The organism is Peristeroidobacter soli (assembly GCF_004138485.1).
Lineage (GTDB): Bacteria > Pseudomonadota > Gammaproteobacteria > Steroidobacterales > Steroidobacteraceae > Steroidobacter > Steroidobacter soli.
Genome location: NZ_ML142848.1, coordinates 532640 through 590310 on the forward strand (window position 1 = coordinate 532640; position 57671 = coordinate 590310).

Annotated in this window: 50 protein-coding genes and 1 riboswitch (1 of these 51 cut by a window edge); of the genes, 17 read left to right on the top strand and 33 right to left on the bottom strand. The window is 62.6% G+C overall.

Annotated elements, in window-relative coordinates; translation table 11 throughout:
* Positions 1 to 75 precede the first annotated feature (75 nt).
* Both EKO19_RS02045 and EKO19_RS02050 read right to left on the bottom strand, forming a co-directional pair.
* Positions 76 to 1167, bottom strand: a complete 1092-nt coding sequence (locus tag EKO19_RS02045; RefSeq protein WP_129774740.1) for a porin family protein — start codon at positions 1165 to 1167, stop codon at positions 76 to 78.
* Positions 1168 to 1175: 8 nt separating this feature from the next.
* Positions 1176 to 2015, bottom strand: a complete 840-nt coding sequence (locus EKO19_RS02050; RefSeq protein ID WP_129774741.1) for a hypothetical protein — start codon at positions 2013 to 2015, stop codon at positions 1176 to 1178.
* A 171-nt stretch (positions 2016 to 2186) separates the two neighbouring features.
* Here EKO19_RS02050 and EKO19_RS02055 point away from each other — a divergent pair, with 171 nt between their 5' ends.
* From EKO19_RS02055 to EKO19_RS02090, 8 genes are all read left to right on the top strand, one after another.
* The gene (locus EKO19_RS02055; RefSeq protein WP_175596929.1) at positions 2187 to 3635 is read left to right on the top strand and encodes a CHRD domain-containing protein; all 1449 of its coding nucleotides are present in this window, start codon (positions 2187 to 2189) and stop codon (positions 3633 to 3635) included.
* Positions 3636 to 3742: 107 nt separating this feature from the next.
* The gene (locus EKO19_RS02060) at positions 3743 to 4498 is read left to right on the top strand and encodes a TorF family putative porin (RefSeq protein ID WP_129774743.1); all 756 of its coding nucleotides are present in this window, start codon (positions 3743 to 3745) and stop codon (positions 4496 to 4498) included.
* A gap of 31 nt (positions 4499 to 4529) precedes the next feature.
* Positions 4530 to 5135 carry an RNA polymerase sigma factor gene (locus EKO19_RS02065; protein ID WP_217705081.1) on the top strand — a complete coding sequence of 202 codons (606 nt, stop codon included), beginning with the start codon at positions 4530 to 4532 and terminating at the stop codon, positions 5133 to 5135.
* 20 nt (positions 5136 to 5155) lie between these two features.
* A complete protein-coding gene (locus EKO19_RS02070) occupies positions 5156 to 5779 on the top strand; it encodes a zf-HC2 domain-containing protein (protein WP_129774744.1) in 624 nt (207 codons plus the stop codon).
* Positions 5776 to 7041: a S8 family peptidase gene (locus EKO19_RS02075; protein ID WP_129774745.1), complete on the top strand. Its 1266-nt coding sequence runs from the start codon at positions 5776 to 5778 to the stop codon at positions 7039 to 7041. The genes EKO19_RS02070 and EKO19_RS02075 overlap by 4 nt, the downstream gene beginning before the upstream one ends.
* Before the next feature lie 71 nt (positions 7042 to 7112).
* Positions 7113 to 8636: a hypothetical protein gene (locus EKO19_RS02080; RefSeq protein ID WP_129774746.1), complete on the top strand. Its 1524-nt coding sequence runs from the start codon at positions 7113 to 7115 to the stop codon at positions 8634 to 8636.
* 76 nt (positions 8637 to 8712) lie between these two features.
* A complete protein-coding gene (locus tag EKO19_RS02085) occupies positions 8713 to 9663 on the top strand; it encodes a retroviral-like aspartic protease family protein (RefSeq protein ID WP_175596930.1) in 951 nt (316 codons plus the stop codon).
* 115 nt (positions 9664 to 9778) lie between these two features.
* The gene (locus EKO19_RS02090) at positions 9779 to 10771 is read left to right on the top strand and encodes a DUF1254 domain-containing protein (protein WP_129774748.1); all 993 of its coding nucleotides are present in this window, start codon (positions 9779 to 9781) and stop codon (positions 10769 to 10771) included.
* Positions 10772 to 10855: 84 nt separating this feature from the next.
* Here the strand turns inward: EKO19_RS02090 and EKO19_RS02095 are convergent, their stop codons facing one another.
* The 11 genes from EKO19_RS02095 to EKO19_RS02145 form a co-directional block, all read right to left on the bottom strand.
* Complete coding sequence (locus tag EKO19_RS02095; RefSeq protein ID WP_129774749.1) at positions 10856 to 11344, bottom strand: VOC family protein; 489 nt, start codon at positions 11342 to 11344, stop codon at positions 10856 to 10858.
* A gap of 113 nt (positions 11345 to 11457) precedes the next feature.
* Positions 11458 to 11838 carry a hypothetical protein gene (locus EKO19_RS02100; RefSeq protein WP_129774750.1) on the bottom strand — a complete coding sequence of 127 codons (381 nt, stop codon included), beginning with the start codon at positions 11836 to 11838 and terminating at the stop codon, positions 11458 to 11460.
* 2 nt (positions 11839 to 11840) lie between these two features.
* On the bottom strand, positions 11841 to 12362 hold the full coding sequence (locus EKO19_RS02105) for a FecR/PupR family sigma factor regulator (protein WP_157995077.1): 522 nt from the start codon (positions 12360 to 12362) through the stop codon (positions 11841 to 11843).
* Positions 12363 to 12478: 116 nt separating this feature from the next.
* Positions 12479 to 13798, bottom strand: a complete 1320-nt coding sequence (locus EKO19_RS02110) for a carboxylesterase family protein (protein ID WP_217705082.1) — start codon at positions 13796 to 13798, stop codon at positions 12479 to 12481.
* 30 nt (positions 13799 to 13828) lie between these two features.
* Positions 13829 to 14608: a hydroxymethylpyrimidine/phosphomethylpyrimidine kinase gene (locus EKO19_RS02115; protein ID WP_129774752.1), complete on the bottom strand. Its 780-nt coding sequence runs from the start codon at positions 14606 to 14608 to the stop codon at positions 13829 to 13831.
* Between the two features lie 10 nt (positions 14609 to 14618).
* On the bottom strand, positions 14619 to 15248 hold the full coding sequence (locus EKO19_RS02120; protein ID WP_129774753.1) for a thiamine phosphate synthase: 630 nt from the start codon (positions 15246 to 15248) through the stop codon (positions 14619 to 14621).
* The gene (locus EKO19_RS02125; RefSeq protein WP_129774754.1) at positions 15245 to 16015 is read right to left on the bottom strand and encodes a thiazole synthase; all 771 of its coding nucleotides are present in this window, start codon (positions 16013 to 16015) and stop codon (positions 15245 to 15247) included. Before EKO19_RS02125 ends, EKO19_RS02120 begins: the two co-directional genes overlap by 4 nt.
* A gap of 1 nt (position 16016) precedes the next feature.
* Positions 16017 to 16214 carry a sulfur carrier protein ThiS gene (gene thiS / locus EKO19_RS02130; protein ID WP_129774755.1) on the bottom strand — a complete coding sequence of 66 codons (198 nt, stop codon included), beginning with the start codon at positions 16212 to 16214 and terminating at the stop codon, positions 16017 to 16019.
* Entirely contained in the window at positions 16198 to 17193 is a 996-nt protein-coding gene (thiO, locus tag EKO19_RS02135) for a glycine oxidase ThiO (RefSeq protein ID WP_129774756.1), read from the bottom strand. Before thiO ends, thiS begins: the two co-directional genes overlap by 17 nt.
* A 5-nt stretch (positions 17194 to 17198) precedes the next feature.
* Positions 17199 to 18968, bottom strand: a complete 1770-nt coding sequence (gene thiC / locus EKO19_RS02140) for a phosphomethylpyrimidine synthase ThiC (RefSeq protein WP_129774757.1) — start codon at positions 18966 to 18968, stop codon at positions 17199 to 17201.
* A 71-nt stretch (positions 18969 to 19039) separates the two neighbouring features.
* A riboswitch (TPP riboswitch) is annotated at positions 19040 to 19157 on the bottom strand.
* Positions 19158 to 19194: 37 nt separating this feature from the next.
* Complete coding sequence (locus EKO19_RS02145; RefSeq protein WP_217705083.1) at positions 19195 to 19461, bottom strand: P-loop NTPase family protein; 267 nt, start codon at positions 19459 to 19461, stop codon at positions 19195 to 19197.
* A gap of 276 nt (positions 19462 to 19737) precedes the next feature.
* Between EKO19_RS02145 and EKO19_RS02150 the strand changes: the two genes are divergently transcribed.
* Together EKO19_RS02150 and EKO19_RS02155 are read left to right on the top strand one after the other, a co-directional pair.
* A complete protein-coding gene (locus EKO19_RS02150; RefSeq protein ID WP_129774758.1) occupies positions 19738 to 21192 on the top strand; it encodes an ATP-binding protein in 1455 nt (484 codons plus the stop codon).
* Between the two features lie 275 nt (positions 21193 to 21467).
* The gene (locus EKO19_RS02155; protein ID WP_246038809.1) at positions 21468 to 22634 is read left to right on the top strand and encodes an HD-GYP domain-containing protein; all 1167 of its coding nucleotides are present in this window, start codon (positions 21468 to 21470) and stop codon (positions 22632 to 22634) included.
* On the opposite strand, the gene EKO19_RS02160 is transcribed toward EKO19_RS02155, so the two are convergent.
* The 4 genes from EKO19_RS02160 to EKO19_RS02175 all read right to left on the bottom strand — a co-directional run bounded on the left by EKO19_RS02160 (position 22603) and on the right by EKO19_RS02175 (position 25809).
* Entirely contained in the window at positions 22603 to 23415 is an 813-nt protein-coding gene (locus EKO19_RS02160; RefSeq protein ID WP_129774760.1) for an AraC family transcriptional regulator, read from the bottom strand. The two genes, EKO19_RS02155 and EKO19_RS02160, sit on opposite strands and share 32 nt — an antisense overlap.
* 4 nt (positions 23416 to 23419) lie before the next feature.
* A complete protein-coding gene (locus EKO19_RS02165; RefSeq protein WP_129774761.1) occupies positions 23420 to 24667 on the bottom strand; it encodes an MFS transporter in 1248 nt (415 codons plus the stop codon).
* A 106-nt stretch (positions 24668 to 24773) separates the two neighbouring features.
* Entirely contained in the window at positions 24774 to 25193 is a 420-nt protein-coding gene (locus EKO19_RS02170; RefSeq protein WP_129774762.1) for a secondary thiamine-phosphate synthase enzyme YjbQ, read from the bottom strand.
* A 4-nt stretch (positions 25194 to 25197) separates the two neighbouring features.
* The gene (locus tag EKO19_RS02175) at positions 25198 to 25809 is read right to left on the bottom strand and encodes a TetR/AcrR family transcriptional regulator (protein WP_129774763.1); all 612 of its coding nucleotides are present in this window, start codon (positions 25807 to 25809) and stop codon (positions 25198 to 25200) included.
* A 117-nt stretch (positions 25810 to 25926) separates the two neighbouring features.
* On the opposite strand from EKO19_RS02175, the gene EKO19_RS02180 reads away from it, so the two are divergent.
* The 3 genes from EKO19_RS02180 to wrbA all read left to right on the top strand — a co-directional run bounded on the left by EKO19_RS02180 (position 25927) and on the right by wrbA (position 30247).
* Positions 25927 to 27531 carry a carboxyl transferase domain-containing protein gene (locus EKO19_RS02180; protein WP_129774764.1) on the top strand — a complete coding sequence of 535 codons (1605 nt, stop codon included), beginning with the start codon at positions 25927 to 25929 and terminating at the stop codon, positions 27529 to 27531.
* Positions 27532 to 27545: 14 nt separating this feature from the next.
* A complete protein-coding gene (locus EKO19_RS02185; RefSeq protein ID WP_129774765.1) occupies positions 27546 to 29507 on the top strand; it encodes an acetyl/propionyl/methylcrotonyl-CoA carboxylase subunit alpha in 1962 nt (653 codons plus the stop codon).
* A 137-nt stretch (positions 29508 to 29644) separates the two neighbouring features.
* Positions 29645 to 30247 carry an NAD(P)H:quinone oxidoreductase gene (gene wrbA, locus EKO19_RS02190; RefSeq protein WP_129774766.1) on the top strand — a complete coding sequence of 201 codons (603 nt, stop codon included), beginning with the start codon at positions 29645 to 29647 and terminating at the stop codon, positions 30245 to 30247.
* Between the two features lie 906 nt (positions 30248 to 31153).
* Here the strand turns inward: wrbA and EKO19_RS02195 are convergent.
* From EKO19_RS02195 to EKO19_RS02205, 3 genes are read right to left on the bottom strand one after another with little or no spacing between them, the layout of a single operon-like run.
* Positions 31154 to 32515: an efflux transporter outer membrane subunit gene (locus tag EKO19_RS02195; protein WP_157995078.1), complete on the bottom strand. Its 1362-nt coding sequence runs from the start codon at positions 32513 to 32515 to the stop codon at positions 31154 to 31156.
* Positions 32516 to 32520: 5 nt separating this feature from the next.
* Positions 32521 to 34458, bottom strand: coding sequence for a MacB family efflux pump subunit (locus tag EKO19_RS02200; protein ID WP_217705084.1), 1938 nt, complete (start codon positions 34456 to 34458; stop codon positions 32521 to 32523).
* A gap of 30 nt (positions 34459 to 34488) precedes the next feature.
* Positions 34489 to 35661: an efflux RND transporter periplasmic adaptor subunit gene (locus EKO19_RS02205; protein WP_157995079.1), complete on the bottom strand. Its 1173-nt coding sequence runs from the start codon at positions 35659 to 35661 to the stop codon at positions 34489 to 34491.
* Positions 35662 to 35793: 132 nt separating this feature from the next.
* Here EKO19_RS02205 and EKO19_RS02210 point away from each other — a divergent pair, with 132 nt between their 5' ends.
* Together EKO19_RS02210 and EKO19_RS02215 are read left to right on the top strand one after the other, a co-directional pair.
* Positions 35794 to 37182, top strand: a complete 1389-nt coding sequence (locus tag EKO19_RS02210; protein ID WP_129775961.1) for an ATP-binding protein — start codon at positions 35794 to 35796, stop codon at positions 37180 to 37182.
* Positions 37179 to 37868 (top strand): response regulator, encoded by a 690-nt coding sequence (locus EKO19_RS02215; protein ID WP_129774770.1) that lies wholly within the window; start codon positions 37179 to 37181, stop codon positions 37866 to 37868. Before EKO19_RS02210 ends, EKO19_RS02215 begins: the two co-directional genes overlap by 4 nt.
* On the opposite strand, the gene EKO19_RS02220 is transcribed toward EKO19_RS02215, so the two are convergent.
* The 3 genes from EKO19_RS02220 to EKO19_RS02225 all read right to left on the bottom strand — a co-directional run bounded on the left by EKO19_RS02220 (position 37865) and on the right by EKO19_RS02225 (position 41039).
* Positions 37865 to 38263 (bottom strand): MbcA/ParS/Xre antitoxin family protein, encoded by a 399-nt coding sequence (locus EKO19_RS02220; protein WP_157995080.1) that lies wholly within the window; start codon positions 38261 to 38263, stop codon positions 37865 to 37867. The genes EKO19_RS02215 and EKO19_RS02220 overlap by 4 nt on opposite strands.
* Positions 38239 to 38730, bottom strand: a complete 492-nt coding sequence (locus EKO19_RS38125; RefSeq protein WP_157995081.1) for a hypothetical protein — start codon at positions 38728 to 38730, stop codon at positions 38239 to 38241. The genes EKO19_RS02220 and EKO19_RS38125 overlap by 25 nt, the downstream gene beginning before the upstream one ends.
* 98 nt (positions 38731 to 38828) lie before the next feature.
* Complete coding sequence (locus tag EKO19_RS02225; RefSeq protein ID WP_175596931.1) at positions 38829 to 41039, bottom strand: CHASE domain-containing protein; 2211 nt, start codon at positions 41037 to 41039, stop codon at positions 38829 to 38831.
* A 214-nt stretch (positions 41040 to 41253) separates the two neighbouring features.
* On the opposite strand from EKO19_RS02225, the gene EKO19_RS02230 reads away from it, so the two are divergent.
* Positions 41254 to 41817, top strand: a complete 564-nt coding sequence (locus tag EKO19_RS02230; RefSeq protein ID WP_129774773.1) for a hypothetical protein — start codon at positions 41254 to 41256, stop codon at positions 41815 to 41817.
* A 6-nt stretch (positions 41818 to 41823) separates the two neighbouring features.
* On the opposite strand, the gene EKO19_RS02235 is transcribed toward EKO19_RS02230, so the two are convergent.
* The 8 genes from EKO19_RS02235 to EKO19_RS02270 all read right to left on the bottom strand — a co-directional run bounded on the left by EKO19_RS02235 (position 41824) and on the right by EKO19_RS02270 (position 53600).
* The gene (locus EKO19_RS02235; protein WP_217705085.1) at positions 41824 to 42606 is read right to left on the bottom strand and encodes a ZIP family metal transporter; all 783 of its coding nucleotides are present in this window, start codon (positions 42604 to 42606) and stop codon (positions 41824 to 41826) included.
* A gap of 9 nt (positions 42607 to 42615) precedes the next feature.
* Positions 42616 to 44841, bottom strand: a complete 2226-nt coding sequence (locus EKO19_RS02240; protein WP_157995082.1) for a patatin-like phospholipase family protein — start codon at positions 44839 to 44841, stop codon at positions 42616 to 42618.
* A 56-nt stretch (positions 44842 to 44897) separates the two neighbouring features.
* Positions 44898 to 45962: an SMP-30/gluconolactonase/LRE family protein gene (locus EKO19_RS02245; protein ID WP_217705086.1), complete on the bottom strand. Its 1065-nt coding sequence runs from the start codon at positions 45960 to 45962 to the stop codon at positions 44898 to 44900.
* Positions 45963 to 45985: 23 nt separating this feature from the next.
* Entirely contained in the window at positions 45986 to 48880 is a 2895-nt protein-coding gene (locus tag EKO19_RS02250) for a TonB-dependent receptor domain-containing protein (RefSeq protein WP_129774776.1), read from the bottom strand.
* A 67-nt stretch (positions 48881 to 48947) separates the two neighbouring features.
* Positions 48948 to 49847, bottom strand: coding sequence for a shikimate dehydrogenase (locus EKO19_RS02255; protein WP_129774777.1), 900 nt, complete (start codon positions 49845 to 49847; stop codon positions 48948 to 48950).
* On the bottom strand, positions 49844 to 50914 hold the full coding sequence (locus tag EKO19_RS02260) for an alpha/beta hydrolase (protein ID WP_129774778.1): 1071 nt from the start codon (positions 50912 to 50914) through the stop codon (positions 49844 to 49846). The genes EKO19_RS02255 and EKO19_RS02260 overlap by 4 nt, the downstream gene beginning before the upstream one ends.
* A gap of 37 nt (positions 50915 to 50951) precedes the next feature.
* The gene (locus EKO19_RS02265) at positions 50952 to 52826 is read right to left on the bottom strand and encodes a bifunctional sugar phosphate isomerase/epimerase/4-hydroxyphenylpyruvate dioxygenase family protein (protein ID WP_129774779.1); all 1875 of its coding nucleotides are present in this window, start codon (positions 52824 to 52826) and stop codon (positions 50952 to 50954) included.
* Positions 52827 to 52928: 102 nt separating this feature from the next.
* Complete coding sequence (locus tag EKO19_RS02270; RefSeq protein WP_129774780.1) at positions 52929 to 53600, bottom strand: TetR family transcriptional regulator; 672 nt, start codon at positions 53598 to 53600, stop codon at positions 52929 to 52931.
* A 101-nt stretch (positions 53601 to 53701) separates the two neighbouring features.
* Between EKO19_RS02270 and EKO19_RS02275 the strand changes: the two genes are divergently transcribed.
* Positions 53702 to 55012, top strand: coding sequence for an MFS transporter (locus EKO19_RS02275; RefSeq protein ID WP_129774781.1), 1311 nt, complete (start codon positions 53702 to 53704; stop codon positions 55010 to 55012).
* 108 nt (positions 55013 to 55120) lie between these two features.
* On the opposite strand, the gene EKO19_RS02280 is transcribed toward EKO19_RS02275, so the two are convergent.
* Together EKO19_RS02280 and EKO19_RS02285 are read right to left on the bottom strand one after the other, a co-directional pair.
* Positions 55121 to 56794, bottom strand: coding sequence for a carboxylesterase/lipase family protein (locus tag EKO19_RS02280; protein WP_129774782.1), 1674 nt, complete (start codon positions 56792 to 56794; stop codon positions 55121 to 55123).
* Positions 56795 to 56873: 79 nt separating this feature from the next.
* Positions 56874 to 57671, bottom strand: partial view of a thiamine pyrophosphate-binding protein gene (locus tag EKO19_RS02285; protein WP_129774783.1) — the final stretch only. The gene runs 960 nt beyond the window's last position; the window shows 798 of its 1758 coding nt (coding positions 961-1758); the start codon falls outside the window, past its right edge — the gene reads right to left on this strand; the stop codon is at positions 56874 to 56876.

Consider the following 57671-nt stretch of genomic DNA (forward strand, 5'->3'; position numbering starts at 1 on the left):
CACCCTGGGTGCTTATCTGTGTTTTTTCTTACCGGCAGGGGGGGGCGGCGCCCACTCGCGCCCCGCCGCCCATCCCTAGAAGAACCCGTTCACCTGCGCGAAATAGATCTTCCTGTTCTGCAGATCGTTCTGCGGAATGCCGTCGTAGAGGCGTGCGCCGACTCGCAGCTGCAGGAACTGGAACGGCACGTACTCCCACACCAGACTGAACCGGTTCTGCTCGTCCTCGTCCACGTCGGTGTCGGGCTCGAACACCTCGGCGGTGAGTTTGAGATTCTGGCCGCGACTGATCAGCCAGTTGCCCTCGATCAATCCCACCCATTGTTTGCGTTCGGTCGGGCCGAGCGTTTCGTCCTTCAGATAGTCGGCCTCGGCGAGCCAGGCGATCGGGCCGGTGCGAACGCCCGCGAACACGCCCTGCATCTGCCGATTGCCCTCACTCGTGTGGTTGTAATTGAACCCTGCGCCCACTCGCCAGATGCTCTGCACATGCTCGGCCCGTACGCTCGCCTGCTTGCCTTCGTCGGTCTCGGGACCGCTGGCAGTGCCATTGGTGACGGCGAGTTGCGCCGTCCATTGAGCGGACTCATAGCCCACTTGCACCCCTTGATCCGGTGTCGCGAAAGTGATGCCGGTCACCTGGCGAATGAACGCGTCGTCATCCTCGAGCCGCAAGCCATACGGCAGATAGAACTGACCCGCCTGCATGCTCCAGTGCTGATCTTTGGTGGTGTAACGAGCGAACGCCTCCAGGTTGGTGCTGCCTCCCGGCGCCAGCCGCTGATCGATATAAACGGCGAGCCGGTCGGGAATCGCGGTGACCGCCAGGTACGCCCGCATTTCCTGCAGCTCGAACTCGGAGCTCGCCTTGGTGTTCGGCACGTCGGTGTACGTCGCGTTCGCACGCAGATTGCCGCCGAGCGCGACAAACGAGTTCAGCATGCCGGTCCACGCATCCGTCCCCGTGCCCTCGATGCGACGTGCCGGCAGCGCGGTCTGCGCCCAAGCGTTACCGAATGCGTTACGCATGCCACCGCCGGCCGGATTGAAATGACAGCTCGCACACTTCAGCCCTTCGCGAACGGCAAAGTACGGCTCGGCCTGTGCAACGTGAATGCTGGAGATCAGGACGAGTGCGACGAGCGCGCAGATTTTCCGAAACAGCATGCTCGACCTCATCGCGTCATCTCCACGGTAAAACGCAGGACGAAATCCCCGCCGGGCGTGCCGTCGTCATCGCCGTCGATGGGGCGGGCCTGCATATCGGCCATCGCAACCGGATCGCCGCCACTGATACGTAACTCGTAGGAATCCGCCTCGAGCGGCGCGAGACGCGGCGTGATCGCGAGAACGCTGGGCAGATCGGAACGAACCGTCACGTTGACGGGCACCGGGACTTCGTTGCCCGAGTCGAAGTTGCCGTCGCCACCGCTGGCACGCAGCTGAATCAGATTCGATTGCAGCAGCGATGCATCGAGCTCGACGTTCGATGCGATGACGATATCGCGCACAGGCGCCGGCACAGCCTCGTCGCGCGCGGGTGAGATAGCTGTCAGCGTGACCAACTCGAAACGCGACTTCGAACTGCCACCCACGCCGCCACTCGCGCCAGGGCTGTTCGGTGCGCCGTTCGTGATCCACTGCCGGATCACCGCGATCGTCTCCGCCGGCAAGGCCGGCTGATTCAGCGGCATGCGTCCACCACGCGCCGCTGTGCCTTCCAGCTTTTGAATCAGATAACTCGCGTCCGGATTGCCCGGCTGCACTCGCCGCAGCGCCGGCACTTCGACGCTCGGCGCATTCACGAGCAGCGCATAGGACGCGCCTTCATCCAGCCGCAATCCCAACGGCGCGGCCGCGCCGGCATGACATGCAGTACACACTGGCGTGAAAACATTCGCCTGTATGGATTGAAAGGTGGGCTGCAACGTGCCGCCACTACTCTCACCCTCCGGTCGACCGTTTTCATCCAGTCCCTTGCCGTCGCCAGCGCAACCGGCGAGTGCACACGTCATGCACGTCGCCAAGAGCTTCGCCTTTCTCATGCATTCACCCAGGCGTTGTTGTTCGTGGCATGAGTGCCTGCGCGGACCTGTCCGGTTCATGCACGTGCGTTGAACTTTCCGAATGACGCGTAGGTACTCATGAGCACAACCCTCGGCAGCGACGCTCATGGGGAAAACGACATGCAATTACGAAGAGCCGTGCAAATTTCACTCGCCGTGTCCGTGCTCGCAGCCAGTGGCTGCGGTGGAGGTAGCGGCTACGGAGGCGGCTCGGGTGGCATGGCGCAGGCCGCTGCACCGACCGCGACGATTACTGCACCGAGCGGCGCCTCGCTCAATCGAACCGTGCAACTGACAGCCAACGCCACCGCCGGCGCGGGCATCAATCGAGTGGAGTTTCTGGTCGACGGCACCGTCATCGCGACCGATACCACCGCGCCTTACGAGGCGAGCTGGGACACATCAACAGTCGCCGATGGCACGCATTCACTCACTGCACGCACCGTCGACAGTGCAAATGCTTCCGCAACTTCAACCGCCGCCACGGTGACCGTGCTCAACGCGCCCGTGATCGATGTGACTACCACCGCGGCAGAAGTCTTTCCGAGCACGAACTCGGCAGCCACGGGCACCGGACAGATCACATTCAATCTGGTGACAGGGGCAGTGACCGGTGGTGTCACGCTCAGTGGCATCACCGCGACGATGGCGCATATTCACGACGGCATTGCAGGCACGAATGGGCCGGTGATCGTCAACTTCGTCCAGAGCGGCACCGATCCGAATCGCTGGGATGCGCAGACCGGCGCCGTGCTGACGGCCGATCAGGTGACCGCGCTACTCGCCGGTCAGTTGTATGTAAACGTGCACACCGCCGCATTTCCCAACGGCGAGATTCGCGGGCAGCTCCGCCCGCAAGGAATCAAGGTCGCCGTGGCGACACTGGATGACAGCCAGGTCGTGCCGCCCGTGACCAACTCGGCAACTGGCTTCGCCGCGATGACCGTCGACGAAACGGCGAGCACAGCGACGGTGCACGTACAGACGACGGGTGTGGACGATGCAACCGAGGCTCACGTGCACAACGCGCCCGCCGGCCAGAACGCGTCGGCACCGCTGTTCTCGTTGATGAAAGACCCAACGGCGCCCACGCACTGGTTGCTGGAAGGACAGGCCATCACGCAAGCCGATCGAGATGCACTGGCGGCCGACAATCTGTATGTCGATGTGCATACACCGGGCGCGCCGGCTGGCGCATTGCGTGGTCAGCTGTCACTCGACACGACCCCGGTGACGACGGCTGCACCCACACTCACTCAGCTGCAATCCACCCTCTTCACGCCGATCTGTTCGGGATGTCACACCGGCGGCGGCAGCTCGCTGCCCTCCTCGATGAATTTGAGCAGCGCCGCCGCGACGTTTGCTGCGATTGTAGGTGTCGCAAGTACAGAACAACCCTCGGTGATGCGCATCAGCGCCGGCAATCCAGATACGAGCTATCTGGTCCGCAAGATCGAAGGCGCGGCCGGCATCAGCGGCGGTCGCATGCCGCTGGGCGGTGCGCCCCTCGATCCGGCGTTGATCGCGAATGTGCGAGCGTGGATCACAGCGGGTGCTCAAAACAATTGATACGGAGGCCATCGTCAACTTCGGGCAACGACTTTTGACAGTACGCATCGGGCCGTCGAAACGCGTATGCTGCTGGTCCCGGGAATGCTCTCGGACCACGGCCCGACATGAGCACGTTCACTTCGTCCCCCGCTCGACGCGTCGTTCCATGCGTCGCAGGCCTGTTGAGCTTTTTCGTCCCGCTTCGCAGCGCGCAAGCTGAAGTCAAATGGTCCGGGTCGCTGGCTTTGACCAGCGATTACATTCAGCAAGGCGTGTCACAGACACGGGGCGAGCCGGCGCTGCAAGGCGGGCTACGCGCGCAACTCGATGAACGCTGGACGGTCGGGGCCTGGGCTTCCACCATCAATCGTTATCGCGTGCCGAGCGCGAGCACGGAGATCGATGTGTATGCGGCCCGCGCCTGGCGGCTCAGCCCGGACTGGGTCACCTCGCTCACGGCCACGCATTACTTCTATCCGAACGACCTGCCCCGGGTGAACTACGATTACGACGAGGTCACCGCGTCGCTGGGCTATCGATCCACGGTGTTTGCGACAGTGGCCTGGTCACCGAACTACGGCGACGCGAGTTATCAAGGCATTGCGGAAGACAGCACCACGCTGTCGTACGAATTGAGCGCCAACGAGCCCATTTACGGCGGTTGGTCCGGAAATGTCGGCATCGGCTATCGGGATCTGAGCCAGCTGTTCGACGAGTCGTATTGGTACGGCCACGCGGGGTTGATGCTGTCGACCAACCGGTTCACCGTGCATCTGACCTACACCTACGTGGACGGCACGGCGCGCGAACTGTTCGGGCACGACCGGGCGGCCATTACCTGGTTGGGCACGGTGATCTGGAGATTCGGCAACCTGCATTGAACCGCCCCGTCTGCCCAGGGTACCTACCCGCGTGATCACGCGTATCCACAACGAATCGGGTCCGAAGCTGGCGACAGTCGCCAAGCCGGCCGCGCTCAGCAACAACGAAGCCGAGCTGGCGCTGATCCGTCGGGTGAGCCTGCGCGATCGCACCGCCTTGCGCGATCTGTACCTGCTCTATCATCGCCGCCTGTCCCGTTTCCTGATGCGGCTGACGCAACGGCAGGACCTGGCCGAGGAAGTCATCAACGACACCTTACTGGTGGTGTGGAACAGCGCCGACCGTTTTCGCGGCGACTCGCGGGTCTCGACCTGGATCGTCGGCATCGCGTACCGGCGCGCATTGAAAAGCATCCGGCGACGACGCTCGTTCGAGCTGGTCGAGCTGGAAGCCACCGATGCGCTGGTCGGCGTCGACAATCTGCAAGCCTGCGAGACCCAGGAATGGATCGAAGAAGCGCTGCAGGAGCTGCCGCTCGAGCAACGGCTGTGCCTGGAGCTGGCGTATGTGCTCGGCCACTCCTGCGAGGAAATCTCGGTGATCACCAGCTGCCCGGTCAACACCGTCAAGACACGCCTGTACCATGCCCGCCGTAAACTGAGCGTGCTGTTGCCACGACTGGCCGAGGGCAAGTGACCAATCGCATGCACCCCCGTATGCACGCCAACCATGAACATTGCTGGGAGTTGATTCCCTGGGTCGTGAACGGCCGCGCTTCCGACGCCGAGCATCGCGCTGTCCTGACTCATGCCGAAACTTGCGCCGAGTGTCGCGAAGAGCTGGAGCGACATCGTTTGATTCATGGCCAGATGCGCGGCACCGACGATGTAATCGCGGCGCCAAATGCGTCGTGGCAGAAGCTGCTCGCGCAGATCGATACACAACCCGCAACGCCGGTATCCGAATCCCGCAAAGCCCGCCGGCCGTGGCTGATCGCTGCACTCTGGCTGCAGCTGGTGGCCATCGCCGCGCTGGCCGGCGCGTTGTTCACTTCCATCCGGCAGCCGGAATACAAAACCCTATCCACACCGACGCCCGATGTCACAGATTCACGCGCGGCCGTGCGAGTGGTGTTCGCTCCCGATGCGCCCTTGAACAAAGTCAACGAGCTGTTGCGACAGATCGACGCCAACATCATCGCCGGACCGAGCGAAGCTGGCGTCTATACGCTGTCGGCATCGGCCGGCAAGGACGTGCAACGAATCATCGTGACGTTGCGTGCGCATCCGGAAGTTCTGTTTGCCGAGCCGAGTCAGACGGCCGTCGGAACCTACCAATGAAACGCCTGGCTGCCTGGGTCGCGCTGCTCGCCCTCGCCGGCTGCATGCAGGTCGCGCGCGACGGCACCGAAGAAGAACTGATTCGCACCCATCCCGAACGATTCGTCGTCATCACCATACACAACACCGACACGATGCCGTCGGCCCGTGCCGGCTCCTCACCGCGCGACTACGGTGCGGCCATGCCCTACGCGATCGCACCGACGACGCGTGCGATGGCTTCGCAGCTCGCCACGTACTACAAAATGAAACCGGTGCGCGAGTGGCCCATCGCGCAACTGAGCGTTCATTGCATCGTGTATGAGATGAATGCGCGCGAATCGCAGCCCGACCTGCTGCGACGACTGCGCAGCGATGCGCGAGTGGAATCGGCGCAACCGTTGAACTCGTTCGCCGCGCTCAGCAGTGCCGACACCCTGCCCTACAACGATCCGTACGCCGGACTCCAAGGCAGTCTGGTCGCGATGGGTGTCCCCCAGGCGCACACCTGGTCGCGAGGCAAAGGCGTGAATATCGCGGTCATCGACACGGCCGTCGACACCTCACACGCCGACCTCGCCGGCAGCCATATCTCTGTCAGCAATTTCACAGGACAACGCCAGCGCCCGGCCGCACACGGCACGGCGGTGACCGGCATCATCGCGGCGACCGGCGGCAATCATCTGGGCATCGTGGGAATCGCACCGGAAGCGGACGTGCATGCGCTGGCGGCCTGCTGGGCCGATCCGGCCAATCCTGCTCAGGCGGTCTGCGACAGCTTCACGCTCGCCATCGCCCTGGCGAAGGCCATCGAGTTGAAAGCTCACATCGTGAACCTGAGCCTGGGTGGCCCGAGCGATCCATTGCTGCGCCGGCTGGTCGAGCACGGCCTGGCACGCGACATGGTTTTCGTGGCGGCGCTGCCGGGCTCGGGAGCGGCGACCGGCTTTCCGTCGGAAATTCCTGGCGTGCTGGTCGTCGACGCGGTCGGGCACGAACACACGGCCCGGAATGTTTTGCTCGCGCCCGGCACCGACGTGCTCACGCTGGTCCCGCAGAATGGTTATGACTTTGTTTCCGGCAGCTCGATGGCGGCGGCCAATGTCACTGGCGGCATCGCCTTATTACTGTCACATCGGCTGAAGGCCAACGAAGTCCGGGAGGTGCTGGCACAGACCGCGCCAAGCGGGGACAGCATCAATCTCTGTGTGGCCCTCGCCGGCCGTCAGGCCGGCCAGCAGTGCCGGCCCACGATGTCGCACGCCGTTCAGTTAAACCGCTGACCCCCACGCCGGGCTGTTTCTTTTCCGCGCGCAGGAATACTCTATCCCTTGCCTTCACGCAGGGGGGCACCATGGCGCTTTCTGGCCTTCTCGAGTCGAAGAACGCGCAACGCACGGTCGCGGCCGGAGCGTCGGGTGCGCTTCACCTCATGATTTTCATCGTCGCCTTCGTCCTGGGCGGCAAGCAGGACGGCATCGGCTCCAACGACCAGTCGTTCGCACAACTGGTTCTGATCGAAGCGCCGAATGTCGATCGCGCCGAGGGTCTGGAGCTGCGGCCGATCGAACCCATGCAGGCCTCGACCCTGCCGGCCGAGATCGCGGTCACCATGCCCGAGCTGCCACTGCCCGCTTCCGAGGCAGTCAGAAGCAATCCGGCGGATGAGGAACTGACCCCACCCGATGTTCAAACCCAGCCGACGCCACCCGTCGCGCCCGTGGTGGACAAACCGCAAGTGACCTTCCTGGCGTCGATCCAGGAACAGACTTCGCTCCCGCAACGCCTGGCCAAGCTCGCCGAAGAGCTGCAAAACAAGCCCGAAACCCCGCTGCAATGGCAACAGGACGGCAAGCAGTACACAGCCAGGATGGTGTGGGAACGCGCCCGGGACGGGACTGCGCTCGACCGCGTCGTCGCCGAAGTGAGCGCGTCCGATCACGGCAAACTCATGTCGACGCGGATCATGCTCAAACGGCTCGCGTTCTCGCAGTTCACTCAAGTGGTGGATCGCTGGGATCCGCTGGTCCAGCTGCACGATGACGTCATCGTCGGCCGCTTTCACAGCAATTCGCAGTTCAACGTACTGCGCGATGGCAAAGTCGGGCCGAAGTTTCTGGGCAAGGTCACGACCTCGGCGCGCAGTTTCGAAATGTCCGCCCGAGGTCGCAACCGGGAGTCGGATGTTTTCGTGGGCGGCATAGAAACACGCACGAACCGCATCAACCTGCCGCAGTCGCTGCAGCCTTTCGCCTGGGCGCCTTACGATGCAGAAGCGCGCGTTCATCAGCTGACGGACGACACGCGCATCCGCTTCTTCGCCGACGGCAGTTATATGTGGCGCACGCATGATGCGCCCGGCTCGGGCTATATGAACAAGCCTTCGGATCATCCGGTGTACTTCGTCGGCAATGTCGGCTCGACGCTGTACGTGCAAGGCGTGGTGGCGGGCAACATACTGGTCTACTCACCAACCAAGATCGTGATCGAGGACGATCTCATCTACGCCAACGACCCGCGCCGCGATCCGCAATCGCGCGACTATCTCGGCCTGGTCAGCGATCGCTATATCGAAATCGCCTCGCCGGGCACGACCGGCCCCGGCGACCTGACCATTCATGCGGCCATTTTTGCTGGCCGCCGCTTTGTCGTGCGCGACATCGATCATCCCCGTGCGGCAACCTTGAGGATTTTCGGGAGCCTGTCGGCCGGCAGCCTGTCAGCCAGCGAGCCGCGCTACGCAACCGAAATCGAGTACGACCACCGCTTCGAGCAGCGCCGGCCGCCGGGTTTCCCGATGACCACCCGCTATGAAGCCGAGCAATGGAATGGCCGTTGGTCGCAGTCGCCGGAACGAATGGCCGACGACACGCTCTAATTGCAAGGCTAGGATTCGACCGGGTTCAAACAAGCGGCTCGGAGAATCCATGGGCTTCTGGGGGATTGAGGGAGATATGGCCCGGCGTCTGTTTTTGTTCGCACTCGTATCGCTGGCACCGCTCGCGAGTCCGGCCAATGACGTCGATATTCCGTCCGCCCTGCCGCCGCCAGCCGCGGACAATCAGGTCGAGGAAGTCGTCGTTGCCGCCCCCGAGCCGCGCTATGTCGCGCCCACCCTGAGAGATCGCATCGGCCGCGTGTGGGCTCCGGTCTACATCAACGGCAAAGGTCCTTACAAACTGGTGCTCGACACCGGCGCCAACCGGACCGCCGTCATTCCAGCGCTCGCCCGGAAGATCGGTACCGATCCCGGCACGAACGTGTTGAAAGTGCTCGGCGCGACCGGCTCCTCCATCGTGCCCGCCATCAAGGTCAACAGCATCGAAGTCGGCGACCTGTTCCTCGGCGACCGCCAGGTCGCCATCGTCCCCGACGTGTTCGGCGGCGCCGAAGGCGTGCTGGGCGCGGACGGCCTCAGCGACAAGCGCGTCCATATCGATTTCAAGAACGATGAAATCACCATCCTGCGTTCGACCGGCCCGGTCCGCGCCAACGGCTACACCAGAATTCCGGTGAAGCTGCGCTACGGCCACCTGCTGATGTTCGACGTCAAACTCGCCGGCGTCCGCACGCACGCCATGCTCGACACCGGCGCGCAAACCACCATCGGCAACAGCACGCTGCGCAACGCGCTCGCGAAAAGAAAACGTCAGGGCGTGGAGAACACCATCATCGGCGTCACGCTCGACGCCCAGAAAGGCGAAACCGTGCTGGCCCCGTCCGTCGAGTTGGGCGACCTCACGCTCAGAGGCATGCAGGTGACGTTCGGCGATATGTATATCTTCGATGCGTGGAAGATGACGGATCAGCCCGCGTTGCTGATCGGCATGGATATCATCGGGCTGCTGGATACGTTGATCATCGATTACAAGCGGCGGGAGCTGCATTTGCGGGCTCGCGGGTAAGAAAAGAAACGCTGAGGCTGCGACACCCTTCACGAGCCGGAACTCCCTCCGTACGTACTGCTTCCAGACGATCCGCACCGAATAATCCGACCGCACCTCATTGCGGAGCTCGATCATGGCATCTGCGGTCGCGGCGTCAGCCGCCAATTCCAAGCGTGTCACCGTCGACAATTTCAAGCGCGCCGAGACCGACACCTATTTCGGCAAGTTCGTCGCCGACGCCGGTGGCCTGGCCGGATTCCTGCACGCGCGGGAACCGACGCCTCTCGATAAGCAAACTGTCATCCGAATGAATCGAGATACGCTGTATTCACCAGCGGTCGTCGATCTCGACGCGGGCCCCGCCACCGTGACGTTCCCGGATGCCGGCGGGCGCTTCATGTCCATGCAAGTGATCGACGAAGATCACTACACACCGGCGGTTGTCTATGAGCCTGGCGCCCACGTCTTTACGAAAGAGCAGATCGGCACGCGCTACGTGGTGTTTGTGGTCCGCACGTTCGTCGACCCCAACGCTCCCTCGGATCTGAAGCAGGTACATGCCCTGCAGGATCAACTCGAGGTAACCCAACCGAAGCCTGGACGATGGGACGCACCGGACTGGGATCCGGTATCGCTCAAGAAGGTCCGCGAGTCATTACTTGCAGTGACGGCAGCGAGCGGCGGGATCGATTCAGCCCGCATGTTCGGCCCGCGGGAACAGGTCGACCCCGTGCAGCATCTGCTCGGCACGGCCGCCGGTTGGGGCGGCAATCCGCTCAGCGACGCCTTCTACGCAGGCATCGCGCCGCCCGACAACGACGGCAAGACCGTCTACACCCTGACCGTGAGAGAGGTTCCGGTCGACGGCTTCTGGTCGGTCAGCGTGTACAACAAAGATGGATTCTTCGAAAAGAACGATCTCGACGTCTACTCGCTCAACAATTTGACCGCGAAGCCCGATGCCGATGGCTCAGTCACCATTCAGTTCGGCGGCTGTGACGGCAAGGCTCCGAACTGTATGCCGATCTCACCGGGATGGTCGTACGTCGTGCGCATGTATCGCCCCCGCGCCGAGATTCTCAACGGCACCTGGACGTTCCCGCAGGCACGGCCCTTGAAGAGATAACAAGCAACGCCGGTCTCGATCACGCCGGGGCGGGCGCCGGCACGGCCAGGGCCGGGGGCCGCCCCGGCGCCTGCAAACTTCACGCTAGCTGCGAGCCCTGCCTCGCCACGCTGCCTCGATGGTGGCGATATCGATCTTTCGCATTTCCATCATCGCGTCGAACGCGCGCTTCGCGGCCGCCCGATCCGGATCGGTGGTCGCTTGTATCAGCACACGCGGAGTGATCTGCCAGTTCAGGCCCCACTTATCCTTGCACCACCCGCAGGCACTCTCGGCACCGCCGTTACCGACGATGGCATTCCAATAGCGGTCGGTCTCCGCCTGGTCCTCGGTGAGGATCTGAAACGAAAACGCTTCGGAATGCTTGAAGATGGGCCCGCCGTTCAGCCCGACGCAAGGGACGCCCACCACCGTGAACTCGACGGTCAGCACTTGACCTTCCTTGCCACCGGGAAAATCGCCGGGCGCTCGATGGACCGCGGTCACCTTGCTGTCCGGAAACGTCCGGGCGTAGAAGTTGGCGGCTTCCTCCGCCGCGTTGTCGTACCAGACACAGATTACATTTTTAGCCATCGTGGGTCTCCTTCGTGGGCCCGTTGAGCAAGCTTGTCGACCCAAGGACGAACCAGCCATCCGGAATCCGACAACCCGGAGCCATTTTGCACCGGAGGGCCGCGAAGCGGCGTCTACGACGGAGTGTCCGGGACAGATTCCCGGAGCAGTTCTGCCGGCTGAGGACGTCGTTTCGAGACTGGCCGTGCCGACCTCAGCTCCTCACGAAACACTGCCACGGTGCCACCCACGCTGATCACCAGCAGGATCAACCCGGCGAAGAAGATATGATATTTGTACGGCTCGCCGATGGCCGCGCCGAGAGGAGTACACCACGCTCCGGTGGAAGCACAAGAGCAGAGCAGGAAGGCGACCGGGATCTCCTGGGCCGCGACCACGACAGCAACCAGCTGGAACAGGTGCCTCTTGGCAAACCGGCCACGCCGTCTGATCAGGATGATCAGCCCCAACAGACCGAACACGATCGAAGTACACGCAATTTGCAGATCCGGCAACGTCACATCGTGTGCCTCTGATTGATCGCCTGGCGCCCGAGCACCCATCCTGCCCACATGGCAACCGCAGACAGCAATACCGCGCTGATCAGGCGCAGCGACTCCGGTTGCATGCTCCGTAACGGAAAGAGTCCGCCATAGACATTCAAAGCGGACCACATCAGATCGAGTGCGCCGAGACTGACCGATAGCGGCACGACCAGCCCGATCAGTCGATCCACACGACCAGGCACGCTGTTATTCTTCGAGCCAGCCAGGCGCTCGAGCTGGGACTTTGTATCGGAGAAATTTATAACGTTGACCGGGAGCGAATCCTCGGCATGGCGTGCCAGCAACTTCGCTCTTCTGACATAGCCGTGATAGCGATAGATATCGAGCAGAGCCTCGACATGGAGTTGGCTGGCCTTGAGCCACGCGAGATACTCCCTTCGCTCCGTGTGAGTCAGGTCGTTCGCCACCAGCCGGACGAACCATGCCGCCGCGTCTCGCTCGGCAAGTTCGATGGACTCCTCGGATTTCAACACAGACGACGGGGCCTGAATTTCGATGTAGATATTAGCAGGACCGGCGCTCGCGACGACCTTAGCCCCACGTTTCCAGCCCGCGCCACCGTGCCGGCGGCGATGGATTCGAGGTATGCCTAAGCCTTGCGGTAACTCACCAGCGCTGGTTCAATCAAGCCCTGCACCAGTCCGCCAGTGCGCGCAAACGTCGACCAGAGCGCTCTGACTTTCCTGGCGCTGGCGTGCACGTCGGCCCAGGTCAGGCCAGCGATCAGATCGGCGTCGCGCCAGGTCGACTCGTCACCGAACAGCAGCGGCAGATCGATGGCATGCGTCGCGCCCAGCCGGTTCGTCTTCGATCCCCAATGAATCTTGTAGGTATAAGCGTGGCCACCGGCCCGCGCATGACGATTCGCAAAACGATCGGCCGCGACGGCGTAGACCTTGCGCGTAATGGTTCTGACAACGACGCGACGAACCGTATCGCCGACCAGCGGCAGAGCTGCGAGCTTACGCAACGGCTCCATGATGGGTATGAAGAACGCCCCCTCCTCGGCCGCCGAACCAATCAATACATCGAAGCGACGCGCGCACCGCGACCACGCCGAGTCCACTTCTTCCTCGGGTGGCAAAGGATGATGTCCATACTGCGTACCGAACGGCATCGCGGCGGGCCAACCAAAACCTTGCGACGCTGAAACGACCGAAGCCTGCGCGACGATCACCTCTTCCGTCGGCGCATCGTGTGTAACGTGGGCCGCGATCTTCATCATCGCTTCGGTCATTTTGCGACGGCCCAAGCTGATGCCGAGCGGTGCGCTTTGAATGATGGCGCGGCGGAATAAATCCTGCGCACCCTCCGCGATCATCAAGTGAGCAATCGCGTCCCCGCCCGCGGACTGGCCGAACAGCGTGATGTTCTCCGTATCGCCACCGAACGCCGCGATGTTTGCCTTCACCCAACGCAATGCCTCGATGATGTCGAGCAGACCCAGATTCGCTGCTCGCCCGCCAGCGCCGCCGAGGAATCCCAGCAATCCCAAACGATAGGTCACCGAAACAACGACGACGCCCTGCTCTTCTACCAACGCGCGTGCGTCGTAGATCGCCGCGTCGCCGGCCCCGAACACGTAGGACCCGCCATGAATCCACACCATCACAGGTCGCTTCTCGCCCGATGCAATGTCATCCGGTGCGGTGACCGACAACCGTAAACAATCCTCGGTGAACGCCAACGTTCGCACCGACGAGTTCATGAGCCCCATCCCGAAGGGGTGATCCGCCTGAGCACACGCCGGCGACCACTCGGTAGCATCAATGTCGGCCGCAGACGCCGGCTCCGGCACCGGCGGCTGGAAACGCAGGGCGCGCGCGTAACGAATGCCCGTGGCGCGAATCACTCGCCCATCGTGCCAACCGATGATGCGGCCCGCGGGTGCGTCGAAGGAAGAAATCATCGGCGAACTATAGCCGATGTCTTGCGTCCGCTAGATGGCCAGGCCCCGCAGCTTGTCATGGACGTAAGTCTTGGCTCGCTGACACGCCAGCTCCATCGGCATGCCCGATGCCATCAAGGCCGCGATGGCCGAACTGAGCGCACAGCCCGTACCACGCATCGTGACATCGAGGCGCTTGGCTCGGAACAGGAGGGGCGGCCCGGTTCGCGTCGCCAGTACGTCCACCGAGTCACCGTCAGTCCCGTGTCCGCCCTTCAGAAGCACACCAACCGAGCCGAAGCGAAGCAGCTTCTCCGCCTGCGTCGCCTGCTCGCCTTCGTCCTTGGCGATCGGCTCGTCGAGCAGTACGCCAGCTTCGATCAGGTTTGGAGTGACCAGTGTGGACCGACGCAGGAGTTGATCTCGCAGCAACCGCTCTCCTTCCGGATCGAGCAACGTCGCGCCGGACGATGAGCAGAGCACCGGATCGAGGATGATCGGTATATCACTGCTGTCGAGCAGCTCATCGAGCACCGCCCGCACGTTGGCGCCGGTGCCGAGCATGCCAATCTTGATGGCACGAACGTCGTTTGCACGGAGCGCCGCTCGCAGCTGTTGCCTCACCAACCCGGGCGCGAGGGCATACGATGTCACAACCTCGCTATTTGTCTGCGCCGTAACAGCGGTGACGACACACGATGCGCGAGCGCCGAGTTCGGTAATGACTTGGACGTCTCTGACCAAGCCGGCGCCGCCACTCGAATCGGTGCCGGCGATGACGAGGACAGGTGCCGCAGCGGCGCTGAAATTATCGGACACGGATGCAGCCATATGACACGCGCTATCCGACCGGCGGTGGAGCCGCCGTCATCGACCTCGCCGCCTCGTCGATCCACTCGCGCGCTCTGAGCTCTGGCGTCGCGTGCCGAAGCACGTCGGACACTACGGCAGCGCTGTCGGCACCGGCTGCAAACACGTCCGGCAGCCGCTCCACACTGAGCCCACCAATAGCGACCAACGGAATCGGCGCCACTCTCTGTTTCCATTCTGAAATTCGCGCCAGCCCCTGCGGCGCCCACGGCATCACCTTCAACGTGGTCGGATAGATCGGCCCGAGCGCAACGTAGTCAGGCCCAAACGTCAGCGCCCGCTCCAATTCCTCATGACTATGGGTGCTGATACCAATTCGCACGCCAGCCCGCTGCAACGCCGGCACATCGGCCTCATCCAGATCCGACTGCCCGAGGTGCACGAAATCGCAGCCTTCATCGAGCGCGATCCTCCAATAGTCGTTGACGATCAAACACGCGCCGGCCTGCGCACATAACCCCTTGGCCGTCACCACTTGCTCACGAATTTCCGCGTCCGGTCGATCCTTGATGCGCAACTGGACCAGTTTCACGCCCACCGGCAGCAACCTGCGCAGCCACGCCACATCGTCGACGATCAAATAAAACGGATCGAGCTTCATACCAGATGCGCCAGGCCGAGCTCGGGCGTCGATGGAATCGCAACGTCACTCGGCAGCATGGGCTGCGCAACGAACGCTGCGCGCCCCGCTTTGACGGCATCCGCAAACGCCCGCGCCATCCCGACAGGATCGCCCGCACGCGCCACCGCCGTATTGATCAACACGCCATCCATGCCCAACTCCAACGCTCGCGCCGCGTGCGACGGCACGCCGATGCCTGCATCCACGATCAACGGCACTTCAGGAAATCGAGCGCGCATCGCTCGCAGGCCGACCACATTATTCAAGCCCTGCCCCGAGCCGATCGGCGCGCCCCACGGCATCAACACCCGACAGCCCGCATCCAGCAGCCTATCGGCAACGACCAGATCCTCGGTTGTATAGGGAAAGACCTGGAATCCGTCTTCACACAGAATCTTCGCCGCCTCCACCAACCCGAACACATCGGGCTGCAAAGTCGTGCGATCGCCGATCACTTCGAGCTTGATCCAGCGGGTGTCGAACACTTCGCGCGCCATGTGCGCCGTCGTGACCGCCTCTTTCACCGAATGACACCCGGCCGTGTTCGGCAGCACGCGCACCCCCAGCGATCGAATGATCGAAAAGAACCCCTGCCCCGAACGTTCGCCACTCGACTCGCGTCGCAGAGACACAGTCACAACGTCGGTGCCCGACGACTTGACCGCCTCCATCAACACGGCCGGCGACGGATATCTCGACGTCCCGAGCAGCAGTCTGGACGTGAGCGTCGTGTCGTAAACGAGCACGTCATCCTCCTTGCATCGGAGCCACGACTTCGATGCGATCGCCTTCGTTGAGGGCGATCTCCAGACGTTGTTTTTTCGGAACGAACTGCCCGTTCACAGCAGTCGCGATGGGGCCGTCGCAATAGCCCAGCTCCCGGAGCGCCTGTTCCAGGCGGCTCTCCGCGATCTCCCGCTCGACACCGTTAAGCGTGATTTTCATACGCTACCTGAGGACAGATTTCACCGCTCAACACGGCATCCGCCGCCATCCGTGCGAACGCTGGCGCGAGCAGAAATCCGTGCCGAAAGAAACCATTGATATAAATTCGATCCCGGCGCCAGGTGATGCGTGGCATGTTATCCGGGAACGCGGGCCGCACCTGCGAGCCCATCTCGAGAATCTCCGCCTCTGCGAACGCCGGATGTAACGAACACGCCGCGCTCAGCAACTCCAGCACCGAGCGCGCAGTGACCCGACTCAGCTCGTCGCTCTCGATCATGGTGGCACCCACCATGAACACGCCGTTCGGACGCGGCACGATATAGACCGGAACGCGGGGGGCGAGCAATCGCACCGGGCGATTGAGCGTGATCTCTCTCGAGCGCAACACCAGCATTTCCCCTTTGACCCCGCGAAGCTCCCGTAGCGCTTCCCTCGCAGCCAATCCGGTGCAGTCGACAACGAAATGATTGCCATCGGATCGGGCAGCGCTCGCCGCGCCGAAGTGAATTCGCCCGCCCAACGAGATGAATCTATCGGCCAGAGAGCGCAGCGCCTCGCGCGGATCGATGTGTGCCTCGTCCTTGAAGAACAACCCTTTCGGAAAGCGATTCGCGAGCGCCGGTTCAAGCTCGCCGATGCCGCCCGCATCCAACCATTCATATCGCCCCGTTCGCCGACTGAGCGAAACCAGTTCCGAGATGTGGCGGCCATGCGCAAGGACCAGACTCCCTCGCTGTACCAGCGCCGGCACGCGCTTCCTCCACCATGCGACACTCTGCTCACCGAACGTCGCGACCAGATCAGCGGAGTGATCACACTCGCACCAAGGCGCAAGCATGCCGCCGGCGTACCACGAGCAGTTGTGCGGTCCGAAGCTGGCCGCTTGCTCGAACACTTCCGTGGGAACGCCACGTTCGGCGAACTCGACGGCGCAAGTCATGCCCGCCACGCCGGCACCGACGATCGACACGCGCACGTTACTCAGCCCAGCTCCGGGCGAACGTAGATCTCGCCCTGCTCGCGAAACTTCACCGCCATCTCGCTCATGCCGGACTCACGCGCCGCCGCTTGAACCTCGTGCGAGATTCGCATGGAGCAGAACTTCGGGCCGCACATCGAACAGAAGTGCGCGAGCTTGTGCGCCTCGCGCGGCATAGTCTCGTCGTGGAAGGCGCAGGCCGTATCGGGATCGAGCGACAGGTTGAATTGATCTTCCCAGCGGAAGTCGAAGCGCGCGCGTGAAATCGCATCGTCGCGATCTCGCGCGCCCGGATGCCCTTTGGCCAGGTCCGCCGCATGCGCCGCGATCTTGTACGTAATGACGCCGGTCTTCACGTCATCTCGATTGGGCAATCCCAAATGTTCCTTCGGCGTCACGTAACACAGCATCGCCGTACCGAACCAGCCGATCATGGCCGCGCCGATGGCTGACGTGATGTGATCGTAGCCCGGCGCGATATCGGTGGTCAGTGGCCCGAGCGTGTAGAACGGCGCTTCGGCGCAGTGCTTCAGCTGCTCGTCCATGTTCTCCTTGATCTTATGCATCGGCACGTGGCCCGGCCCCTCGATCATCACCTGGCAGTCGTGCTTCCAGGCAATTCTCGTCAGCTCGCCGAGCGTTCTGAGCTCTGCAAACTGCGCGGCATCGTTCGCATCCGCGATCGAGCCAGGACGCAAGCCGTCGCCGAGCGAGAAGCTCACATCGTAGGCGCGGCAGATCTCGCAGATTTCTTCGAAGTGCTCGTACAGGAAGCTTTCACGGTGATGAGCCAGACACCACTTCGCCATGATCGAGCCGCCGCGCGACACGATGCCCGTGACTCGGTTCGCCGTGAGTGGGATGTAGGCGAGCCGCACTCCCGCGTGAATCGTGAAGTAATCGACGCCCTGCTCCGCCTGCTCGATCAGCGTGTCGCGGAAAATCTCCCACGTGAGCGCTTCAGCGACGCCGTCCACTTTTTCCAGCGCTTGATAGAGGGGCACGGTGCCGATGGGCACCGGCGAATTGCGCAGAATCCATTCACGGATGTTGTGAATGTTCTTGCCCGTGGACAGATCCATGACAGTGTCCGCGCCCCAGCGGATCGCCCACACCATCTTGTCGACCTCTTCCGACATGCTCGAGGTCACCGCGGAATTGCCGATATTGGCATTGATCTTCACCAGGAAGTTGCGACCGATGATCATCGGCTCGGACTCGGGATGATTGATGTTCGCGGGGATGATCGCGCGACCCGCCGCGATCTCGGCGCGCACGAACTCGGGTGTCACATACTCGGGCAAATTGGCGCCCCAGGAATTCCCCTCCCCACCGTTCGCCTTGAGTTTCGCGCGACCGACATTCTCTCGAATCGCCACGTATTCCATCTCTGGCGTGATGATTCCGGCGCGCGCATAGGCGAGCTGAGTGACGGCCGCGTTCGATTTCGCGCGTAACGGCTGTTGCTTGACCGGAAACCCGGTCAGCTCTGATGTTGTTGATCGCTGCGTTTCCTGCCGCTCCACATCGTGACGAGCCAGAATCCACGGCTCGCGAATGCGTGTCAGCCCCCGCTCGATCTGAATGTTTGCGCGCGGATCGGTGTACGGACCGGAGGAATCGTAGACCACTACATCGGGCTCATTGGCCGACGGATGCAACTGGATCGCTCGCATCGGCACTTGAATGTGCGGATGTAAGACGCCGGATTCATAGACTTTTCGGGAGGAAGGCAGCGCGGCCGTGCTCACGGGGACCGATTTGGCGTTCATCTGATTCTCCAGTGGGAGATCCAGCGCCATCGTGAGTAGCACGCGCACGTGCGACGTCGTCAAAGACCATCGCTCCGCGCTTACGACTTTCCTACGCCAGCATGACCTGGATCAGGTGTAAGGGTCGCCATATCGCGCACGAGCGCCAATGACCTCTCAGCCCCTATAGGGACTCCCCTAGCGAGCGCGACGTTACCTGCTGCGGGCGATGCGAGTCAAGCCGCGTTCACGCGAGCGTCTTCATCGCGGCGAGCACCGTCGCACACGAATGCTCCAATGAAACCTCGCCATCGATGCGAACAATTGGAACATTCCGCTGCGCCAACCACCGCTCATGCTTATCACGACCGCGCCCCGGCAACCGCCCTTCATCGTACTGCGCGGACCACTCGATGAATGCCGGATCGATATAACCCCACTGCTCTTGCTCGCGCCGACGCAATCGCTCGATCCGAATCTCGGCGAGGCGACGTCGGCACCCAGAAATAATCATCCACGTCGAACGCCGCCGCCGAAAGCTCGGCCGCCAGCGCACGAGCAAGCGTGGAGGTGCCTGAACCGGAGGCGCCGGTGATGAGGATGCGCATTGAAAATATGACACTCAGGGAGGGCCCCACCTTATCTGGATAGGACCCCGATATAAGGGGGATAAAGCCCCCGCCCGGGCGGTCCATGTAAGTGGCTGATTTTATGGGCCGCACCTAGTCCAGCCCGCATGACCTCTGAGCTCCCCGATATGAGGGGGATATAAGGACCACCTGCGCAAGCCATGGTTATCAAGAACCCCCATGCCCTGCTCGACCGCCTGATCGCGGAGCGCGCCGAAAGCGCGTGGCTGGAGTTCAAACAGAACAATGGCGATCCCGAGATGATTGGCAGGTGCGTGTCGGCATGCGCCAACGGTGCCGTATTGGTCGGCAAGGAACGAGCATTCATCGCGTTCGGCATCGAGAACGGCACCAGGAAAAAAGTCGGCACCTGCGTTCGTCTCAGCGAAATGACCAAGGGCGCCGAGAACTTTCAGAACTGGTTGACGCGCATGCTGGAGCCGAGACTGATGCTGGAATTTCTCGACTTCGAGCAAGACGGTCTGTGTTTCTCGATCATCTCGATCGAGCCGTCGTACGACCGGCCGATTCGCTTCGCAGGCAGTGAGTATGTCCGTGTTGGCGAGAACGTCAAACCGCTCCGAGACCTGCCCGAGCAAGAGCGTGCGTTGTGGCTCGCAACCAGCCGTCACAGATTCGAAAGCGCAATCGCGTTGACGCATCAAAGTGCCGAACAGGTACTGGAAATCCTCGATACCTCAGCATACTACTCACTCACCGGCAAAGAGCCGCCGAAGAGCGCCGACGAAATCATTCGGCAGTTCTCGACTATGGGTTGTATCAAGGACGACTCCGAAGGCGGCTACGACATCACCAATCTCGGCGCCGTTCTTTTTGCACGCGACCTGACGAGTTTTCCGTCGGTGTCGAACAAGTCCGTGCGGCTCATCAAGTACGTCGGCGGAGACAAGTCGAAATCGGAACGAGAGATCGAAAGCCGTAACGGATATGCAGTCAGCTTCGCCGGACTGATAGGCTTCATACGCGATCAGGTTCCGATGGAGGAACAATACGTCGACGGCGTCCGCCGGGCGACACCGATCTTCCCAATGATCGCGGTTCGCGAGGTGATTGCGAACGCGCTCATCCATCAGGACTTCACCGTCAGCGGCACCGGCCCGATGGTCGAGATCTATCAGGACCGTATCGAGGTCATCAACCCCGGCAACTCGCTCATAGCAGTCGACCGGATCATCGACGAACGCCGCTCGCGCAATGAGAAGCTGGCCAGTACGATGCGAGAGCTCGGCATCTGTGAGGAAAGAGGTGGCGGCATCGACAAGGCCATCCTGGAGATAGAAGAGCGATCCCTGCCGGCACCGGAATTCTTCGCTTCCGAGAATTCGATGCGCGTCGTCCTGTTCGGACCGAAGCCGTTCAACAAACTTTCGAAGGCCGACAAAATCTGGGCCTGCTTCTGTCACTGCGTCGTTCGATGGCTCGGGCACGACTATATGAACAATACGACGTTGCGGGCTCGTTTCAAGCTGACGCCAGCGGAGTACCAGGCGGCCTCCACCGTCATCAGCGATGCCAAGAAGGCTGGCCGGATCGTTCCCGCGGACGAGGGCCAAGGCAATAAATACGCAAGGTACGTCCCCTACTGGGTGCGCTGACTCACTGCCGCCGCCCCGATCTCACGCGGAAAGTTGTGACTTCCCCGGGCCCTGCTTTCAGGAAACCCCTGAGCACCGCCGCCCCATCGCCCATCCCTCCCCCGCCCCGTCCGTCGCTTTGCGACGGACCTCTCATAATCCACGACGGCGTGACCGTAATTTTTCGGCCATGCCTGCCGATGCAGGGCAACAGACGACGGATTACGCGCGGCCCCGTTGGCCGCGAGTCGAACGCCATGCTGAAAAAAATCGCCATATCTGAAGTTCGAACCGGGATGTTCGTGGCTTCGGTCGAGGGACCGTGGCTCAAACATTCCTTCTGGAAAACCCGCTTTCTGGTGGAGCCGGAATCGCTCGCGCGTCTGAAAGCGTCGGGTCTCGCGGAGTGCTGGATAGACACTTCCAAAGGGCTGGACGTCGCGCGTCCCAAGAGCGAAACCCCGGTCATCGAGGTCGTCCCGACCCCGCCGCCGCAGGCAGCGAAACCGAAAGTGCGCCGTTCCATGGGCGATGAACTGCACAACGCATCCAATGTGTTGAAGCGCTCCAAGGAAGCCGTCAACTCGCTGTTCGCCGAAGCGCGCATGGGCAACGCCGTCAACACCAGCGAGTGCGCGCCGCTGGTCAATGACATCGTCGACTCCGTCGACAGCAACTCGCACGCATTGATCAGCCTGTGTCGCTTGAAGACCGCCGACGAATACACCTACATGCACTCCGTGTCGGTGTGCGCGTTGATGGTGTCGCTGGGTAAACAACTCGGGCTCGATGAACCAACGCTGCGCGACGCCGGCATGGCCGGTCTGCTGCACGATCTGGGCAAAGCGGTGATGCCTCAGGACATCATCAACAAGCCGGGCAAGCTCACCGACGACGAATTCACCATCATCAAATCGCATCCGGTGCGTGGCCACGAGATGCTGCTGGAAAGCGGCGTCAGCAACGAAAGCGTGCTCGATGTGGCCCGCCACCATCATGAGCGAATCGACGGCAAGGGCTATCCCGACGCGCTGAGCGCCGACAAGATCTCGTTGATCGCGCGCATGAGCGCGGTCTGCGACGTTTACGACGCCGTCACTTCCGACCGGCCCTACAAATCGGGCTGGGACCCGGCCGAATCGGTCGCGCGCATGGCGTCGTGGGAAGGTCACTTCGACTCGGTGGTGTTGCAGACGTTCATCAAGACCATCGGCATCTATCCGGTCGGCTCGCTGGTGCGCATGGCGTCCGGCAAGCTGGGCGTGGTCGTGGAACAGAATCCCGCCAGGCTCACCGCGCCGAAAGTAAAACTGTTCTTCTCCACCAAGTCGGGCATGCCGTTCGAGCCCAAGCTGGTGGATCTGATGGATCCGCATGCCACCGAGAAGATCGTGGCGCGCGAACCGCCCGAGAACTGGAGCTTCGGCTACCTCAACGATCTGTGGGCAACTCACGTCGCGTGAGTGACGGACAGAACTGACTCGGTGGGTGGCCCAACACCCGCTTGAACATCGCCGTGAACGCACTCGGGCTGTCATAGCCGAGATCGCCGGCCACATTCGCGACCGGGCGACCGGCCGCGAGCTGTGTCATCGCCGCCAGCAACCGCGCTTGCCGACGCCACGAGCCGAACGTAATCCCCGTTTCTCTATGAAACAAACGCTCGAGCGTGCGTGAGCTGGCGCCGACGGTCGCGCCCCACTCCGCACTCGTCCTGCAGTCCGAGGGATCCTGCAGAATCGCCTGGCAAATACGCCGCACCCGACTGTCTTCCGGCATCGGGATGTGCAGCGGCAACGTGCCGATCTCACGAATCTCACTCAGGATCAGCTCGGTCAGATGAACCGACGGAGTCACGCGAGGCTCGGCCTCGGCAAGCGCGACCATGCGCAGTATCAGCTCACGAAGTAACGAGGTGACTTCGATGACACAACAATCCGCCGGCAAATCAGACCGCGCATCGGGCCGCAAGAACAACGTGCGCATCTTCACCGTGCTGTTCGCACGGATTTCGTGAGGCACTTGCGGCGGCACCCAGATCGCCCGCATCGGCGGCACGACCCAGATTCCATTCGGGGTGTCGACGCGCATGATGCCGGACGACGCGTGGATGAGCTGCGCGCGATCGTGCTGATGACGCGCGATCAGATAGCCCGCGGGATAGTCACGTGAAAACGCGACGATCGCCTCGGGACGCTGCTCCAGCTTTCGAACCAGCGCTAACGCTGCACCCTCGATCGCCATGGAGCTACGAAGCGGCTTTGACTCGTTTCAGATCCGGCAACCAGATCGCCAGCACGCCGAGCACCGGCAGGAACGCGCCGAGCTTGTAAACGAACGCGATTCCGTAGAGATCCGCCACGTGCCCGAACGACGCCGCGGCCAGGCCGCCGATGCCGAACGAGAAACCAAACATCATGCCCGAGACCATGCCGACTCTGGTGGGCATCAGCTCTTGCGCGAACACGACGATCGCGGGAAATGCGGAGGCGAGCGTGAGCCCGATGACCACCGTGAGCGCTTCGGTCCACGCCAGACTCACGAACGGCAACATGAGCGTAAACGGCAACGCGCCCAGCACGGAGAACTGGATCATGGTCTTGCGACTGAACCGATCGCCGAAATAACCGCCGAGCAGCGTGCCTAAAGCGATCGAGCCCAGGAACAGGAACAGATGCACCTGCGCCTCGACCACGCTCATGTTGAAGCGCTCGATCAGATAGAACGTGTAGTAGTTGGTCAGGCTCGCCATGTAGGCGTATTTGGAAAAGATCAGCAGCAGCAGGATGGTCATGCCTCGCACGACCGTCTTGCGAGGAATCGCCGATTCCTGCCGGCGCGTGCTGTGCGCCCGCTTCAAGCGGGGCAAGCCATGATGTTTGTACCAGACGCCGACATTCCAAAGGATGGCCGTCGACACCAACGTCAACAGCGCGAACGCTCCCAGACCCGACTGCCCCCATTGCACGACCACCAGCGCCGCCAGCAACGGACCGATCGCCTGCCCCGCGTTACCGCCCAATTGAAACAACGATTGCGCCAGCGAGTGCCGACCACCCGCCGCCATGCGCGCCACGCGCGATGCTTCCGGATGAAACACCGAAGAGCCCATGCCCAGCAGCGCCGCGCCGGCCAGCAACCATTCGAAGTTGCCGGCCAGTGAAATCACCAACAGGCCCGACGCCGTGAACAGCGTGCCCATCGGCAACGAAAACGGCATGGGCCGGCGGTCGGCCACATAACCGACCACGGGCTGAAGCATCGACGCCGTCAGCTGATACGCCAGCGAGATCCAGCCCAGTTCCGCGAACGTCAGGTGATGGCTCGCTTTGAGCGCGGGATACGAGCCCTGCAGCAGCGACTGCATCGTGTCGTTCAACAGATGGCAGAAGCTGATGGCAATGATGACGGGAAAAGCGGTCTCGTCCCGCCAGCTGGCAGGATCACGAGCCTCGGCCGAAGAGTTCAAACGGATGCTCCCAACAGGAAAACTCATCGGACGGCACTGTCCGATGGTGGTCAGCTCACAGTGTAAGGAGTCGGCGGCGCGGCGTCCCTAACAAGATTGACACCTTTCGTCGCGAAACGGACAAGCCTAGGGCCTACTCCGCCAGTAAATGCAGGACGATTTCGCGCACATGCGGCCGCTGGCGGTGTTCGAACAGGTAGAGGGCCTGCCAGGTGCCGAGCACCGGTTCGCCGTCGAGCACCGGGATGGACAATTGCACTTGGGTCAACGCCGTGCGCAGATGGGCCGGCATGTCGTCGGGCCCTTCGTCGTCGTGCTCATAGCGACCCGGATCTTCGGGCGCGATCTGCTCGAAGAACGCTTCCAGATCGGTACGCACTTCCGGGGCCGCATTCTCCTGGATCAACAACGACGCCGACGTGTGCTTGCAAAAGACCGTCAGCAATCCTGTAGTGACGCGTTGAGCCGCCACCCACGCACGCACGTCCTTGGTGAAATCCACCAGGCCACGCCGGGTCGTGCGAATCGACAGAAGGTGAGTGAACTGACGCATCGACTCAGGAAACTTTCGCTCCGACCGCCCGTAAACAGAACGCCACGATGCCCTCGACCAGTTCCGCGCGCGCGTCCCGCTTGCTTCGAGGCGTGATCGGCCGGATCAAGGCTTCAGTGAACGCGCCGACGATGCAAGCCGCGCCGATATCGATGGATTGCGCCGGGAATTCGCCTTTATCGATGCCTTCGACCAGCAGCGACTTGAACACTTCACCGAAGCGGATACGCCCCAGCAAGCGCGCCTCATCGACATCCTCGTCGGCCGGCTCGGCAATGAACGCATAAGCCAGATACGGCCCTTCGAGCGCACGGTTCGCAAACGACTCCACGCAGGCCCGCAGACGAGCCGTCACATCACCCTCGCCTTGGACAATGTCCTGCAGGATCGCGATCTCGTGATCGATGGCGCTGGTCAGCACTTCGACGAATAGCGCCGACTTGGAAGGGAAGTAACGATAGATGGCCCCGGCGGACAGCCCGGCACTGGAGGCCACGGCCGCAATGGAGGCGGAGTTGAACCCGCCCTCCGCGACCAGGGCGCGCGCCGCCTTGAGGATGCGCTGGCGGTTGTCGGCCAGCCGCTCCTCCATCAGGAAGGATCGCTTGTAGCTCATGGCGCCGATCCTAGCACGAAGTGAATCTCAGTTTTTTTTGTGAATCGCCATTCACTTCTTGGCCAGCCCCTCCTACAATGCCGTCGGGCCGAGCGGATAGCGGCTAACAGGGGTTTCATGAACGTCATTGCTTCCAAGCTGCGAACCGGCAGCGACGAATACCGCGCCAACAGCGCCGCCCTGCGCGCGCTCGTCGACGAACTGCGCGGCCGGACCGCTACCGCCGCCTTGGGCGGTTCCGAAAGCGCCCGGCAAAAACATACCTCACGCGGCAAGCTGCTGGTGCGCGATCGTATCGATCTGCTGCTCGATCCCGGCACGCCGTTTCTCGAATTCTCGGCGCTCGCCGCTTATGGAATGTATGGCGGGGAAGTCGCGAGCTCGGGCGCCGTGGCCGGCGTCGGCCGGATCAATGGCCGTGAGTGCGTGATCGTCGGCAACGACGCGACCGTCAAAGGCGGCACGTACTACCCGATCACCATCAAGAAACATTTGCGCGCGCAAGAGATCGCGCGTGAGAACCGCCTGCCCTGCGTATATCTGGTCGACTCCGGCGGCGCATTCCTGCCCATGCAGGACGAAGTATTCCCGGACAAGGAACATTTCGGTCGGATCTTTTTCAATCAAGCCAACCTGTCGGCACTGGGCATTCCGCAGATCGCTTGCGTGATGGGCTCGTGCACCGCTGGCGGTGCCTACGTGCCGGCGATGAGCGATGAGGCCGTGATCGTTCGCAATCAAGGCACGATCTTCCTCGGTGGCCCGCCGCTGGTGAAGGCCGCAACCGGCGAAGTCGTCAGCGCCGAAGATCTCGGCGGCGGCGATGTGCACACTCGAATCTCCGGCGTCGCGGATCATCTCGCCGAGAACGATCATCACGCGTTGGCCATCGTTCGCCGCATCGTCGGCAACCTCGGCCCTCGCGAAACGCTGTTTCAGCCGCAAGCAGTCGAAGATCCGCTGTACGACCCGGAAGAACTGTACGGCGTCATTCCGGCCGACACTCGCAAGCCCTTCGACGTGCGCGAAGTCATCGCCCGCATCGTCGACGGCTCGCGCTTCGACGAGTTCAAAGCTCGCTTCGGCACCACGCTCGTCACTGGTTTCTCACACGTGTACGGCTACCCGGTCGGCATCATCGCCAACAACGGCGTGCTGTTCTCCGAGTCGGCGCAGAAGGCCGCGCACTTCATCGAGCTGTGCTCTCAGCGCCGCATCCCGCTGGTGTTCCTGCAGAACATTACGGGCTTCATGGTCGGTCGCAAATATGAGAACGAAGGCATCGCTCGCCACGGCGCGAAAATGGTGACCGCGGTCGCGACGGCTCAAGTACCGAAGTTCACCGTGCTGATCGGCGGCTCCTACGGTGCGGGCAACTACGGCATGTGTGGTCGCGCTTACTCGCCCCGCTTCTTGTGGACCTGGCCGAACTCGAAGATCTCCGTGATGGGCGGCGAGCAAGCCGCGAACGTGCTCGCGACCGTGCGTCGTGATGCGCTCGAAGCTCAGGGCAAACAGTGGAGCGCCGCCGAGGAAGAAGCCTTCAAAGCACCGACCAAAGCGCAGTTCGAAACGCAAGGCAGCGCCTACTACGCCACCGCGCGTCTCTGGGACGACGGCATCATCGATCCGGCCCAAACCCGACGCACCTTGGGGCTCGGCCTCGCCGCCGCGGCGAATGCACCGGTCGGCGACACGCGCTTCGGCGTGTTCCGCATGTAAGGATCAGAAAGAACATGTTCACCAAAATCCTGATCGCCAATCGCGGCGAAATTGCATGCCGGGTCATCGCCACTTGTCGCAAGCTCGGCATTCGCACCGTCGCGGTCTATTCCGAGGCCGACGCCGGCGCGCGTCACGTCCGTCTTGCGGACGAGGCTTACTGCGTCGGCCCGGCGGCGTCGCGTGAGAGCTATCTCCGCATCGACCGTATCATCGAAGTTTGCAAACAGTCCGGTGCACAGGCCGTGCACCCCGGTTACGGCTTCCTCTCCGAGAACGAAAGCTTCGCACATGCGTGCGAAGAGAACGGCGTCGTCTTCATCGGCCCGCCGGTGAAGAGCATTCGCGCGATGGGCCTGAAATCGGCCGCCAAGGCACTCATGCAGCAGGCCAAGGTGCCGCTGGTGCCCGGCTATCACGGTGCCGATCAAGATCCCGCATTGTTGCAACGGGAAGCGGATCGCATCGGCTATCCCGTGCTGATCAAAGCGTCGGCCGGTGGTGGCGGCAAGGGCATGCGCGTCGTCAACGCGGCGAATGAATTCGCCGCCGCGCTCGCGTCATGTCAGCGCGAGGCCCGCACGTCGTTTGGCGATGACAACGTCCTCATCGAAAAGTATCTCCAGCAGCCGCGGCACATCGAGATCCAGGTGTTCGCCGACCGGGCCGGCAACACGATCAGCCTCAACGAGCGCGATTGCTCGGCCCAGCGTCGACATCAAAAGGTGGTCGAAGAAGCCCCCGCTCCCAGCGTGAAGCCCGACCAGCGCGCGGCCATGGGCAAGGCGGCTTGCGATGCCGCTCGCGCCGTCGGTTATGTCGGCGCCGGCACGGTCGAGTTCATCGCGGACTCGCAGGGCAATTTCTATTTCATGGAAATGAACACGCGCCTGCAGGTGGAGCATCCGGTCACTGAGATGATCACCGGTCTGGACCTCGTCGAATGGCAGCTGCGCGTTGCCGCCGGCGAAAATCTGCCGCTCACTCAGGAGCAGGTACCACTGAACGGACACTCGATCGAAGTGCGCATCTACGCCGAAGAACCTGAGAAGGGCTTCCTGCCGTCGGTCGGCCGGCTCGCGTATTTCAGGACGCCCGCTCCTTCCGCGCATGTGCGTCTCGACACCGGCGTCGAACAGGGCGACGAGATCACTCCGCACTACGACCCCATGATCGCCAAGCTGATCGTTTGGGATCACACCCGTGAAGCCGCCATCGAGCGCATGCTCGGCGCGCTGGCTGAGACGCGCATCGTGGGCGTTGGTCACAACGTGAACTTCCTGTCCCGCCTCGTCGGTCACCCGGCGTTCCGCGAAGGCCGCGTCGATACCGGCCTGATCGAACGTGAGCGAGCCGCGTTGATTCCCACCGCCGCCGAGCTGCCGAAGCAAATCTTCGAGGTCGCCGCGCTTGCTCAGCTCGCCACTGAACGTGACCAGTCGTCGAGTTCTCCGTGGAGCATCACGGATGGCTGGCGGATCAATGGCACGCAGACTCGTACGTTACAGTTTTCTGCCGGCGAACAGACTGCGACCGTGTCGGTGCAGTACACGTCGACGGGCTATCTCATTGGTGATGAACCCGCGCGCGTGGTGCGTACGTCAGATTCGGATCTGCGTCTCACCATCGGTCAACGTCACATCAACACTGCCGTCGTGAAATCCGGCGAGCAGATGCATGTGTTCCTTCGTGGCCAGCAGCATGTGCTCACCTACAACGATCCGCTCGTGCACGCCGGCGAGACCGAAGAGACTCAAGGGGGATTGACCGCGCCGATGCCCGGCAAAATCATCGCCCTGCTCTCCGAACCCGGCGCCGAAGTCGCCAAGGGTGCGCCCTTGTTGGTGATGGAGGCGATGAAGATGGAGCTGACTGTGTTCGCGCCGAGCAAGGGCAAGCTGGTGAGCTACCTCTGCAATGCCGGCGATCAAGTCAAGGAAGGCGTGCCGCTGGTGGACTTCCAAGCCAGCACCTGATGCACCGATAGAGCCCGCAGCGCGTGCGCCCGAGGAAGCGCACGCGTGTACATGAAAATGATACGCGTCGCGGGTGACACTGGAACCTATGCGCCGCCCTGGCGTTCCACGGGTCTCGCCTCGGCTCGGAGAGTGTCATGGCAAAAGTTCTGGTTCTCTACTATTCCTCGTACGGACACATCGAACAGATGGCGGCCGCTGTCGCCGAAGGCGCTCGCTCCGCCGGCGCGCAGGTGGAAGTCAAACGCGTCCCCGAAACAGTGCCCGAAGATGTGGCACGCAAGTCCGGCTTCAAGCTGGACCAGCCGGCCCCGATCGCCACCATCGACGAGCTGCCCCAATACGACGCGATCATCTTCGGCACGGGCACCCGCTACGGCAACATGACGGCGCAGATGAAAACCTTCATCGACCAGACGGGCCCGCTGTGGGTCAAAGGCTCGCTGGTGGGCAAGGTGGGATCGGTGTTCTCGTCGTCGAACACTCAACACGGCGGACAGGAATCCACCATCCTCACCTTTCATCCGGTGCTGCTGCACCTGGGCTTCATCATCGTCGGCCTGCCGTACGCGTTTCAGGGCCAGATGGGTACGAGCGAAGTCATGGGCAACTCACCCTACGGCGCATCGACGATCGCCGGCACCGACGGCAGCCGACAGCCTTCCAAGATCGAGCTCGATGGAGCGCGCTATCAAGGGAGGCACGTTGCGGAGATCGCAGCGAAGATCGCCGGGCGCTAACGGTCATCGCTGCGCTCTGACCTCGCCCCCGGCTCCCCGCTGACGCGGGGTTACAACCTCTCATCGGCAGCAACGCAAACCGACACCGCGTTACAAACTCCTGTCGGCAGCAACGCAAACCGACACCGCGCTACAAACTTCTGTCGGCAACAACGCGAACCGACGCCGCGTTACAAACTCTTGTCGGCAGCAACGCGAACCGACGCCGCGTTACAAACTCTTGTCGGCAGCAACGCGAACCGACGCCGCGCTACAAACTCCTGTCGGCAGCAACGCGAACCGACGCCGCGTTACAAACTCTTGTCGGCAGCAACGCGAACCGACACCGCGTTACAAACTCTTGTCGGCAGCAACGCAAACCGACACCGCGTTACAAACTCTTGTCGGCAGCAACGCGAACCGACACCGCGTTACAAACTCTTGTCGGCAGCAACGCGAACCGACACCGCGTTACAAACTCTTGTCGGCAGCAACGCAAACCGACACCGCGTTACAAAATCTTGTCGGCAGCAACGCGAACCGACACCGCGTTACAAACTCTTGTCGGCAGCAACGCGAACCGACACCGCGTTACAAACTCTTGTCGGCAGCAACGCGAACCGACGCGGAGGCGACGCCGGGAGGGGGATGTGTCCTCCCGGCAATTGGAAATACAGGGACGGGATTTCCGCATAGGCGCATCAGGGACGTGCGCCCAGGAGCGCAAGGCGCGACGGGCGTGCCGGTGCCGGGAGGGCACATCCCCCTCCCGGCGGCGCGAACCACCGAGCCTCCGAATCCGTGTCCGACTCCGACTCCGACTCCGACTCCGACTCCGACTCCGACTCCGACTCCGACTCCGACTCCGACTCCGACTCCGACTCCGACTCCGACTCCGACTCCGACTCCGGCTCCGAGCATGCGAAATCAGATAGCCGACCACCCACCCCCCAACGCCTTGAACAAGGTAATCGACGCATTCACCCGAGCAAGCTTCGCCTGCACCAGCGAATCCTCCGCATTGAGCTGCGACGTCTGACTCTCCAACACAGTCAACAAATCATCAGACCCCGCCTGATACCTCGTCGTCGCGAGCCGCAGCGCCAGCTGCGCCTGCTCCACAGTCTGCGTGAGCAGCGACGTGCGACGCTCGGCCGTCGACACCGCACTCAAGCTGTCGTTCACTTCCTTGACGCTGGTCAGCACTGTTTGGAGATACGTCTCAACCAGCTCACGACGAGAAGCATCCGCCAGCTGCACCTGACCACGCAGCTCACCTCCGTCGAACAGAACCTGCGACAGCGACGCCGCCAGCGCCGCGACGCTCGACGATCCGCCGGTGATCCAGTTCGTCACAACACCCGTCGCACTCAACTCCATGCTCGGATACAGCGCCGCCCGCGCCACTCCAACATCCGCATTGGCGGCGACCAAGTCCGCCTCCGCGGCCCTAACATCCGGCCGCCTCTGCAACAGATCCCCCGGCTGCCCCGCCGCGATCGCCGGCGGCTGCACGTCAGCGAGCGTTTCCGTTCGAATCGTGAAGTCCTGCGGCACGCGCCCCAACAATAAAGCCAGCGCACTCTGCGTCTCAGTCAGACTCTGCTGCAACTCCGGCACTTCCGCTTCGATACTCAACAACGCCGTACGCTGTTGAGCAACGTCCAAGCCATTCGCCGCGCCCTTGTTATAACGAACCTCGACCAGCGACATCAGCGACCGCGCCGCCTCGAGATTCTTCAGTGCAATGGCCAACCGATCCTTCAACGCCAGCGTCTGGAAATAATAGGAAGCCACGTCGGCCTGCAAGACCAGCCGCGTCGTCTGCATATCGAATTCACGAGCCGCAACCCGGGCCGCCGCGGCCCGCACATTCGCTCGGTTCCCGCCCCACAGATCCAGCTCATAACTCACCGACAGCTGCGAATCATCCGACGAAGACAGCGACCTCGCGCCATTCAATTCCTTCTGCCGCGACCCACCGACGGACGCGGATGCATACGGCACCAACCGACTGCTCGCCATCTTCGCCGTCGCCTTCGCCTGCTCGATGCGGATCGTCGCCGCCGCGAGATCGTGATTCGCAGCGAGCGCCTCGGCCATCAACTGTTCCAGCTCCGCGTCCTTGAACAGATCGTTCCACTCAGAAGACGCATCGTTCGTCGCTGCGGCCTGCGTCACCCACGACTCCGGCAGATCGGACTTCGGCCGGTCGTACTGCGGCGTCACGCTGCAACCAGCCAGAACACCGAGCACTGCAACCGCCACCACACGCTTCATATGAATCATGTTCATTACTCCGAGGCCAGGGCAACGACCGGGTCCATGTAAGCCGCTTTACGCGCCGGCAGATATCCAAACAGCATGCCCGTCAGCAACGCCGACCCCAACGCCAGCAAAGCAGGCGTCGGTGTGAAAGCCACGTTGGTTCCCAAGGCCTTCGCAATGAAGCCGGCCGTGAATCCGAGCGCCACGCCGATCAATCCCCCGATGCCACACACCACCAGCGCTTCCGTATTGAACTGCAGCAGGATGTTGCTGGCCCGCGCGCCCGTCGCCATGCGCACGCCAATCTCACGGGTCCGCTCCGTCACACTCACCAGCATGATGTTCATCACGCCGATACCGCCGACGATCAGCGAGATCGCCGCGACACAACCGAGCAGCAACGTCAGCGTATTTTGCGTCGAGGCTGCCGCCGCCATGAATGAGCTGGTGCTACGGATCTGGAAGTCCTCGAGGTGATGCCGTGACATCAGCAACTGACGGATCTCCTCCTGCGTCTCCGCGGTTTTCTCATCCGACGCCAATTTCACATTGACCGATCCCAGGTACTGCTGACCGAACAATCGATTGAATCCCGTCGACAGCGGCACGAACGCCGCATCGTCCATATCGGAGCCGAAGGAGTTCGCGCCCTTGGTCGACAGCACACCGATGATTTCGAACGGCGTATTGCCCACCAGAATAAACTGACCCACCGGATCTTCGTCGTTCGGAAACAGATTCTTCGCGACCGTCTTGCCGATCACGATCACCGTGGCATAGCTGCGAACGTCGTCCTCGGTGACGAACGTGCCGCTCGCCATCGGCCAGTTCTGCGTGACTTGATATGCCGGCCAAACGCCCGTGATGTTGCTCTGATAATCGATCGAGCCCATGCGCAAGGTCGCGCGCGTCTTTCGCTCCGGCGAGACGGCGACCACATTGTCCATCTCCGAGATCGCCTGCGCATCCGCCGGCACCAGCGTCGCGATATCACCGGTCGGGCGCGAACCCGGCGCGCCGGGAAACACGAGCAACAGGTTGCTGCCCATCGCCGAGATTTGCTTCATCACGGCTTCTTTACTGCCGTTACCGATAGCCAGCATGGTCACGACGGCCGCAACACCAATCATCACGCCGAGCAGCGTCAACGCACTACGAAACTTGTTCGCACGAAGCGAGCGCATGGCCATCTTCACGGCCTCTTCCAGATCGTCGAGCCAGTTTGCCTGCGCCGCGTTCGAGACGCGCTGATTCGAACCGGCGACCGCCCGCTTCACGCCCGAGTCGTCGACGATCCGCCCATCCTTGATGTGCACGATGCGCTCCGCATGCTCGGCGACCGACGCGTCGTGCGTGATCAAAATGATGGTGCGACCTTCCGAATGCAGCTGTTTGAGCAGCGCCATCACTTCGGCACCGCTGCGGCTGTCGAGCGCGCCGGTCGGTTCGTCCGCGAGAATGACCTCTGCGTCGTTCATCAGTGCGCGAGCAATCGACACGCGCTGCTGCTGACCGCCGGACAGCTGATTCGGTCGATGGTCCGTACGTTCGCCCAGACCGAGTTTGGCCAACAAGCTCTTCGCGCGCTGTCTGCGTGCGTCTTGCGCCATGCCCGCGTAGATCGCCGGCAGTTCAACGTTCTCCGCCGCCGACACCGTCGCGAGCAAGTTGTAACGCTGAAACACGAAACCAAACGTGTCACGACGCAACGCCGCCAGCTCATCGGGATTCAAGCTGCCCACGTCGACGCCATTCACTTCATAGCGACCTTCAGTGGGACGATCCAGGCAGCCGAGGATATTCATCAGCGTCGACTTGCCCGAGCCCGACTGGCCCATGATGGCCACGAACTCGCCGCGCCGGATTTCCAGCGAGGCGTGATCGAGCGCGCGGATCTCGGAATCGCCGCTGACATAGACGCGACTGGCGTCGACGACTCGAATCAGCGGTGCAGTGGCGGTCATTGTGTTCTCCCGATGCGTCATGCGACTGCGTTAGAGGCGCGGGCCCATCTGTCGGCCCGGGCCGCCTTGCGCCGCGCCGCCCGCTGGCGTGACCACAGCGGCAACGACCAACTGATCGCCAGGCAACAGGCCGGAGACGATCTGTGCCATCGAACGATTTGTGAGGCCGACCTTCACATCGCGCTCGACCACGCCCTGGTTCGTCAGCACTTTCGCTTTGTAAGCATCGGCGCCCGCGTCGCGTTGGGCCTGCAGAGCATTGAGGGGCGCGAGCGGCACATCCTTCGCTTCACCCAACGTGAAGAACACTTGCACCGTCATCTGCGGCAACAACAGGCCTTCACGGTTGTCCACGTCGATGAGCACGTTGTAGAGCACCACATCGTTCTCGACGACCGGCGTTGGATAAACGGCGCGCACCTTGCCGTGCCACTTCTTCTCCGGCATGCCGAGCGTCGTGAACGTCGCGGGCATGTCGACTGTGACACGACTCACATCAGCTTCGGCGACCTGCGCCCAAACAGTCATCACATCCATATTCGCGACCTGCACGATGACTGGCGCGGATTGCGTGGCATTCACGGTCTGGCCTTCGAGCGTCGTCTGAGATGCGACGGTGCCATCGAGCGGCGCGTAGATCTTGGTGTAGCCGAGATTGGCGAGGTCGCCAGCGAGCGTCGCTTCAGCGGCCTTGATCTGAGCGCGCGTCGCGGCGACTGTCGCGGCGGCAACCTTGGCCTGCGCGTCGGCCTGATCCACCGTGGTCTGGCTGATGGCATCGGCGGCCCGCATTTCCTGATTGCGCTTCAGCTCGGTCACCGCGAGCGCGGACTCCGCCAGTTGCTGATCCAGTTGAGCTTTCAGATTCTCCAGCGTGGCGCGATCTTTACGAACCGTCGACTCGTACACGGTCGGATCGATCTCGGCGATCAAGTCGCCCTTGGTGACGCGGTCGCCGATCTCCACATGGATTTTCATGACCCGGCCGCCCACCTGGGTGCCCACGTCGACATAATCCTTGGGTTCGATCGAGCCCACGGCGGTGATGCTCTTTTGCAGGTCACCCCGCGTCACGGTCACGGTCTTCATATCCGCGTTGTCATTGCCGCCGAGGTAATGGCAGGCCCCCGCCACCAGCGCCGCGGCCAGAACCGCAGGCAGACCCAGCTTCTGCCAGGAGCCGAGTTTTCGGGCTTGTTGCATGGTCGAGCCTCCGCCAGCGCTGTTTTTCATGGGCTCGAGCATGGCCAGCAAACGTGGAGGAAAATTGAAGACTTTGTGGAGTCGACGCCCGAGCCTTGCTCCGGGGCACCCTGGCGGGCGTTAATGGCAGCCATGAAATGGAGCATTTCGACCAAGCTGTTCCTGGTCCTGGTGGCCATCAGCATCGTGGCCGTGGCGGCCATGGGCCTGTCGGCGCGCATCAGCTTCACACGCGGCTTCATCGGCTATCTCAACGACCAGAGCACGGCCTATGTCGAATCAGTGATTCCCCGCTTGGCCGAGGCCTATCAGGCCGAGGGCGGCTGGGACTTCCTTCACCGCAATAACCGCGCCTGGTTCCGCCTGCTCGACACGCGTGGCCGTCGCGACGGTCCGCCCCAATTCTCTGAAGTCGACTTCACGGCCACACAACTGCGCTTGACGCTGCTGGATGCGGACGAGGACGTTGTCATCGGCAATCGCGAGTTCTCCCGCGATACGCCGAGGCGACCGATCGAGGTCGATGGCAAAACGGTGGGCTGGCTGGTGCTCGTGCCGTTCCAGCAAGCCACCGCCGCCGCCGACGTGCGCTTTCAAAAACGACAGCTCACTCAGAACTGGCTGATCGGACTCGGCACCGTGCTGCTCGCGGCACTTGCTGCATGGTGGCTGTCGCGATTGCTGGTAACGCCACTCACACGAATCGCCAAGGCCACACACAACCTCGCGAGCGGCGACTACAGCGTGCGCATTCCCGTGGCCTCGAAGGACGAAATCGGTGGATTGTCGGAAGACTTCAATCGTCTCGCTCAGGCGCTCGCACACAACGAACAATTGCGCCGTTCGTTCATGGCGGACGTCTCCCATGAATTGCGCACGCCCCTGTCCGTGCTGAAGGGCGAGCTCGAGGCCATCGAAGACGGCGTGCGGACCATGACACCCGCGACGCTCGCGTCGTTGCAATCGGAGGTCGCGACGCTCAGCAAACTGGTCAGCGATCTTTACGATTTGTCTCTATCCGACATCGGCGCGCTGAGCTATCGCATGGCCGACGTGGACATCGGCGACGTGCTCCACTCCACGCTCGGCGTGTTTCAGCAGCGGCTCGCAGAGCGCGGGCTCAAAGTGGAAACGCGGATCGATTCGCCAGCGGTGGTCAATGGTGACGAGGGCCGCCTGCAGCAGCTGTTCACGAATCTGCTCGAGAACTGTGCGCGTTACACACAATCCGATGGCACCGTGCGCGTCGCTTGCCGGAACACAAACGACGACGTGCTCATTGAGATCGAAGACTCGGGGCCTGGTGTCGCCGCCGACATTCTGCCGCGCATCTTCCAGAGATTCGTGCGCGCGGAAGCCTCGCGAAATCGCTCGCATGGCGGCGCGGGCCTGGGACTGGCCATCTGCGCCAACATCGTTCAGGCTCATGGCGGTACGATCACCGCCAGCGCTGCACCGCTGGGAGGGTTGCTGATCAGCATCCGCCTGCCACGACTGCGTACGTTGAAAGGTGTGATATGAGCGACGGCGCCCCACCGACCCGAGTTCTGATCGTCGAGGACGAGCCCAAGCTGGCGCAGTTGCTCGCGGACTATCTCACGTCGGCCGGTTATCACACGCAGATGATCGGCGACGGTCGCGAAGTCGCGCCTGCCCTCAAGGCCGCGCATTTCGACCTGATGCTGCTGGATCTGATGCTGCCCGGTCGCGACGGCCTGGAGGTCTGCAAAGAGGTGCGCGCCTTCAGCAATATTCCGATCGTGATGGTGACGGCGCGTGTCGAAGAAATCGATCGGCTGCTGGGACTGGAGCTCGGCGCGGATGACTACATCTGCAAACCTTTCAGTCCGCGCGAGGTGGTCGCGCGAGTGAAAGCGATTCTTCGCAGAAGTCCGCAGCAGGTGAAGGCGCAGGTCGATTCCAAGCTGCACATCGACGAAGCCCAGTTCAAAGCCACGCTCAACGGCCAGCTGCTGGATCTGACGCCGGTGGAATTCCGGCTGCTCAAAGCATTGTCGGCATCGCCCGGGCGCGTGTTCTCGCGCCAGCAACTGTTAAATACGTTGTACGAAGATCACCGCGTCGTGACCGACCGTACCGTCGACAGTCACGTGAAAAACCTGCGCCGCAAGCTGCAGCTGGCGAATCCCGAAGACGAGCTGATCGAATCGATCTACGGCGTCGGCTATCGCTTCACGATGCCCTAGTGCTGCCGGCTGGACGGCGGCATGCGCAGCTCGTGCTTGCGCACCGAGCTCAGATAGCGATGCACCCGCTCGGCATCGGCCGTGCCCAGCAGATCCACAGGGCGGCCGCCCAAGGTGTCGTTCGAGGTATTGAGCCAGGCCTTGGCTCGCTCCACCGAGCCGAGCACTTCCACGATGGTACGGAACAGGCCGACGAGCTGGAGCGCGCCTTGCCACTCCTGCTGTTGCGGATCGAGCACGCGTTCGCCGGTCTGCAACCGCGCGATATCGTCGCTCGACAAACCCAGCAGCAATGGCAATTCCGCCTCGAGACTCAGCTGACCGGCCGCACGCAATACCGCCTTGGTCAGCAAGGCGGGAGACAACTGATTCAGATCGGCACGGTCTGCAGCCACGCTTTCGCCTCTTCCAATTGCTCGAAGGACCGCAAGGTAACGCCGGCCGGCGCGCCGGACATGACATTCGCCACCGACTGCTTGCCGAAAAATCCATTCGGACACTTGCTCGCCGTGGCTTTCAAGCCCGCTTTGAGCGCTCTGGGAAACCAGTCCTCACGCAGCCAGCCCTGATCGTCGACCGTGATCACCGCGAGCGAACTGTCGTCACCCAGGATCTTGTGTAAAGCATGCCGCCGCAGCAGATCGAGGGCGCACTCGTGCACGAAGCGCAGCTGCGAGCTGGTGGCATAACGCCCCCAGACCAGCATGACACACGGGATGCCAGCATCCACCGTGATCCGGCAAATGGGATTGTCCGCGATATTTGCGACCAGCCTGGCACCGTCGCTGGACTCCGTCCGGACCACTTCCGTGAGTTGCCGCAGGGATTCCGTTTCCTGCCCTCGCCCTGAACCACCCGTCATTTCGCCTCGACCGCCCTCCCGAGTTCGTAGGCGCGATCATAGTTCGATATGTGCTCCAGGGCGACCCTGGCTGTTTTACCAGTGGGTCGATATCGCGATCAGGCCGCGACCGGCGGGCATTCCGGCAGGATGAAATAGAACGTCGCGCCCGCGCCCGGCTGCGACTCGGCCCATACCCGGCCACCGTGTTTTTCGATCACCGACTTCACGATGGTGAGCCCGAGGCCCGTGCCCTCGAACTCGCGTTCCGAGTGCAGGCGCTGGAACGCACCGAACAGACGCGGCGCATATTTGGGATCGAATCCAACGCCGTTGTCGCGCACGAAATAAGCACGATCGCCGCCTTCCACGTCGGTGGCGCCGACCCAGATCTCCGGGGTCGCGCGGGTCTGTGAGAACTTCACCGCGTTGGCAATCAAGTTGCGCAACGCCAGCGTCAACAGGCCGGCATCGGCGCGCACACATTCGGAGGACTTCAGTGCGATGTGCACTTCGGCCGGCGGTTGCGGATTCACTTCCGACACCACCTGCCGCAGCAGATCGCCGAGCTCCAGTTCCTGAGTCTGCAGCTCGCGCTGACTGACCGACGCGAGCTTCAACAGATTTTCGATGATCGCGTCCATGCGCCGGGTCGTGGCCGAGATCGCATCCATGTCGCGCTGGACCTGCGGCGTGACCGACTTGCCGAGGTCCTCCATCAACATCGTCGAATAGCCTTTGATCGCCCGCAGCGGTGCGCGCAAGTCATGCGAGACGCTGCGAGTGAACGCTTCCAGATCGCGATACGCCGCTTCCAAGCGTCGATTCGCCGTTTCCAGCTCCTGCGTGCGCTCGCCGACGCGGTGTTCGAGCGTGGCGTTGAGCAACTTCACCTGTTCCTCTTGCTGCCGCCGGGCGGTGATGTCACGCAATGACGCGAAGAACACGGTTTGCCCACGCCGCAGCGTGGACGCGATCGAGATGGCGACGATGATTTCAGCACCGTCACGTCGCAGCGCGGGCATCTCGGTGCGCTTGCCGAGCACCGTGTGCTTGCGAATGTGAAAGTTTCTGATCGCGTTGATGTGCGCCTCGCGCAGGCTCTCCGGCACGATGATGTCGGCGAGCTGGCGCCCCAGCACTTCGTCCTTGGTCCAGCCGAAAGTCTGCACCGCCTGTTTGTTCCATTCCAGGATGCGATCCTGTTCGTCGATGACGATGAACACTTCCAGCGAATTCTCCAGAATGGTCGCCGCGTCCCGCTCTTTTTCCAGCAGCCGCTCGTCGGCCAGCGCGCGTTCACGCAGCACGTGCCGGCTGCGAGCCATCGCGAAGGCCAGGCAGCTCAACAATACCGAGCCGCACGCGCCGACCATCCAGACGATCCACACCGGCACCACCTGATTGTTCTTGATCATCGACGCCGTGGCGGCCAGACGCAGCGTCCAGCCATGACCGCCGACGACGACCTGACGCAGCACGAATACCGACTCGGCGACGTGCGCATCGTCAGCAGCGCGTCGATACAGCAACTCACCGTTGCTCACCTGCTGATCGTCATAGACCTCGAGCTCCACATCGCGCGGGTCGCCTTCGAAAACATGCTCCATGAAATCGCCCGCCCGAAACGGGCTGTACACATAGCCGATCAACGCGTCGCGACGCTCTTGCACGGTGGCGGTGGGCAGGTCGCGCTGATAAACGGGCACATACATTAGAAAGCCCGGTTGCGGAGTGGCATCGATCTCCTGCACCAGCGTGACTTTGGCGGTCACAGCCGCCGTCCGCTCGTCCCGAGCCCGCTCCATGGCGGTACGACGGATGGCTTCGCTGGCCATGTCGAAGCCGAGCGCTTGTTTGTTTCGTGTGTCCTGCGGTTCCAGAAAAATGATGGCGGTCTGTGGATGCTCTTCGCGGCCGGCGGGATTGCTCCACAACCCGTTGGGCAAGGCACCGATCTGGGCCGGACTCAGCTTGTCGACGACCGCCGTGAAGCCATAGCCCTGCACGCCGACCAGCGCTTCGCCCAGATTCAACGGCCGCACGAACCGCCGCCATTGTTCTTCGGCGATGGGCCAGGCGTTATCGATGAAACCGGCGCCGGCACGCAGCACCGCTTCGCAGGCCATCATTCGATCCTCGACGGCATGCTCGCTGTGCGAGGCGCGTTCTTCCAATGTGCTTTGGGTCAACGCGCGAGCGGCGCGCTCCATGGAGAGCGCGAAGACTGCCGTCACGGCGGCGCCCAATCCCAGAATGGCCAGCGCGATCGCGCCCGGCAGCAGCCATCCGGAACGGGATTGTTCGAGTTGCCCGTCGCGTGCGCTCATCGGCTCTTGGTGATCCATCCCCCGACGGGGACACTATCGCCGAGCAGCACGGCGCCACATGGGTAGAAATACGGTTGTGGGCTCCCCTCACCAAGCAACTCACCAAAGTCAGAAGCGCGCGCTCGCTTCGCCCCGACGCAATATAGGCAACGCTGCCCTATAAGGCTGGCACCGCGGGGTCCTATCGTCCTGTCTCCACCAACAGGAGTTCCCCATGCATCCGTTCCAACGCCCTTTGCTGGCCGCCGCGATCCTGAGTCTGCCGCTGCTGGTCTCGGCCCACGATCAAGGCAACGACGATTCAGACCGTCCGCTGACGAGCAAGGGTCAGGCACCGCTGGTGGAGAAGGTGAAACGCTCCACGGCGCACTTCAAGAACATCGGCACCGCACTCAACGAAGGCTGGGTCGCGGCGACTCCTTGCGTCAGCGGTCCGACGGCCGGCGCGATGGGCGTGCATTTCGTACTGCCGGCGCGGGTCGGCGATGGTCAGGTCGATGGCGATGAGCCGGAAGCGTTGATCTACGAGCCGCTGCCGAACGGCGCGATGCGCCTGGTGGGCGTGGAATTCCTGGTGATCGCCGCCGACTGGACCAGCAAACATCCAGGCACCGCGCCCAACGTCGACGGTCACCTGATGCACTACGTGGGCGAACCGAATCGCTACGGTCTGCCGGCGTTCTACGAGCTGCACGTGTGGGCGTGGGAACGCAACCCGGACGGCTACTTCTCCGATTGGAACAAACTGGTGACTTGTAACAAGCAAGCCGCGCAGTGAGGTCGATCAGGCGAACACCGCGTCCAGGAACATCATCACCGCGAACCCGCCGAGCAACGAAAACGTCGCGACATCCTCGTAACCGTTGCGATGGGTCTCGGGAATGATTTCGTCGCTGATGATGAACAGCATCGCGCCGGCCGCCATGCCGAGCACGATGGGCATCATCGGTCCGGCGATCCACACGGCGGAGGCACCCAGGGCTCCGCCGAGGGGTTCGACCAGTCCCGTCAGGGATGCGACCAGGAATGCCTGCGACTTGGAATAGTCGATGGCCAGCATGGCGGCGGCCACCGCGAGCCCTTCCGGGATGTTCTGCAAACCGATGCCGACCGCGAGCGGCATCGCCTTGCCCAGGTCTCCGCCGGCGAAGCCAACGCCGACTGCCATGCCTTCGGGAAAGTTGTGCAACGTGATGGCGATGATGAACAGCCACAGCCGTTGCATGCGCAGACTGTCCGGCCCTTCCTTGCCGAGCACGAAGTGCTCGTGAGGCACGCGCGTGTGGATCCAGTACAAGCCGATTGCGCCGCCGAGCAGACCGAATATCACAATCAGCACGGCCAGCGGCTTGGAAGATATGTAGCCCTCGGCATGATCGAGCGCGGGCTGTAACAGCGAGAAGAACGTCGCCGCCAGCATGACGCCCGCCGCACCACTCAGCAGCGCGTCTTGCGCTTTCGGCGAGGGACGGCGAAAGAAGAACACCCAGACTGCGCCGACCACCGTACCCATGCCAGCAATGAAGCTGGCAGTGAAGCCGCGCCAGAAAATCTCATGAGCTTGCATCGACGGATCTTATCGGTAGTTGGGCAGGACCAGCGAGCCAAAGCTGAGATAGACCGCGTCGCGCCCGTCGAAGGTACGACCGTACCCCAGCTGCAGCGGACCGATCGGCAAATCCAGCCCGAGGAAGATGCTGCCCGCCTTGATCAGATCGCCGGTCGACACGTCGTTCTTGTCGAGCCAGGCGTTGCCCGCCTCCAGACTGCCCGCCAGATACACAGGCAAATCGAACAGCAAGCTCTGCCGGGTGAGACGTCGATAGTAGATGCCGCGGAAGAACAGCATCTGCGTGCCGATCAGCTCGCGCTCGCTCAGCCCCGAAAGAAACGTCAGTCCGCCCAAGGTGGACAGCGTCTGCAAGGCGCCGGTCTCATCCTTCGACAACGACGCACGGCCGCCGAGCATCACCGTGTTCCGACCGAAGCTGAAAGCCTTGTCGAATGAGGCACGCAGCAGGTCGCCATCCTGATCGGAGCCCAGCGAAGTGTCGAACATCGTGTACGCGATCTCGGTGCGCATGCCGTGACGAGGGAAACGCACGTTGTCCAGGCTGTCCCAAAGAACGCCGAACTCCACGCCGCCCACATCCTCGGAGTTGAGCTCGCCGAATTCGGGCAAGCCCACTTTCAAATCGGCTCGCGCCCGGCTGCGAACCAGCGAGGTAGACAGCTGCAACCGGTCGCCGATGTCGCGCCCGATTTTGAAAGCGCCGCCATAGGTCGTGAGCCGGTATTCAGCGGCCGTCACGTTCTCGACCACCAGCGGCTGATTGAGCGCGCTGTACTCGAGCGAGGGCGAGACGAACCAGTTGCCGCGCTCGGCGAACGGCAGATACAGATCGGTCGCGAGCGACAGCACTCGCCCCAGGCCGACCAACGTACGCCACTCGCCGCCCTTCTCGGTCAGGCTCGTGACCCGGCCTTCCACGTTCAACTGATAGTCGCTGTTGCCGGCGAAGTCGTCGTCGATCTGCAGACCGCCGCGAAACAAGGTGCGCCCGAGAGCCGCGTCCACCGGCACGACTCGCAGCCCCTCCCGGCCTTGCGCATCGGTCTCCAAGTGATACGCGATGGACTCGTAAGTGCCGCGACCGAAGGTGCCGGTGATATCGTCCTCCAGCTTCTTCAGGTCCAGCGGGTGGTGCGATTTGGTGCTGAGCCGATCATGGACGAACTCCGCCGTCCCGCTGTGCGACGTATCCACTTCGACGAAATCCACCATCCTGGGCGGCGAATAAGGCTCACGCTGCCTGTTCTGCCAGGCTTGATACTCCGCTTCGGAGACGGACAGCTCACGCAATTGCTCGACCGCCGCCAGCGCCCCTCTTTCGCCCGCATCGACGCCTTCGATCGCCTGCTGAAAACTGGCGCTGGTGAGCAACCCCAGATCCGGACGGATCAGCACGTCGCGGCTGCTCATCTTGCTCAGACTCTGCTGACTGCGATCGCGCATCATGCCGCTGACCATCTGCACCAGCACTTGCACGCCACTCTGCACGGACTCCGCCGGCGCGAGCGGCTGTCCCACGTCGACGACGATCACGCGGTCGACGCCCATCTCACGAGCGACATCGATGGGAATGTTATTGACGATGCCGCCGTCCACGAGCACGCGGCCCTCATGCTTCACCGGTGCAAACGCGCCCGGCACCGCCATGCTCGCACGCACCGCCAACGCCAGGTCACCGGACTGAAACACGACCGGCTTCACCTGACCGATGTCGGTGGCGACACAGCGAAACGGAATCGGCAGATCGTCGAAACTTTCGACCTTGCCGCGGCCTAGAAACATCCGACGCAGCCACAGTCCGAGCTTCTGTCCGCGCACCAGCGTGGTGGGAAATCTCAGGCTGCCGTTATCCAGACCGACCTCGAGATTGGCCACGATGCCAATGTCGGTTTCCTTCTGGCGCATCGGCCGTTCGCGACGCGCGGTGTCGTCGTGGAAGATGTCGATCCAGTCGATGGAGCCGATGGCGCGCTCGATCTCGTCGGGGGAATAACCGGCGGCATACAAACCGCCGACGATGGACCCGACGCTGGTACCGGTGATGGCGTGGATCGGAATGCGCTCGCGCTCCAGCACTTTCAACACGCCGATGTGAGCTGCGCCTCGCGCCCCGCCGCCGCCGAGCACCAGCCCGATGCGCTCGCCCTCCGCGTGCGTCGACGGGCTCAGACAAGTCGCCAGCAACAATAGAAGACCGCGCGCCGCGTGCAGCCAATGCGTGCCCTTCATGGTCAGCCTCTCAGCCCTCATTTGGGGCCGGAGTCTGCTGGAAACTCAGCGGACTGTCACGGCCGGTAATCCAGCTTGCGGACCGCGATCCGGTCGGACTGGTACGAGGCCAACCACAGATCGTTGTCGACCAGCAGCGCCGCCGAGACGCCATTGAATGCCGGATCGGGGCCGTCGTAGGCGATGAGTTTGAATTGCAGGGTGCCGGGATCGAACTGGGCCACGCCGTAGCCCCGATGGCACAACATGCCATCCGCCTTACCATCCACGATCTTGCGAAGTCCGCCGCAGGCCGGCTCGTCCATCTGCATGCCCGCGAGCAGCAAGCGGCCCTCATGCCAATGAATGTTGTCGGGCATGAATCCCGGGGCGACCGCGCGACGGGCCGGCTTCGATGAGTCGGCCCGTGAGAACACGACGACCGAGCGCCAGCCGAACGCAACGACATAGAACTCCCGGTCGTCGGGCGAGGTCTCGATGCCGTTGTTTCCCGGCAGCTCGGTGCCTTTGAGCAAGTTGAAACTCTCAGCGCCGGGTCGCCATTCGTACACGCCGCCGGTGGTCTTGCCGAGCACGAAGTCGGTGATGGATGTGCCGGGATGGGTCAGCACGCTCGCGAGAATGGTGCCGTCCGAGAAGGTCGCGACACTGTTGGCGGCAATGCCGTCCGGCAACGGCACGCAACCAATCCATGACAGCTTCGGCTCGTCGCCTCGCGCATCGATAGAAAACACCTCGATGCTCTCGCGCCCACCGTGATTGGCGACGTAAAGGCGATGGAGCGAGGGTGCCATCGTGCGCAGGCTGATACCCTGCGCGTTGAACATCTCAGCGGAAGGCGGTGACGCGCAGCGTGGGAAAGATTGCGTGTCAGGGCGAATCTGATCCGGCGTTCCCGAATACCACCACCGCATCGAGTGCGCCGAGCTGTCCACCAGCTTCAGCCCGGCTCCATTGCTGAAGCCGCTGAAGACCAGCCAGCGCGTGCCGGGGATGCGAGCGACATCCTCCGGTCGCTCGGCACCGCAAATGAATCGCAGATGATTGGTTGGAGCGCACGGGGCCGAAGGGGCGTCGCTCGCTGCGGGCTGTATTGCGCCCACAGCGAGCGACAGGGTCAACCAAACAAGCCTCCGTCTCACGGTTACAGCGAGAACCGCAGCCCCAGATAGTAGGAGCGGCCGACCGCGTCGAACACGCTAGTGTCCGTGCTGTTCTGTGAGCTGGACACGAACACCGAGTCCTCATCCGTCAGGTTGGTGATACCCATGCGGATCTGCCACCGGTCGTTGATTTCGTACGAGCCGACCAGGTCGTACAGGTTGTAGGCACCCACACCGATGCCAGGATTCGCGGGCGTGGTCACCGCCGTCACGTCGTCCATGGAAGCTTGATATCGCCAACGCACCGATACCGAAGCGCCGCCGATGCCGTAACCGACGCTGGTCAACGCTTTGTATTCGGGATACGACGCGCCGACCGTGTTCGTGCCGCCGTATTCCTGGAAAGGCGTGTTCGGCAATGTCTGGATGGAGAAGTTCTTGGAGTAACCCACGCCCGTAGAGAAGAACACGCGGCCCGCACCGAAGCCCAAGTCGTTCAAGTCGGCGCTCCACGCGAACTGCACGTCGATGCCGCTGGTCTCGAGACCGCCGAGATTCAGATACGGCGTACGGATCACTTGCAACAGACCGTTCGCATCGCGAGCCAACAGGGCGCAGAACGAATTGTTGGGATCGTAGCCGGGGTTGGAACCATCCAGGTTGTAGCACTTGCTGAGCGCCGTGAGGCCCGGAACGATGGAGATCACGTCCTTGATGCTGATGTCGTAGTAGTCGACCGACAGCGTGATGCCGCTCACCCATGGCGACTCGGAGTTCGGTTGCCAGGAGAAGCCGATGTTGTATGTATCGGCGGTCTCCGGATCCAGGTCGCGATTACCTCGAGTCAGGCCCGCGGTCGCGGTGGTGGGGAACGTGTAGTTGTCGATCACGGCCGTCGGGATTCCCTGCGCAAGACACAGCGCTCTCACACTTGCACCGCCCGCGCCGGTACGAGCGGAAGAGCGGATGTCGCAAGGGTCGCCGACAGATGCCGGCGGCGTGCCGAATGCGATCTGCGAACCGCTGTCGGCAGCGAACAACTCACCGATGTTCGGAGCACGCACGGCGCGCTGATAGCCACCGCGAATCAACAGGCCCGGCGACGGCGTCCATTTGATATCGCCCTCGTAGCTGTCGACGCTGCCGCTGGTCGAATAATCGGAACGACGGAACGCCGCGCCCACGTTCAAGCGATCGATCAACGGCAGGCCGCTCAGGATCGGCACGTCGATCTGCGCCGCGTACTCGGTCACGTCGTACTTGCCTTGCGACGGCAGCGAAGCAATGACAGCTTCGATGTTCTGCGACGCCAGCTGCGAGTCCGGGCTGTATCGATACGTGTTCTTGCGATGGGACGCCAGCAACGCCATCTTCACTTCGCCCGCCGGCAAGCTGAAGAGGTCGCCTTGCACGACCCCCTGGAAGTTCGTCTGTGTCAGCACTTCGGTGCTTTTCGCCGTCGTCGTCATGTAGGCGCGGCACTGAGCCGAAATGTTGCTGCTGTTCGCCCGGCCGAACGGATTGAAGCCGCCCGCGCACAGCGAGTTGCCGCCATCCGGCGCGTTCAGCAGGTTCTGCACCTGACTCTTGAGCACGGCGTTGTAGTTGGACTGCAAATGATTGGTGTCGTCGTACGAGCCATACAGATCCCACGTCCAGCTCTCGAACGGCAGCGAACCCTTCAAGCCAACCAGGTATTGCGAGGTGTCGTAGTGCTCATCCCACGACTTGGCCGGCAGGCCAACGTAGCGGCCGTTCCAAGTGAAGCGCGCGTTCGGATCCGGGCGAGATGCGAGCAGCGTGCGCAGATCCGCCGGAATGAACGGGTTCGTGACCGGAATGCTCGTCAGCGTGCCGAACTGCGTAAGACTGCCACCGCTGCTGGTGGTCACTTCGGAATCGACATGCATGAACTGACCGTACAACGTCAGGGTGTCGCTGAAGTCATAGTCGAACTTGGTATAGATGGAAGTGCGGTCCAGCGGATTCTGGATCACGCCCTGCGGGCCCACCGGCATGCGAACATTGCCGCCGATGATCCGGTATGCACCGTCCGTGGGACCTCGATAGTTTCTCGCGCCGGTCTGCGCGAACAGCGTGCCATCGTCGTTGAAGCCGAGATTGAGCGTATTGCCGACCGTTCCCGTCACGCCATAGCTTGTAAACAAACTGTTGACGGCAGCCTGCGTCGGCAGATTGGTCGCCGAAGGCACGAACGTGCCCTGACCGATGAAGGACGATGGCGTCACCAGATCGAAGAAGTCGCGTTTGTCGCCCATCAAACCCTCGCGCGTCGAGTAGCCGATGGATAGCAGCGCCTGACCGCGACTGTCCGCGAAGGACGTTCCGAAGGCGGCCGACGATGTGATCTGCTCATAGTCGCCGCGCTCCGAGTTGCCATACTGCACGTCGGTGCGAATGCCTTCGAAATGAGGCAGCGTGATGAAGTTGACCACGCCCGACATCGCGTCCGAACCGTACACCGCCGACGCGCCGCCGGTGATGGTCTGCACGCTCGACAGGATGGCATCGGGAATGAGATTGATATCGACGTTGCCCGAGATATCCGCGAGCGGCAGACGACGACCATCCAGCAGCACGAGGTTGCGGTTTGAGCCCAGGCCGCGCAGGTTCACAGTCGCGTGACCGCCCGTGCCTTGCCCGCCGTTACCAGCGGTACCTGCCGGCGAGAACTGCGGCAGCTGATTGAGCGCCGCTTCGAGAGTAACCGCACCGGTCTGTTTCAACGCCTCGGCATCGGCGATGACGATGGGACTCGGTGCGACGTGATTCGGATCGGAGATCAGCGAGCCGGTGACTACGACTTCTTCGAGTCCCGTCGCCGCCTGATCCTGGGCCATGGCTGTGGTCACAACCGTCGTTGCCGTCAAACCCGCCACGAAATGACGAACGACGGGCCATCTTGTCTGTTTCATTGTTCATCCCCCCAAACACAACGTTCTTGTCGATGTCGAAACTTTGCTCAGGTAATCGCGACCTCTCTCATTCCGCAGCAGCCAGCGCGGCCGGCCGGCGTGCCAGGGAATCGAAGTGCTGGGCCATGCGCTGCGCATCCGGCGCAATGCCCGTGAACAGGCGGAACGCACCGACGGCTTGATAGATGGCCATGCCACCGCCATCGAGCGTGCGACAGCCGCTGCTGCGCGCGGTCTTCAATAACTGCGTCTGCAGCGGGAAATAGATGATCTCGACGACCCACTGCGAGGCGCGCAGCAACTCGGCCGGCAACGGCAGTCCCGGATTCTTCGCCATGCCGGTCGTCGTGGCATGCACGAGTCCGTCGGCGGCGGCCATTGCAACTCGCAAGTCCGTGACAGCTGCAATCTGCCGAGCAGGAAACAATTCGCTCAGCGATGCGACCAGCGCCCGCATCTTCGCGGTGTCGATGTCGTAGATGTCCAAGCGTTGCGCGCCGAGCTTCAACATCGCATAGGCAACCGCGGCTCCCGCGCCACCCGCGCCAAGCTGCACGACGCGCTCGAGAGCGGCACCTTGCAAGCCGAGCTTGAAACTCTCCGCGAAGCCCCACCAATCGGTGTTGTGCCCGATCCGGCGTCCTTCGGAGAACACCACGGTATTCACGGCACCGAGCGCCCTCGCATCGTCGCTCAATGAATCCAGCATCGGCAGAATGATCTGTTTGCAAGGATGCGTGATGTTCAGTCCGGCAAGGCCACGCTCCTGCGCTGACGCCAGCAGTGACGGCAACGCCGCCACGCCGCCGTTGATGCGGTCGAGATCGAGCAACTCGTAGCGATAGTCCAGGCCCTGTGCCGCGCCCTCTTCCATGTGCAGTGCCGGTGTCAGCGACTGCTGAATCGCCGAGCCGATCAACCCGGCCAGCACGCGACGACTGGTTTCGGTGGAAACGGCGGAGCTCACTTGCGTTGGCCTCCGAGCACCGCATCGATGAACTCAAAGGTTTTGGCCAGCGCTTGCAGACTCGCCTGACGGGTCGCCTCGGGCGAGCCGCCGATGAAACTGTGATCGACCGCCGGAATCACCACCAGCTCCGACGCAACTCCTTTCGCACGCAGCGCCGCGTCGAAGGAACGTGACTGGCCGACGGCCACGACTTTGTCCATCTCGCCATGGATCAGCAGCGTCGGCGGATCCTTGGCATCGATGTGTGAGATCGGGCTGGCAAGCGCGACCTTGTCCGCGCACTGCGCCGGCGCACAGCCCAAATACTTACCGGCTGCTGATACCGCATCGTCGACGCCGGGTGGTGGCGGCGGGATGGCGTTGAAATCGAACACGCCGTACCAGGCGACCAAACCCTGCACGCAATCGGATTGGCTCGCGACGCTCTTGTCGCCCGTCTCCGGCTCCAACGCTTCGACACCGCAAGTCGTCGCGGCGAGCGCTGCCAACTGGCCGCCGGCCGAGCCGCCCCAAACCACCGTTTTCTGCGGATCGACGGAATATTTCGCCGCGTTGGCCCGCAGCCACTTGATCGCGTTCTTCACGTCCTGAATCGCCGCCGGAAATTTCGCTTCGCTGCTGAGGCGATACTCCACCGACACGACCACGTAACCCTTGCGAGCCAGCGACGCGAGAACGGCCGGCCAGTTCGCGAACGCGCCGGAATGGCGAGTGTGACCACTGATCCAGCCGCCACCATGGATATAAACAACCAGCGGACGCGGGCCCTTGGGCGCGACCTGTCGATAAATATCCAGTCGCAACGGCCGGAAGCCCGGCTGCGTGCTGTAAATCACATCGGGATGACTTTCGACGTCCGATCCGAATGAAACCTTGGCTCTCGGATAGCGATCTTCGAGCACGGGCGCCGCGGCCGTTTCCGCAGTCACATCGGCCCGGGCCGCCGGTGCCGCGAAATGCAGCGCCACGGTCACCGCCCCCAACCAAGCCCCGAATTCGACCTTGCCCCTGGAAGTCACTGTGCTCTCGCCGCCATTGGCTATGTTCTGTACTAGTTCGTACATACTGCCTCGACCACGAGCCGGCGGTCAAGCGTCGAGGCTAATTCTGAGAATCGGCGCGATAGCGCGACTGCGCGGCGATGCGAATGGCGGCGTTGCTCGCGCCGTAGGATTGGTAATCGCGTCGCTGCACGATCTCGAAGAAAAAACGTTTGGCGAACGCTCGCGTGAACAGCTGGAAATACTCGCCCCGCCCGTCGCGCTCGTACAGGATGTCGTTGGCGGCGAGCCGTTCGATGAGCGCGCCATCCAGGTCGTAACGTGCCTGCAGATCTTCGTAATAGTTGGCCGGGATCGGCAGCGTCTGCGCGCCGTATTCCTTCAGCAACAGCGCGGTTTTGAAGATATCGTTCGTCTGTAACGCCAGGTGCTGAACGCCCGCCCCCATGAATCCATGCAGGAAACGCGACGACAATGTCTGGGGCGTCGAGGAGCTGTTCAGCACGATACGGAAGGTTCGATCCGACGACTCCACCGCCTGGCTGTAAACCAGGCCGAACGGATCGTCTATCTCGACCTGCGCGGTCTTCGATACGGCGAACAAAGAGAGGTAGTACAGCAGCCACGACAGCATGGCCTCGTACTCCATCGTCTGAGTCACGTAGTCGATGCGCGTCAAGTCGACACCACGCGCGCCGGCGGCAGGATCGCTCACCGCGAGGAAATCATTCTTCCAGACGTGCTGCTCTTCGCCGTCGCGAATGAAATAGAGCAGACTCTCACCGACACCCCGGGCCGCGGGAATCTGTAACTCGCCCGCGCCCACTGGTTGAGAAAAGCTGCTGATCTGCAGCGCCTGCGCGCGCTCCATCGCCGCCTGGACATTCTCGACCCGCACCCCCATCGCGCACACCGACGCCCCGTGCATGTCGGCATACGCGCGTGCGAAGCTGGCGGGTTCGTTGTTGATCAGCAGATTGATGCCATTCTGACTCCAGCGCGTGACTCGCTTGGAACGATGCCGCCCGGTGAGCGTGAAACCCAGGGTCTCGAACATTTGCCCGAGCGGCTCGACCTCGTTGTCGTTGGCGGCGAACTCGACGAATTCGATCCCGTGACACTGCACGCGCGGCGGTCGTCCCGATCCCTTCGCGAGCAATAGGCGTCGAGCGACCTGATCTTCGATATATCGCAACGACCGCATGCCATCCACCGCCGTCGTCGAAGCCGCGCTCGCCCGGTACCGATCGTTGAACACCTCGAGCGACCAGATGCCGTTGTAACCGCGAGCGCGCAACGCCGCGACATACGCTTCGAGATCCAGCTCGCCCTGTCCCGGCAAGTAACGAAAGTGACGACTCCACGAACGGAAATCCATCTGGATGACCGGCGCGTCGGCCAGATGCACCAGGAAGATCCTGGCCGGGTCGATGTCCGGCAGGCTGTCGATGGGAATGTTCCGGACCAGCGAATGGAAGCTGCCGAGCACCAGCCCGAGCGCCGGATGGCTCACTTCCTTGACGACCGCCCACGCTTCACGGTGATCGAAGATATAGCGCCCCCACGCGAGCGCTTCGTAACCAACGCGCATGCCGCGCGCATGCACGCGTTCCGCCAGCTCGTGGAAGTCGGCAACGATTCGCTGACGATCGCCGGACGTTGCCGTGGAGCCATTGCTACCGACGATCAGCAGATCGGTCCCGACCTGCTCCATCGCATCGAGCTTGCGTTCGATGAGACTGAAGCTGTGCGCCCGGGCGGCGCCCGACATGCCTTCGAAATCGTTGACCCGTTGGAACGCGGTACACGTCAGCCCCAGCTCACGGATCATCCGGCCGACGTCGCGCGCCGTACCGTCGTAGGTGAGCAGATCGTTCTCGACCAGCTCGACTCCGTCGAACCCCGCTTCGACGATGGCGCGCAGCTTGGCATCGAGTCGGCCGCTGATGGAGACGGAGGCGATGGACGTGAACATGGGCGGCGCTCCCTCGGCACGTGCGTCCGTACCGGTTCGTACAGTCTAAGCGCCGAAAGCGCCGTACACCATCCCCGGACGTACCCGGCGCACCGAGGCAGGTCAGCTCTTGCGCACTTCCAGCAGCCGCTCCACGGCTTCGATGATGATTTTCTTGTGCCGCTTGCGCAGCTTCGGATCGGACAGATCGCGATCGAAGATGGCGCCGAACGTGTGCCGGTTCGAGACGCGGAAGAAACAGAACGCGCTGATCAGCAAGTGCACGTCGACCGGATCCAGATCGGCGCGGAATACGCCCTCCTTCCGGCCCCGCTCGAGAATGCTGGTCAAGGTGCGAATCACGCTCTGATTCAGTTCCTTGATGGAGCTGAGATTGGTCAGATGCCTGGCCTGATGAATGTTTTCCACGCTCACCAGGCTGATGAACATCGGATGGGTTTCATCGTAATCGAAAGTCAGCTCGATCAGCTTGCGCATGGCCGCGCGCGGTTCCATGTCGAGCAGCTTGGCCTTTTCCTCGAGCGCCCGGATATCCATGTAGGCTTTTTCGAGCACCGCCTGATACAGGCCCTCCTTGCCCTTGAAGTAGTAATAAATCATCCGCTTCGAGGTACGCGTGCGCTCGGCGATCTGATCGACGCGCGCGCCGCTCAAACCGTTGATCGCGAACTCCTCGGTGGCTACCGCGAGAATGTCCTGCACCGAGGCTTCCGGATCGCGGGTCACGACGGCGAGTTGCTCGGCGGCGGCTTTTTTCTTGGTTGGCTTGCTCATGGCTGGACCTCGTTCATTGACACTCTGTACCAGCTGGTACATAGTGAAAAAATGGACCGGTTGGTACACCACCGGTCGAATAAGCATCGACGGGGGACGGGATGGAGAGCACGGCGACAGTGGCGGTGAAAGCGGACACGGGCGTCATGCGCAGCCGCGCGCGACTGACCGTGCTGGGGCTGATCACTGTCGGCACCATGATCAATTATCTGGATCGTGCCGTGCTGGGCGTCGCCGCCCCGTCGATGACCAGGGAACTGGGGCTGGATGCAGTGGTGATGGGCATCGTGTTCTCGGCTTTTTCCTGGACCTATGCCGCGGCTCAGATTCCCGGCGGCGCGTTCGTCGATCGGGTCGGTGCGCGGCTGTCGTATTTCTGGTCGGTCAGCATCTGGTCGGTGTTCACGCTGCTGCAGGGCCTGGCGTCGGGCCTCGTTTCCTTGCTCACATTCCGCCTCGGATTGGGCGTCGCCGAGGCGCCATGTTATCCCACCAACAGCCGCGTGCTAAGCACATGGTTTCCACAACACGAGCGCGCCCGCGCCACCGGAGTCTACTCGGTGGGCCAGTATTTTGGCTTGGCCTTCCTGAGCCCGCTGCTGTTCTGGATCGTGGCCGAGCTCGGCTGGCGGGCGCTGTTCTGGATCGCCGGCGTCGCGGGCCTGTTGTTCGCCGCCGCCTGGCTGAAAATCTATCGCGACCCGCAGGACCATCCCACCGTCAACCAGGCCGAGCTGGACTACATCGAGGCCGGCGACGGGCTGGGTTATCGGGGCGCGGCCACACCGTTCGCGTGGAGCAATATTCTCGGCTTGCTCAGGCACCGACAGGTGCTGGGCGCGTCCATCGGCCAGTTCGCCGGCAACTCCACGCTGGTGTTCTTTCTCACCTGGTTTCCGACCTACCTGGCCACCGAGCGAAACATGGGCTGGCTCAAGGTCGGCTTTTATGCGGTGATGCCGTTCATCGCCGCTTCGGTCGGCGTGCTGGTGGGCGGCTGGGTCTCGGACATGATCATCCGACGCACCGGCTCGGCGACCCTGGGCCGCAAGCTGCCCATCCTCACCGGCCTGCTGCTCGCCTCCACCATCGTGATCGCGAACTTCGTCGACAGCGACCAGGTCGTGATCGCCGTCATGTCAGTGGCGTTCTTCGGCCAGGGCATGGTCAACCTGGGCTGGACACTGATCACCGACGTGGCCCCGAAGCGGCTGATCGGCCTGACCGGCGGCGTCTTCAACCTGTTCGCCAACCTCGCCGGCATCGTCACGCCTATCGTCATCGGCGTGATCGTGGGCGCCACCGGCTCGTTCTTCTTCGCTCTCGCCTACATCGCGGTCGTCGCCATCATCGGTGCGCTCTCGTACATCTTCATCGTCGGTGAGGTGAAGCCCGTCGAGATGGCTGATTGAAACTTCGGATCGGGCATCCTGCCACGCCGCGCGTGCGAACCGGCAAAAGGCGTGACTTTTGCCTCTCGCTCGCCGCCCTTGGCGGCGCGGGTACATCCTGTACCCGACTCAATCGCGAGGCGTCCGTGGCGCGCCCGCTCCGACGGCTCCAGGCATGTTCACGGTCGAGAAGAAATCCATCCGTTTCACGTCGAAGCGGCGCGCGCGGATTTCGTCACCGAACTCAGTGAACTCTTGCGTGCGCACCGTGAACTTCGGCGGCTTCACATCGCCGGTCGTTGGATCGCCCGTGCTCGCGAATGCCACCAGCGCATCCGACATCTTGTTGGCGAGGGCGCGATCGTAGTCCGTCCAGGCACGCGTCCGGCGGATGCGGTTGTAAACATCCTGCGTCAGCAAGAAGAACGGCACTTCACTGGTGTGATACGCACCGGCGGTCGCCGGATTGAGATCCGCGATGACCACGCCCGGCTCGTAGGAATGCGGATGGCTGTACATGTACACGTAAGTCGCCGCCTTCCCTTTCGCGACCTGTCCGAGTGCCCAGCTGCGCATCGATGTGGCCATGCCGCCATCGCGTACGGCGGTGGCGCCTGCGCTCGGCACCTCCGCATCGGAACGCACCGGATACAGCTTCAAGAACTGATCGGTCTTGTCGCCGAAGTATTTCTTCGCCGCCGTGTTGAACTCATCGATGGAACGCGCCGTACGCAGGTCATTGCCACTCTCGTCGCGCGTAAAGCCTATGAGCAGCGGTACATCGTTCTGCTCGCCGCTGGCGAAGATCTCGCGCGGCGTACGTGGCATGAAGTGGGCGTCGATGTTTGGGCGGAACCGCACAGTGCCGGCCGTTCCACCCAATTGAAACTCCGCCTGCGCGGCTAGAATGCGATCGGCGGGCACGTTACGCAGATCGGTCAGCGAGCCGACCTTGAGCGCTCGCTGCAGCTCGAGCCCGGACTGCTCCGCCTCGTTTTGTGAGATGGGATCCGAGCCGGCCCGCAAACCTCCGCCACTCATGCCCACGATGCGCTGGAACAACCCCTTCGCGAGCGGACTGGCCTGCAAGCTGAACGCCGAGCTGGCGCCGGCCGACTGCCCCATCACCGTCACCCGCTTCGGATCGCCACCGAAGCGTTCGATATTTCGCTGAATCCACTGCAAGGCCGCGACCTGATCGAGGTGACCATAATTACCCGAGGCATGATGCGGCGAAGTGGCGGTCAGCTCTGGATGCGCCATGAAACCGAACGCACCGACGCGATACCCAGCGGTGATATAGATCACACCCTTCTTGGCCAGATTCTCACCGCCGTAGTTGGGCATGCTGGCCGAACCGATCGACAGCCCGCCGCCGTACAACCACAGAATGACGGGCGCCTTCACACCTTGTGGCAGCGAAGCAGGTGCCCAGATGTTCAGATACAAACAGTCTTCGCTGGTCGCCTCCTCGCCGAAGTAGTGATTGATGTTGTGGGGGCGGAGGATCTGGATGCACTCAGGTGCGAAACGGTCTGCGTTGTAGACGCCCTTCCAGGACTCGCGCGGCTGTGGCTCGCGCCAGCGCAGATCACCGGTTGGCGGCGCCGCGAATGGCACTCCGAAGTAGGCGCGCACACCCGAAGCAAGCAGCTTGCCGCTGACGCTGCCAGTGTCGATCGCGACCGGGTCGTCGGGAATCGGACTCTCAACGATCTGAGCCTGGGTGCCGCTCATCCACAAAGCGGTCGTTGCCAGGAGCGCGCGAAACACGGCCGCGCGCAGGCTCGAAGAGTGCTGCATCTACATCCCCCGAAAATCAATCAGCCACGATGCCACGACCGCCAGGGTCATGGCGTGTTGTCGGTTGTTCGTCGCCGGCTCAGGTCGAAACGTGACTCACCTTCCGGCCCGGCGAGTAAATGTCCATGATGTTCCAGTGACCCGCCGTTGGCACCGGCGCATTCTCCATGATCACATCGAGCAGATACGGCTTGCCACAATTCACCGCATGCTCCAGCGCCGGCTTGAACTGATCCGCCGACTCGATGCGCACCGAGTCCACGCCATAAGCCTTGGCGACAGCCGCGAAGTCCGGCGAGTACGGCCGATCGTTGTGCCGGAACACCGTGCCGAACGTCGTACCGAAGTGCGCCTTCTCCAGACCCGCGATGGTGCCGAACGCCAGATTGTTCATCACGACCCAGACGACGGCCGCGTTCTGCTCGACGGCACTTGCGAGCACGGCTGGGTTCTGTCCGAACCCGCCATCACCGACGAGAGACACCACCACTCGGTCCGGCCGCGCGATCTTCGCACCCAACGCAGCCGGCGCGCCAAAGCCCATGGTGGCATAACCGCCGGGCGTGAGAATCGTGCCGGGCTCGAGAATCGGGAACTGCTGACCGACGCCATTCTTGTTCCAACCCACGTCCGTCGTGATGAACGCGTCTCGCGGCAACACCGCCCGCACGTCAGCGAGAATGCGCTCAGGCCGCATTGGAAACTGTGAGCTCGCCTCCGCCGCGGCGTTGTTGCTCTTGAACTGCTTGCGATAGGCGGCGATCTCCTGTCGAAGCGGCTCGTTGAGTCGCGGGTTCGGCAACAGCTCACGCGCGACGCGATTCAGCACGGTGAGCGCCTGTTTCAGATCGGCGATCACGCCAATCTCGACTGGATA

Excerpts from the sequence above, each read along its gene's own strand:
- EKO19_RS02045 (WP_129774740.1), bottom strand. The coding sequence starts at position 1,167 with ATGCTGTTTCGGAAAATCTGCGCGCTCGTCGCACTCGTCCTGATCTCC.
- EKO19_RS02050 (WP_129774741.1), bottom strand. The coding sequence starts at position 2,015 with ATGACGTGTGCACTCGCCGGTTGCGCTGGCGACGGCAAGGGACTGGAT.
- EKO19_RS02055 (WP_175596929.1), top strand. The coding sequence starts at position 2,187 with ATGCAATTACGAAGAGCCGTGCAAATTTCACTCGCCGTGTCCGTGCTC.
- EKO19_RS02060 (WP_129774743.1), top strand. The coding sequence starts at position 3,743 with ATGAGCACGTTCACTTCGTCCCCCGCTCGACGCGTCGTTCCATGCGTC.
- EKO19_RS02070 (WP_129774744.1), top strand. The coding sequence starts at position 5,156 with ATGCACGCCAACCATGAACATTGCTGGGAGTTGATTCCCTGGGTCGTG.
- EKO19_RS02075 (WP_129774745.1), top strand. The coding sequence starts at position 5,776 with ATGAAACGCCTGGCTGCCTGGGTCGCGCTGCTCGCCCTCGCCGGCTGC.
- EKO19_RS02080 (WP_129774746.1), top strand. The coding sequence starts at position 7,113 with ATGGCGCTTTCTGGCCTTCTCGAGTCGAAGAACGCGCAACGCACGGTC.
- EKO19_RS02085 (WP_175596930.1), top strand. The coding sequence starts at position 8,713 with ATGGCCCGGCGTCTGTTTTTGTTCGCACTCGTATCGCTGGCACCGCTC.
- EKO19_RS02090 (WP_129774748.1), top strand. The coding sequence starts at position 9,779 with ATGGCATCTGCGGTCGCGGCGTCAGCCGCCAATTCCAAGCGTGTCACC.
- EKO19_RS02095 (WP_129774749.1), bottom strand. The coding sequence starts at position 11,344 with ATGGCTAAAAATGTAATCTGTGTCTGGTACGACAACGCGGCGGAGGAA.
- EKO19_RS02110 (WP_217705082.1), bottom strand. The coding sequence starts at position 13,798 with ATGATTTCTTCCTTCGACGCACCCGCGGGCCGCATCATCGGTTGGCAC.
- EKO19_RS02115 (WP_129774752.1), bottom strand. The coding sequence starts at position 14,608 with ATGGCTGCATCCGTGTCCGATAATTTCAGCGCCGCTGCGGCACCTGTC.
- EKO19_RS02120 (WP_129774753.1), bottom strand. The coding sequence starts at position 15,248 with ATGAAGCTCGATCCGTTTTATTTGATCGTCGACGATGTGGCGTGGCTG.
- thiS (WP_129774755.1), bottom strand. The coding sequence starts at position 16,214 with ATGAAAATCACGCTTAACGGTGTCGAGCGGGAGATCGCGGAGAGCCGC.
- thiC (WP_129774757.1), bottom strand. The coding sequence starts at position 18,968 with ATGAACGCCAAATCGGTCCCCGTGAGCACGGCCGCGCTGCCTTCCTCC.
- EKO19_RS02145 (WP_217705083.1), bottom strand. The coding sequence starts at position 19,461 with ATGATTATTTCTGGGTGCCGACGTCGCCTCGCCGAGATTCGGATCGAG.
- EKO19_RS02150 (WP_129774758.1), top strand. The coding sequence starts at position 19,738 with ATGGTTATCAAGAACCCCCATGCCCTGCTCGACCGCCTGATCGCGGAG.
- EKO19_RS02155 (WP_246038809.1), top strand. The coding sequence starts at position 21,468 with ATGTTCGTGGCTTCGGTCGAGGGACCGTGGCTCAAACATTCCTTCTGG.
- EKO19_RS02160 (WP_129774760.1), bottom strand. The coding sequence starts at position 23,415 with ATGGCGATCGAGGGTGCAGCGTTAGCGCTGGTTCGAAAGCTGGAGCAG.
- EKO19_RS02165 (WP_129774761.1), bottom strand. The coding sequence starts at position 24,667 with ATGAGTTTTCCTGTTGGGAGCATCCGTTTGAACTCTTCGGCCGAGGCT.
- EKO19_RS02170 (WP_129774762.1), bottom strand. The coding sequence starts at position 25,193 with ATGCGTCAGTTCACTCACCTTCTGTCGATTCGCACGACCCGGCGTGGC.
- EKO19_RS02175 (WP_129774763.1), bottom strand. The coding sequence starts at position 25,809 with ATGAGCTACAAGCGATCCTTCCTGATGGAGGAGCGGCTGGCCGACAAC.
- EKO19_RS02180 (WP_129774764.1), top strand. The coding sequence starts at position 25,927 with ATGAACGTCATTGCTTCCAAGCTGCGAACCGGCAGCGACGAATACCGC.
- EKO19_RS02185 (WP_129774765.1), top strand. The coding sequence starts at position 27,546 with ATGTTCACCAAAATCCTGATCGCCAATCGCGGCGAAATTGCATGCCGG.
- wrbA (WP_129774766.1), top strand. The coding sequence starts at position 29,645 with ATGGCAAAAGTTCTGGTTCTCTACTATTCCTCGTACGGACACATCGAA.
- EKO19_RS02195 (WP_157995078.1), bottom strand. The coding sequence starts at position 32,515 with ATGATTCATATGAAGCGTGTGGTGGCGGTTGCAGTGCTCGGTGTTCTG.
- EKO19_RS02200 (WP_217705084.1), bottom strand. The coding sequence starts at position 34,458 with ATGACCGCCACTGCACCGCTGATTCGAGTCGTCGACGCCAGTCGCGTC.
- EKO19_RS02205 (WP_157995079.1), bottom strand. The coding sequence starts at position 35,661 with ATGCAACAAGCCCGAAAACTCGGCTCCTGGCAGAAGCTGGGTCTGCCT.
- EKO19_RS02210 (WP_129775961.1), top strand. The coding sequence starts at position 35,794 with ATGAAATGGAGCATTTCGACCAAGCTGTTCCTGGTCCTGGTGGCCATC.
- EKO19_RS02215 (WP_129774770.1), top strand. The coding sequence starts at position 37,179 with ATGAGCGACGGCGCCCCACCGACCCGAGTTCTGATCGTCGAGGACGAG.
- EKO19_RS38125 (WP_157995081.1), bottom strand. The coding sequence starts at position 38,730 with ATGACGGGTGGTTCAGGGCGAGGGCAGGAAACGGAATCCCTGCGGCAA.
- EKO19_RS02225 (WP_175596931.1), bottom strand. The coding sequence starts at position 41,039 with ATGAGCGCACGCGACGGGCAACTCGAACAATCCCGTTCCGGATGGCTG.
- EKO19_RS02230 (WP_129774773.1), top strand. The coding sequence starts at position 41,254 with ATGCATCCGTTCCAACGCCCTTTGCTGGCCGCCGCGATCCTGAGTCTG.
- EKO19_RS02235 (WP_217705085.1), bottom strand. The coding sequence starts at position 42,606 with ATGCAAGCTCATGAGATTTTCTGGCGCGGCTTCACTGCCAGCTTCATT.
- EKO19_RS02240 (WP_157995082.1), bottom strand. The coding sequence starts at position 44,841 with ATGAAGGGCACGCATTGGCTGCACGCGGCGCGCGGTCTTCTATTGTTG.
- EKO19_RS02250 (WP_129774776.1), bottom strand. The coding sequence starts at position 48,880 with ATGAAACAGACAAGATGGCCCGTCGTTCGTCATTTCGTGGCGGGTTTG.
- EKO19_RS02260 (WP_129774778.1), bottom strand. The coding sequence starts at position 50,914 with ATGTACGAACTAGTACAGAACATAGCCAATGGCGGCGAGAGCACAGTG.
- EKO19_RS02265 (WP_129774779.1), bottom strand. The coding sequence starts at position 52,826 with ATGTTCACGTCCATCGCCTCCGTCTCCATCAGCGGCCGACTCGATGCC.
- EKO19_RS02270 (WP_129774780.1), bottom strand. The coding sequence starts at position 53,600 with ATGAGCAAGCCAACCAAGAAAAAAGCCGCCGCCGAGCAACTCGCCGTC.
- EKO19_RS02275 (WP_129774781.1), top strand. The coding sequence starts at position 53,702 with ATGGAGAGCACGGCGACAGTGGCGGTGAAAGCGGACACGGGCGTCATG.
- EKO19_RS02280 (WP_129774782.1), bottom strand. The coding sequence starts at position 56,794 with ATGCAGCACTCTTCGAGCCTGCGCGCGGCCGTGTTTCGCGCGCTCCTG.